Consider the following 50,249-nt stretch of genomic DNA (forward strand, 5'->3'; position numbering starts at 1 on the left):
CCCCCCCCGCGCCGGTACACCGGGATGTACATCACGAAGCCGGACTGCACATTGCGGCCGTTTTCCTGGATCAGGCGCACCTTGCCGGAGGCCGCCGCCTGGCCGCTGTCGCGCGCGCGCTCCAGGGCGCGCCGGCGGGTGGGATCGGTGAGCATGTCGAAGCCGGTGGCGCGCAGGTTCAGGCCGGTGAACGGCTCGATGTGGGTGATGCTGCTGTACAGGGTGCGCAGGCCAGCGGGGCGGATCGCGTAGTCGGGCAAGCCGTCGGCACGGATGCGTGCCAGGTGGGCCGGCAGCTGCGCCGGCTGGACCAGTTCGGACAAGGCGATGCCCTGGATGCCCGGGAAGCGCTGCGCCAGCTTGACGGAGTCGACGAACAGGTGGAAGTCGGCGCGCGAGACTTGCATCGACCCGAGCAGGAAAGCCTGGGTGGCGCGCTCGACCTGTTCGTAGGTGGCCATGCGCTCTTCCAGCCGGCGCACGCCCTGGCGCGCTTCGACATCGAACTGGGCCTGCCAGTAGCGCTCGAACTGCTGATGGGCGATGCGCCAGGCGCCCCACGTGGCGGCCAGTGCCAAAGCGCACACGAACAGCGCCAGCACCAGCGGCCGGCGCCGGCTCAGCGACAGCATGGCGCGCAACATGACCGGGCCGCGCCGCGCGGGCGCAGCGGCGTTGCCAGATTGGTCAGAAATGCGTACACGCGGTCCAAGGGTCATTGCTTCATCTCATTGCTGTATGACAATCATTATGGCGCAAGCCCGCCACCCTGGCGCGCCACGTTGGAATTATTTGCTGATTTTAAAGCAGTGCCAGCTTCACCGAAACACACCCGCGTCAGAACAGGGTTTGCTGGGGGCTGGTCAGCAAGGTGAAATCGTCGTCGACAAAGGGCAGGATGGCGTCGGCAATTGGCTGCAACTGGCGTTCGATATAGTGCGCATAGTCGATCGGCGCGCTGACTGCTTCGAGCGGCTGCGGGCCGGCGGTGGTCATCAGGTAGGCGATGGTGCCGCCGTTCTGGTATTGCAGCGGGCGGCTATGGGCCAGGTTGAACGCATCGGCACTGCGCGCGGCGCGCACGTGCGGCGGCACGTTGCGCTCGTAGTCGTCGAGCGTGCGGCGCAGGCGCTTGCGGTATACCAGCAAGTCGTCCTGCGCACCGGCGAGCGTGTCGCGCACATATTGCTGCAGGTAGTCGCGGTAGGGCTGGCCACGAAAAATGCGGCCGTACAGTTCCTGCTGAAACTGCCGGGCCAGAGGCGTCCAGTCCGAGCGCACCGTCTCCAGGCCTTTGTAGACCATGACATCGGCGCCACCGGGGCCGCGTGCGAGGCCGGCGTAGCGCTTCTTGCTGCCCTCGTCGGAACCGCGGATGGTGGGCATCAGGAAGCGCCGGTAATGGGTTTCGTACTGCAGTTCCATGGCGTTGCTCAGACCGTACTCGCTACCCAGGTGGGCCGTGAACCAGGCATTCACGTGCGCCACAATTGCGCGGCCGATGGCGTCGGCCTCCTCGTCGGTATGGGCGCGGCCCAGCCAGACGAAGGTCGAATCGGTGTCGCCGTAGATCACCTGGTAACCATCGTCTTCGACCAGGGCGCGGGTCTGGTGCATGATCGCGTGGCCGCGCATGGTGATCGACGAGGCCAGGCGCGGGTCGAAAAAACGGCAGCCGGGGGTGCCCAGTACGCCGTACATCGCGTTCATGATGATTTTTAAAGCCTGCGAGAGCGGCTTGTTGTGGGCGCGCTTGGCGGCGTCGCGCCCTTCCGAGATCTGTTTCACGATGGCCGGCAGGCAGTGTTTGGTACGCGAGAAGCGGGCCTGCATGAAGCCATCGACCGTCTCGCGGGGGTCAGTGCTGCGCATACCCTCGACCAGGCCGACCGGGTCGATCAGGAAGGTGCGGATGATCGACGGGTACAGGCTTTTGTAGTCCAGCACCAGCACCGAATCGTACAACCCCGAGCGCGATGCCATCACGAAGCCGCCCGGACTGTCGGCCGCCGCCACGTCGCCCAGGTTGGGTGCAACAAAGCCCTGGCGATGCATGACCGGCATGTACAGGTGCTCGAACGCGGCGACCGAACCGCCGCTGCGGTCGGCCGCCAGACCGGTGACGCTGGCGCGCTCGAGCAAAAAGGTCATCAGATCGGTGTGATCAAAAATGCGGGTGACCAGTTCGCAGTCCTTCAGGTTGTAGCGCGCCAGCGCCGGCTTGTCCTCGGCGAAGCGGCGGTTGATTTCGGCCATGCGGTCATACGGGTTGTCGATTGCCTTGCCTTCGCCCAGCAGCGTTTGCGCGACGTTCTCCAGGCTAAAGGATGGAAAACTCCAGGTGGCGCTTTTCAGGGCCTCGATGCCGTCGACCACCAGGCGGCCGGCGATACCGGCAAAAAAGTGGCCCTGGCGAGCGCCATGTTCGCGCCACGTCATCGGGCTGCCGTCGCGGCCAAGCGCCAGCGGCAGGTGGAACTGGTCGGCGTGGCGCTGCAGGATGCGCAGGTCGAACTGGATCACGTTCCAGCCGATGAGGACGTCCGGGTCGTGGCGCGCGACCCAGCCGATGAAGGCTTCCAGCAACTGCTGGCGGGTGTCGAGGTAGACCAGGTTGAAGTCGACCTCGCTGGCGTCGCCGTTCGGTGGGCCCAGCATGTAGACGTCGCGCTGGCCGCAGCCTTCGAGCGCGATCGAATACAGTTCGCCGCGCTGGGTGGTTTCGATATCGAAGGAGGCCAGCGTCAGGGTCGGGCGGTAGGCGCCGGCGGCCGGCTTGAGCACGCAGTCGAGCAGTGCGCCGCCGGGGCCGGGCTGCCCGCTAAAACTCACCGGTGCAGTAATGAAGCGCTCCATCAGGTAGCGTTCGGGCGGGCGGATATCGGCTTCGTAGACATCGACGCCGTGCTCGCGCAGGCGCTGGGCCAGTTTCAGCAAGGTGCGGTACTGCCTGCAATACAGGCCGAACACGGGCCGGTGCTGGAAGTCCAGCAGGGATAGTGGGCGCAGGTCGGCATCGCGTTCGCCGTGCAACACCTGTTCGGCCTGCTCTTTCTGGGCCAGCGGGATGAACGCGACCGCCGTCTGCAGCGGCAGGCGCAACACGCGCGCGCCGGCGTCCGTGGCGACCCAGAGGTCGACCTCGGTCCCGTGCGGCGTATCGCGCCAGTGCCGCGTCAATAAAAATCCCTGCTCGTCCAAGGTCTGCCTTCGGTGTGCCAAGGGCGCCATCATACCAATCCAGCCTGCACCGGATCGTCTGCAGGACGACGTTATAATTTGGCCACACCCTCATCAAGGAAACCCATGATCATCGAACTGCGCGTCTACCACTGCCTGCCCGGCCGGCTCCCTGCGCTCAATGCGCGTTTTGAAAACACCACGCTGGCATTCTGGGAAAAATACGGCATCCGCCAGGTCGGCTTTTTCACCACGCTGGTCGGCGCCAGCAACCACGCCCTGACCTACATGCTGGAATGGGACAGCCTGGCCGAGCGCGAAACCCGCTGGGGCGCCTTCTCGGCCGATCCGGCCTGGCTGGCCGCGCGCGCCGCGTCGGAAGCGCAGGCGCCCATCGTGGAGCGCATCGAAAATTCCTTCCTGGTACCCACCGGCTACTCGGCACTGAAATAAGCGCGCGCCGGACCAGCCCAGCGCGCACGATGACCATTCATACCGTGAAACATGCCGCCTGTCGCGCAACGACGATCGGCGCCATGGCCGCGCTCTACAGTGATGTATTCCCACTGTCCGGAGCCGTGCCATGTCATCCCTGCTGGAGCTGCAGAACGTCACCAAAACTTTCGGCAAGGGCGTCACTGCCGTGGCCGACCTGTCGCTGCGCCTGGCGCCGGGCGTGGTTGGCCTGATCGGCCACAACGGCGCCGGCAAAACCACGCTGATGCAGATGATCGCCACGCTCAGCGCACCGACCAGCGGGCGCATCCTGTTCGATGGTGTCGACATCGCAAAACGGCCGGAGACCATCCGCCGCCGCCTGGGCTTTCTGCCGCAGGACTTCGGCGTGTACCGCAACCTGACGGCGCTCGAATTCATGCAGTATTTTGCGGCGCTCAAGGGCGTGCGCGACCCGGCGCGCGTGCGCCGCCTGCTGGAACTGGTGAACCTGCACGAGCAGGCCGGGCGCATGGCCAGCACCTTCTCCGGCGGCATGCTGCGCCGCCTCGGCATCGCCCAGGCGCTGCTCAACGACCCGGACATCCTGGTGGTCGACGAACCCACCGCCGGCCTCGATCCGGAGGAGCGCCTGCGCTTTCGCAACCTGCTCGCGGACCTGGGTTGCGACAAGCTCGTGATCCTCTCGACGCACATCGTGTCCGACGTCGAAACCATCGCCGGCCAGCTGGCCATCATGCGCAGCGGCCGGCTGGTCGCTTGCGCCACGCCGGAGCAGATCCTGGCCCGTGCGCGCGGCCAGGTGTGGGCGGCCAGTGTCGACGCGGCCGAGGTTGACCACCTGCGCGCCAGCACGCATGTCCTGCAGGCGCTGCGTCAGGGCGAGAAGGTGGCGCTGCGCATCGCCCATCCGCACCCGCCCTGCCCTGGCGCGCAACTGTCCGAACCGAACCTGGAAGAAGCGTTGATGGCGCAGCGCTACGCGGTGCTGGAGCCGGCATGAAGCGCGCGGATATGGAGACGATCGCCACCCTGGCCTGGATCGAAACCCGCACCCGCGTGCGCCGCCCGGCCACGCTGGTGACGGTGCTGGCGGTGGTGGTGCTGACCTGGCTGATCGTGGTCGACCCGGCCAGCGGCATGACCATGATCGCCAGCCATGGCGCACGGGTGCGCTACACCAGTGCGGCGCTGGCGGTCGGCACCGCATCGATGGCGACGCTGCTGTTCATGATCGCAGGTTTCTTCCTGCTGCGCGGCCGCGCTGCCGAAGACCTGCGCTGCGGGATCGGCGCCGTGATCGGTGCCAGCACCCACGGCGGCATGCTGTTCCTGGTGGCCCGCTTTTGCGGCGCCGTGCTGTACCTGGCCACCTTGACCGGCGCGTTTATGCTCACCGTGCTGGCCTGCCACCTGGTGCGTGGCGAGGGACCGATCGAGCTGGTGGTCTACCTGCAAACCTACATGCTGGTGCTGGGACCGATGGCGCTGTTCACCGCCGCCTGCGCGACCCTGTTCGACAGCTGGGCGCCGCTGATGGGCAAGGCGGGCGATCTCTTATTTTTTTGCATCTGGACCGCGCAAATCGCGTTACTTGCCACTGCCGCGCACGGCGCACCAAGCGCGCTCGCGGCCGACATGATGGGCATGACCGCACTGATTACGTCCATGGCGCCCTACCTCGACGTGCACCACACCATGCTCGGCATCGCCGATTTCGAGCGCAGCCAGGCGGCGCTGACCCTGCCGCCAACACTGTGGACCCCCTCGCTGGCGGGAATGCGCTGCATCAGCGCGCTGCTGGCATTGCTGCCCTTGCTACTGGCGCTGCGGGTATTCCACCGCTTCTCGCCGGATCGCGTGCGGCCGGCGCGCGCACGCGCGCGCCGCTCGCCGCTGGCGCTGGTCGACAGCGCTCTGCGCCCACTCTCCCGCCTGACCCAGCCGCTGTTCTTGCTGGCTGCCCGCCTGCCCGGCGGCGCCGGACAAACCGTGGGCGAGATCGCGCTGACCCTGAGCGCCGCACCCTCCGCCATCGCCTTGTTGCTGGCAGCCCAGGTGCTGGCCGTGGCGCTGCCCACGCCGGCGCTGGGCGCCCTGGCGCTGGGCTGCGTGGCGTGCTGGGGCGTGCTGATTGCGGACCTGTCGACGCGCGACGGCGACGCGGCCTGCGCCAGTCTCACCGGCGCCGTGCCCGGCGGCGCCGCTCGCCGCTACTGGCGCCAGCTGGCGGCAACGTGCTGGTTGGGATGGCTGTTCACCGGCCTGGTGGCCTGGCGTCTGGCGGCAGCCGATCCCGTGCGCGGCGGCGCGCTGCTGGCGGGCGTGTTCGCGCTGGCCGCCTTTGCCAGCCTGCTCGGGAGCACCAGCGGCACGGCGCGCACTTTCCTCGCGCTGTTCCTGCTCGGGCTGTATTGCAGCATCAATATCGACACGCTCGCCTGGGTCGACATGGTGGGCTTCCACGGGTCGGCCACCGCGAAATCGGCAGGGGCATGGGCTGGCGCCGGTCTGCTGGCTGCATGCGGCGGGCACTGGTGTAACCGCCGCACTTAACATCGGACTACGCGTATCCTGCAACCCGACGAGGGCCGCGCCGAGCTTGCGACCATCTTATCAGCCGTCGCCATCGCAGGAAGTGGCGTGGGAATAGTGAATGCAGTTGCGACGCCTATAGCAGCTGATGTTTTATCTGTGCTGAAAGCTTCGCTACAACGGTAGCGCGCAACAGCTACTTGGGTGTGCTAGCGCCTGCTGCTCCTTGCGCTGCCGCCGCTGCAGGCGTGGTCGTTACTGCGCTGGCAACCACAGCCGAAATCACCGCTGCCTGTTGTACAATTTGCGCTGCGGAAATAGTCGCTTGTGCGTCCTTTATTTCTTTTCCTCCAAAATGTTTCCAAGCCTTCTTGGCCATTTTATTCGCTTGCTTATACATCCATCCTTCGTACGTCCTGCTGGCCGCTGCGATCCACGTTACGTTATCTCGATTTCCATGTACTTCGGCAACGGGGTGGTAAATATCGTCTGTTGAGTTATATTTCCAGGTAATCATCCCTTGTTTATCATTCTCTTGATAGTAGAACGAAATATGGAACGATTGGACTTTACCGTTTCCTTTATCTGTTACGCACGAAACATGCCACCTGTAGTCGTACTCTGTTTTATCGTTGCTTCCTAGCAGTCCATCCCAAATATTGGGAAGAAAAATGCAGCGAGGATTAACATGCGGCAATGAAACTGCCTTGCGCGTATCGACAAATTGACGAGACATTTGATTATCTTCCTAAAATTAGAGATCAGTAAGCGTACTGATGCAGGCGCTGTGATGGCCGGATGTTCGCAATTCTGGTAATCAGGTAAAAAACTGGATGGCGACTGATGCTTGATCGATTGAACAACGCTACCATAGATTGCGAGAGATCGGCAATCCAAATATGCCCTGGCGTGTTGCAAAAACTTCCGCTTCGGATACAGAGTAAGGGTAGGCCCGGAAAGTACAACATTAAAACCCGTTCTGGATTGTGACGGTATAAATCTCGGCACTGCGGGGATTTCGATAGATGAACACAAATTGCACCCGCATACTAGTTAATGCTTTGAAGCGCGTTGATTGTGATTGCCGGTTCGCGCACACGTCCGGCGGCGCCAAGTCGGCTCGGATCGACCTCATCGCCGCGCTGATTTTTGTCCGGCCAAGTGCGACGCCGGGGTCTGTACGCAGCGAGTGGATCGATCAACTGATTACAACGGCTTCTTGCAGATCACACGAACCGTGGCTGCGATGTTTAAAGCGCATGGCATTTTTGGTGGTGCATCGGTTATCGTTTGACTAATCTGCGTTTGGTTTGAGCCAAATCAAACATCTCCTCCCTATGTTTTGAGCATCCTTTTGCACTGTTAAGCTCGGTTCACAATGTGAATTGAAGTAGCGCAAAGCGCTGACTTCTGACCCGCCAGGCAGAGACCTGCGGCGCGGTCGAATGCGCTTTGTTCGGAGGACACACCGTCCGCCAATTCCGGTTGATTTTTATAATCTACCCAGGAGGCGTTATGGAAGCATTGGCAGGCAAAAAGCAGATGTCATTCGGTGGCAAAGGCGGAAGTTTTAGTTCCATTCAAGATACCGGTGGCAAGCAAGTGGTGATCAGAGGCGGCACGCAAATCGATTCGATTCAAATCGGAAATTCCAGATATGGCGGCGATGGTGGAAACCCGGTGGCGAATTTCAAATTGCCGGCCGACGGCAAATTTTCGATTTTGCGCATGTGCATCAATCACGATGTGGTGGGCTACATCCGGTTGACGTGCGATGGCACGATCTACGAAGCAGGCCAGGTCACTGGCGATGGCGATCTGGACTTCGGCAGTGGTCTGCCGGTCTCCTTCGCAGGCGTCGCCAGTGGGTCCAAAGTCGACATGCTCCTGTTTAACACGTTCTTCTAAAAGCGCCCGGCGTGCTCGCGACCGTCTTCCGTTCGCGGCACGTCCTTCGCCCCACCTCGTTCTACACAACTCGACAGCATCCCGATTTTGCGTCGCGCTTTGCGGGTCTGCGCCGAGGCGCGGACGTCGGGCATCTGGTGTCGACCAACCCGCCCTGACCGCCGGGCGCGGATCGCCTGAAAGAGCGGCCCCCACCGCAGCACCGCCGGCATCAATCCAGCAGCAGCCCGGCCGGGTTGGCGTAACAGACAAAATCCTCCCCGCGCGCGAACGCGATGACCGTCATGCCGCACCCCTCGGCCAGCCGGATCGCTGCCGCCGTCGGGGCCGACACCGCCACCAGCGCCGCCACGCCCGCCATCGCGGTCTTTTGCGCCATCTCGACACTGACCCGGCTGCTGATGAGCATGAAACCGGCCGGATCGCGCGCCGGCAGGCGCGCCATGGCGCCAATCACCTTGTCGAGCGCATTGTGGCGGCCCACGTCTTCGCGCACGATCAACAGCGAACCGTCGCCGCCGCACCACGCCGCCGCGTGCGTCGCACCAGTCAGGCGGTTCAAAGGCTGTTCACCTTTCAATCCCGCCAGCGCGCGCACGATGGCGGAGCGGGCCAGCGGCGCCGGCCGCGTCAGCACCGGCAAGCTACGATAGACCTGGTCGAGGCTGTCCACCCCACACAGGCCGCAGCCGGTGCGCCCGGTGAGCGAGCGGCGCCGCTCTTTCAAGGCGACGAACGCGCGGCTGGCGATCTCCAGGTGCACGGCCACGCCCGCCTCCCCCACTTCGATGTCGATGCCATAACACTCGGCAGCGTTGTCGATAATCGCCTCGGTCAGCGAAAACCCCAGCGCGAACGCCTCCAGGTCGCGCGGCGTGGCCATCATTACCGCATGCGAAATGCCGTTGTAGACCAGCGCCACCGGCACTTCTTCGGCAAGGTGATCCATCGCATCGGTGGCGACGCCGCCGCGCAGGCGCAGCACGGTTTGCTCAGCAGCAGGCGCAGGAAGATGCAAAGCAGACGCGTCGTTCGGTTCGGCAGGATTCATGTTTTGAATAAGAAATGGTGAAAAAGCGCACACTGCCCCTACGGAAAACTTTTGTTGCAGTCAAGAAAAATATGGGAGTACACTTTTGAAACGCCCTATTTTCGCGCATATCCTTGATGTAGGTCACCGTCATCAACGAAATTTTGCACCAGATGTTAAACTCTGCCCGTTTTACTTTTAGATTTCCCCCCTAGAGAGGCCCCTCTTATGAACCAGATGTCACGCCGCCAGTTCCTAAAGGTAACTGGCGCCACCATCGCGGCTTCCAGTATCGCGGCGCTCGGCTTCGCTCCGGCTACGGCATATGCCGAAGTCCGGCAGTACAAGCTCGCGCGCACGACTGAAACCCGCAACACCTGCCCGTATTGCTCGGTCGGGTGCGGCATTTTGATGTACGGTCTTGGCGATGGCGCAAAAAATGCCGCCGCCAGCATCATCCACATCGAAGGCGATGCCGACCACCCGGTCAACCGCGGCACCCTGTGCCCGAAAGGCGCCAGCCTGATCGACTTCATCCACAGCCCGAACCGCCTCACCGTGCCGGAATACCGCGCACCGGGCGCGACCGAGTGGAGCCCGATCTCCTGGGACGACGCGCTCACCCGCATCGCCAAGCTGATGAAGGAAGACCGCGACGCCAATTTCATCGAGAAGAATGCGGACGGCAAAACCGTCAACCGCTGGCTCACGACGGGTATGCTGGCTGCATCGGCATCGTCGAATGAAGTCGGCTACCTGACGCACAAAACCATTCGCTCGCTGGGAATGTTGACGTTCGATAACCAGGCGCGTGTATGACACGGACCGACGGTGGCAGGTCTTGCCCCGACGTTTGGCCGTGGAGCGATGACGAATCATTGGGTCGACATCAAGAATGCCGATGTGATTCTGGTCATGGGCGGCAATGCCGCTGAAGCACACCCGTGTGGTTTCAAATGGGTCACCGAAGCGAAGGCGCATAACAAAGCCAAGCTGATCGTTGTCGATCCACGTTTTACCCGTACTGCCTCCGTGGCCGACCATTACGTCGCCACCCGGACTGGTACCGATATCGTCTTCCTCGGCGCGATCGTCAATTATTTGATGACCACCGACAAGATTCAGCACGAGTACGTCCGCAATTACACGGACATGTCCTTCATCGTGCGCGAAGATTTTGCGTTCAATGACGGTTTGTTCTCGGGCTACGACGAAAAAGCCGGCAAGTATGCCGACCGCGCCAGCTGGAATTACGAGATGGGCGAAGACGGTTTTGCCAAGGTCGATCCGACCCTGCAAGACCCGCGCTGCGTCTACCAGTTGATGAAAAAACACTACTCCCGCTACACGCCGGAGATGGTGGAAAAGATTTGCGGCGTGAAACCTGCGCAATTCCAGTTGGTGGCAGACGCCCTCGCGTCGACCGCCGTGCCTGGTCGCGCCGGTACCATCCTGTACGCACTGGGCTGGACGCACCACTCGACCGGCGCGCAAACTATCCGCCTCGGCGCGATGGTGCAACTGCTGCTCGGTAACATCGGCATCGCCGGCGGCGGCATGAATGCGCTGCGCGGGCACTCGAACATCCAGGGTCTGACCGACCTCGGTTTGATGTCGAACCTGCTGCCGGGCTACATGACGCTGCCGTTCGAAGCGGAACAGGATTTCGGCAAGTACATCGAGGCGCGCGCCTCGAAGCCGCTGCGTCCGAACCAGCTGAGCTACTGGAGCAACTATAAAAAGTTCCACGTCTCGCTGATGAAAGCCTGGTGGGGCGATGCGGCCACGGCCGACAACAACTTCGCGTTCGACTACCTGCCAAAGCTGGACAAGCCTTACGATTTGCTGCAGGCCATCGAACTGATGCACCAAGGCAAAATGACCGGCTACATCTGCCAGGGCTTCAATGTGCTGGCGTCGGCGCCGAACAAGCAGAAGGTACAGGAAGCCCTGTCCAAGCTGAAGTTCCTGGTCGTCATGGATCCGCTGGCCATCGAAACGGCGGAATTCTGGAAGAACCACGGCGAATTCCACGACGTCGATCCGAAAGCGATCCAGACCGAAGTGTTCCGCCTGCCGACCACCGTGTTTTCCGAAGAACGCGGTTCGCTGGTGTCGTCCTCGCGCGTGCTGCAGTGGCACTGGCAAGGTTCGGAGCCACCGGGCCAGGCGAAAAGCGACCTGGAAATCATGTCCGGTCTCTTCATGCGCATGCGCAAGATGTACCAGAAGGATGGCGGCAAGTTCCCCGATCCGATCGTCAACCTGACCTGGCCGTATGCCCGTCCGATGAGTCCGCAGCCGGAAGAAATCGCGATGGAGTTCAACGGCAAGGCGCTTGTGGAAATTCCGGATCCAAAAGATCCGCTTAAGGTGATGCTGAAAAAAGGCGAGCAGCTCGCTGGCTTTGCCCAGCTCAAGGACGATGGTTCGACCTCGTCGGGTTGCTGGATTTTCGCCGGCAGCTGGACCGCCGCGGGCAACCAGATGGGTCGCCGTGACAACAGCGACCCGACCGGCATCGGCAATACGCTGAACTGGGCCTGGGCCTGGCCGGCCAACCGCCGCATCCTGTACAACCGTGCGTCCTGCGACACCAAGGGCAAACCGTTCGATCCAACCAGGAAACTGATTGGCTGGAATGGCACGGCCTGGACCGGCGCGGACGTGCCGGATTTCAAGGCGGACGAACCGCCGGAAAATGGCATGAACCCATTCATCATGAACGGCGAAGGTGTGGCACGTTTCTTCGCACGCGGCATGTTGAATGAGGGGCCGTTCCCCGAGCATTACGAACCGTTTGAAAATCCGGTCGGCAAGAACTTGATGCACCCGAATAATCCGCGCGCCACCAGCAATCCGGCGGCACGGGTGTTCCCGGGCGACCGTGCGCAGATGGGCACGGCCAAGGACTATCCGCACGTGGCCACCACCTACCGTTTGACCGAGCACTTCCACTACTGGAGCAAGCATGCACGCCTGAATGCCATCATCCAGCCGGAACAGTTCGTGGAAATCGGCGAGGGTCTGGCAAAAGATATCGGCGTTGCGAATGGCGACAAAGTCCGGGTTTCCTCCAAGCGCGGCACGATTACGGCCAAAGCGGTGGTGACCAAGCGGATCAAATCGCTGCTGATCGACGGCAAAATGACGCACACGGTCGGCCTCCCGATTCACTTCGGTTTCAAGGGACTCACGAAACCGGGCTATCTCACCAACACCCTCACACCAGTGGTGGGTGACGGTAATTCGCAGACACCGGAATTCAAGTCGTTCCTGGTGAAAGTCGAGAAGGCATAGGGAGAAATTTATGGCATTGCAATCATTAGATATCAAGCGCATGTCGGCGACGACTGTGCAGCCACCCGTTGCACGCTCGCCTGCCGTTGGTGCGGTCGCCAAACTGATCGATGTATCCAAATGCATCGGTTGCAAGGCATGCCAGACGGCCTGCATGGAGTGGAACGATCTGCGCGACGACGTCGGCAGCAACATCGGCGTGTACGACAACCCGATCGACCTGACCCCGCAATCGTGGACCGTGATGAAGTTCTCGGAAGTGGAGAAGGACGACGGCAACCTCGAGTGGCTGATCCGCAAGGACGGCTGCATGCACTGCGAAGACCCGGGCTGCCTGAAAGCCTGCCCGGCGCCGGGCGCGATCGTGCAGTACACCAACGGCATTGTGGATTTCCAACAGGAAAACTGCATTGGCTGCGGTTACTGCGTCAGCGGTTGCCCGTTCGACGTGCCGCGCATCTCGAAAGTCGATGACCGCGCCTACAAGTGCACGCTGTGCTCGGATCGCGTGGCCGTCGGCCAAGAACCGGCATGCGTGAAAACCTGCCCGACCGGCGCCATCGTGTTCGGCACCAAGGAAGACATGAAAGTCCACGCTGCCGAGCGCATCGAGGACTTGAAGTCGCGCGGTTACGCCAACGCCGGCCTGTACGATCCACTGGGTGTCGGCGGTACGCACGTGATGTACGTGCTGCACCATGCCGACAAGCCAACGCTGTACAGCGGCCTGCGCAAGAATCCGAAGATCAGCCCGATGGTTGGTCTCTGGAAAGGTGCTGCAAAACCGCTGGCGCTGGCCGGTATGGCAGCGGCCGCAGTAGCGGGCTGGTTCCACTATTCGCGCATCGGACCGAACGAGGTCACAAAGGTCGAGGAAGCCGAAGCGCTGGAAGCGGCCCGTGAGATCAAGGGTGAACGGGTAACGAAAAACGCGGAGGACAACCATGAGGCCTGATGCCCACCGCGTCCAACCGGACGCCCGCCATGACGTCGATGGCAATCCGTTGATCGAACGCTACCGTCCGAACGAGCGCAGCAACCACTGGGTGACGGCGATTCTGTTCATCCTGCTGGCAATCTCCGGCTTGGCCATGTTCCATCCGGCCATGGCCTGGATGGCCGTGTTCCTCGGCGGCGGACAATGGACCCGCATCCTGCACCCGTTCCTGGGTGTGCTGATGTTCGTCTCGTTCGGCTGGCTGGTGATCCGTTTCTGGCATCACAACTTGCTGGAAAAGCAGGACAAGCAGTGGCTCAAGCAAATCGGTGACGTGTTGCACAACCGTGAAGAAAAGCTCCCGAAGGTCGGCCGTTACAACGCCGGCCAGAAGATCCTGTTCTTTGTGCTGATTGCCTGCATGGTCGGCTTGTTGCTTTCTGGCATCGTGATCTGGCGCGCCTACTTTTCGGCATACTTCCCGATCGGTCTGCGCCAATTCTCCAGCCTGATCCACGCCTTCTTCGGGTTCGTCATCATCGTTTCGATCATCGTCCACATCTACGCAGGTTTGTGGATCAAGGGCGCGGTCGGCGCGATGGTGCGCGGCACCGTCACCTATGGCTGGGCGCGCAAGCACCATCCGCTGTGGTTCGAGCAGGTGATGCAGGACGAGAAACGTGCCGGTATCAAAACCGAAACGGCTGCCGAGATGCACGCGGCGCAGTCGAAACACGACGCGCACTGAGCGACTAACGCGCTTCTGCACTAAAATATGCCGGGCCGCAATCAACGCGGTCCGGCTTTTTCATTTGGGGAATACCTTGGTACAACGTCTGCTGCAACCCGGCGAGATCGAAACGCTCGATCACAACGCCATCATCCGTCTGCACCTGCCACAGCCAGCCGCTCTGTTTACGGCGCGCGCCACGCGCTTGCGCCAGCTCGCCGCCAACCAGATCGAGGCCATTCCGGTCGAGCCGGGCTACAGCGGCTACCTGCTGGCCATGGCCGCACTGGTCGACGCGCAGGCCAACGTCGTCGCCCAACGTGGCGCGCTGGGAATTACCTTGCCCGCCGACCAGCTGATGCAACAAGCGCACAACCACAATATGCCGCCGCTGCCTGCCAGCGGCGCGCGTCCTGCCGAATGGCGCGCCGTGTTCGCCGAGCTGCTCGCTGCGCTCGAGAGCGATGCGCACGTTGCCACCCAGATGGCCCCGGCCCTGGCGCACCTGCGCGCTCTCGGCAGCGCCGAGCTGGAAGGCATTGCCGACCTGGTGCTCGACGGCGCCACCGATGGCGTCGATACCCTGGCCGCACCGTTCGTCGCCGCCAGCCTGCAAGTGTGCTGGACCATCATGGCGGCGCAGCTCGACGTCAGCTGGGCCAGCCCGCTGATCACCGGTACCTTGTGCCCTGTGTGCGGCTCGCACCCGGTTGCCAGCGTGATCCGCATCGGCGGCCAGTCGCAGGGTTACCGCTACCTGCACTGCTCCCTGTGCGCCAGCGAATGGCACATGGTGCGGGTCAAGTGTTCGTGCTGCGAACACAACGAAAAGATCCAGTACCAGTCCATCACCGGTTTCGATACCCCGGAAGCGGGCGCCATCGATCCGGATACGCACGGCCAGACGCGACTCAATAAACTGTCCGACCCAACCAAGATGGCGCGCGCAGAAACCTGTGACAGCTGCCATACCTACAGGAAGATATTTAATCAAGAGCACGATTACAATATCGACCCGCTGGCCGATGACCTGGCCAGCCTGACGCTTGACGTGCTGGTGTCGGAATTGGGTTATGCCCGCGCCAGCGGCAATCCGCTGCTGTGGTTGAAGGAAGAAGTGTAATGACGGCGCCGCTGGAGGTGCCTTCGACTGCGTCCCAGCGGCGCTTGCCTGCCGTGCACGTGCTGCTGGCGCAGCCGCAGTGCCAGCCACTGGTCAAGCAATACGGCCGCGAGCAGACCACGAATGCCGTGCGCGCCGTGCTCGACACGCTGCGCGCGGCGCCGGCCGCCGACACCTCGCTTGACGCGGTGCTGGTGCAGGTCGCCGCCGCGCTGGCGCACGACAATGAATCGTCGATGCGCCCGCTTTACAACCTGACCGGCACCGTGCTGCACACCAACCTCGGGCGCGCACTGTTGCCCGACGAAGCCATTGCCGCCGTGGTCGACGCGATGCGCTGGCCGATGAACCTGGAATGGGACATCGAGACCGGCAAGCGCGGCGACCGCGACAGCCTGGTCGAAGAACAGTTGCTGGCCTTGACCGGCGCCGAAGCCGTCACGGTGGTCAACAACAATGCGGCCGCCGTGCTGCTGCTGCTGGCCACGCTGGCCACGCACAAGGAAGTGATCGTCTCGCGCGGCGAACTGGTGGAAATTGGCGGCGCGTTCCGCATCCCGGACATCATGAGCCGGGCCGGCGCCGTGCTGCGCGAAGTCGGCAGCACCAACCGCACTCACCTGCACGATTACGACGACGCAATCGGCCCCGATACCGCGCTGCTGATGAAGGTCCATTGCAGCAATTACGCCATCACAGGCTTTACCAAGGCGATCGAGCTCGATGAGCTGGTGCCGCTGGCGCGTGCGCGCGGCATCCCGGTGGCCGTGGACCTGGGCAGTGGCACCCTGGTCGACCTGGAACGCTACGGCCTGCCGCACGAAACCACGGTGCGCGAAACCATCGCCGCCGGCGCCGATCTGGTCACCTTCAGCGGCGACAAGCTATTGGGTGGCCCCCAGTGCGGCATCATCGCCGGGCGCGCCGACCTGATTGCCGCCATCAAAAAACACCCTTTAAAACGCGCGCTGCGGGTCGGCAAGCTGACCCTCGCCGCGCTGGAACCCGTGCTGAACCTGTACCGCGCGCCGGACCTGCTGGCCGAGCGCCTCACCACGCTGCGCCTGCTGACCCGGCCCGCCGGCCAGATGCAAGCCATCGCCGCGACCTTGCTGCCGCAGTTTCAGACGCTGCTGGGTGCGGACTGGATCGTCACGGCTGAGCCGATGGCCAGCCAGATCGGCAGCGGCGCCCTGCCCGTCAACGTGTTGCCCAGCTACGGCCTGGTGATGCGCCCGGCCAGTCGCCAGCGCGGTAATCCGCTGGGACGCCTCGAGCAGCGCCTGCGCGCCCTGCCGCGCCCGGTCATCGGCCGCGTCCAGGACGACGCGCTCTGGCTCGACCTGCGCTGCCTGGAAGAGGGTCACGTGGCCGATTTCTCGGCGCAATTGCACCAGCTCGCCGCATGATCGTCGGTACCGCCGGCCACATCGACCATGGCAAAACCACGCTCACGCGCGCACTGACGGGGGTCGACACCGACCGCCTGAAGGAAGAAAAAGCACGCGGCATCTCGATCGAGCTGGGCTACGCCTACTGCGCCCTGGCCAGTGGCGAACGGCTCGGCATCATCGATGTGCCGGGCCACGAAAAATTCATCCGCACCATGGCCTCGGGCGTTACCGGCATCGACCTGGCCTTGCTGGTGGTGGCCGCCGACGACGGCATCATGCCGCAAACACGCGAACACCTGGCCATCCTGCGCCACCTGAACGTTACGCGCGCGGTGGTCGCCATCACCAAGGCTGACCGCGCCGATGGTGCGCGACTGACCGAGGTCGAAAATGATATCGCCATGCTGCTGGCGCATACCCCGTTCGATGGCGCGCCACTGTTTCGCACCAACGCCACCGACCCGCAGGACCCCGGCGTGGCCGGCTTGCTGGCCTATTTCGACAGCGTGGCGGCCGATTTGCCGGGCCACGGGCAGGACAAACTGTTCCGCCTCGGCGTCGATCGCAGTTTCGTGCTGGCCGGGCGCGGCACCGTCATCACCGGCACGGCGCTGTCGGGCAGCGTGGCGGTGGGTGACAGCCTGGTGCTGGCGCCCGGCGGAGAAACCGTGCGGGTGCGCGCCATCCACGCCCAGAACCAGGCCGCCGACAGCGGCCACGCCGGCCAGCGCCTGGCCTTAAACCTGGCCGGCATCGCCAAGGGCGACATCGAACGCGGCAACTGGCTGGTGGCCCCAAGCCTGGCCGCGTGCTCGGAACGACTCGATGCGGATATCACGCTGGGCGCCGATGCACCCGCCTTGACGGCCTGGATGCCGGTGCACGTGCACCTGGGCGCGGCCCACCACCTGGCGCACCTGGTGCCGCTCGATGATGCCGCTTCGACCCAAACGCTGGTGCAGCTGGTGTTCGACACGCCGGTGCACGCCGTGCCGGGCGACCGCTTCGTGTTGCGCAACGCGCAGGCCACGCTGACCATCGGCGGTGGCGTCGTGCTCGACCCGTTCGGCGCCGCGCGCAAGCGGCGCAGTCCGGCGCGCCTCGCGTGGCTGGCGGCGCTGCGCCGTTTCGCGCTCGACCAGGACGCGGCCGCCTTGCTGGCAAGCGCCCCGGCCGGCCTGCGCCTGTCGCTGCTGGTGCGCCTGACACAACTGGCGCCGGAAGCGCTGACACTGTCCGCCGCCACGCTGCGCTTGCCGCTCGCTGGCGGCGACCAGTTGCTGATCGACCCGGCCACGCTGGCGCCGCTGCAGCAGAAGGTCATCGACGCCATCGCCGCGTTCCACGCGCGCGTGCCGGACGATGTGGGACCGGAGCGCTGGCATTTGAAACGCATGGTGTATCCGGATGCCGACGAGGCGCTTTGGACCGGGCTGCTGACCACGCTGCTCGAGCAAGGTTTATTGCGCGCCAGCGCCAACCGCCTGCACCTGCCATCGCACAGCGTCGAGCTGACCGAAGCGGAACAGGCCACCGGCGCGATCCTGATGGCGCTGCTGGAAAGCGGCCGTTTCGATCCACCGTGGGTGCGCGACCTGGCCGCGACGCAATCCCTGCCGGAAGACGAGGTGCGGCGCCTGCTGCGCAAGCTGGCACGCGCCGGCCTGCTCAACCAGGTAGTGACGGACCTGTTTTATCACCCGCGTTCGCTGGCCGCGCTGGCGCGCCTGATCGCCACCTCGAGCGATGGCGAAACGGCGAGTTTTCGCGATGCGACCGGCCTCGGACGCAAGCGGGCGGTACAGGTATTGGAGTATTTCGACCGAACCGGCTATACTCGGCGCATACAAAACCGGCACTTGCTGCGTCCAAACGCAACGTGGCCGGAAGAAACAAACCCCGATGCAGCTGCCTGACCGGGGTTGGTTTTAGTAGATGTACAACGGAGGGCAATCACATCCGGTGGTGTGGCCGGGCTTCAAACCCGGTTGGGGGCGTCAGCCGTCCCCATGTAAGTTCGACTCTTTCTGCCTTCCGCCAATTCACTTGCCGCTCTGTGCCGGCGAAACATCAAACGCCTTCTGCTCGACGGTGCTGCCCGATTTCTCGGACGGCTGCGTTTCCATGGCCGCTTCGGCACTGGTGCCGGCGCTGGTTTTGGCGCCCTTGGCGCTGGCGATTTTCTTCGGCTTGGTGGCTTTCGATTTGCCGGCCTGGCCGGCGTTTGAATCGCCTGCCTTGTTGGTGTTCTTCTGTGCCGTCGCACTTTGCGACGGGGTCGCATCGATGGCGGCCTTGCTTTGTGCGGTGTCGCCCGGCGGGTTCGAGTAATTCACGACCGAGTGGCTCTGGCCGAAGGCGGCGCCCGCGCACAACATGGCGAATACGCCGGCAGTCAGTTTGGTTTTCATGGTAGTTCCCTTGCAAGAATGCGACAGTCGCACGGTACTGTCTGTTTCCGCTATTGTGCCTGCCGCAATCAGTTATTGACGTAGGAGAAGTTCCCGCGCATAGGTCAGTGGCGATCTGCTGATGCTGTTACCGACCGCCTGGCGCACCTATAATGGCAGGATCGTCACCACTGCATCGGACCGAGCATGACCGTCGACTGGCGCCATTTCACCTCCTGGACGGCGCTGGCCGAGCGTCCCACAACGAGAATCCTACCGATATGAAACACTATCCGATCCAGCTGTTCGACGCTGCCTCGTCGACCTTCACCTACCTGCTGGTCGACCCGGCCAGCCGCGCCGCCGTGCTGATCGACCCGGTCGACCACCACGTCGAGCGCGACCTGGCGCACCTGCGCCGCCTCGATTTGCAATTGACGTACGTGCTCGAAACGCACGCGCATGCCGACCACGTCACCTCGGCCGGCGAACTGTGCCAGCGCACCGGCGCCATCTCGGCCGTACCGAGCGGCTGCGGCATTGCGCCAGCCCTGGTGCAACTCATTGACGGCGACGTGATCCGCTTCGGCCTCGGCGAAACGGTGCAGGTGCTGCACACGCCCGGCCACACCGCCGGCAGCATGTGCTACCTGTGGCGCGGCAACCTGTTTACCGGCGACACCTTGTTAATCGACGGCTGCGGGCGCACCGATTTCCAGGGCGGCAGCGCAGCCAGCCTGTACGACAGCGTGATCACTAAACTGTTCACGCTGCCGGATGCCACCATGGTCTGGCCGGCGCACGATTACAAGGGCCAGTCGGTCTCGACCATTGGCTGGGAACGCCAGCACAATGCCCGCCTGGCCCGGCGCAGCCAGGCCGATTTCGTCACCTTGATGGGGCAGCTCGATTTGCCACGACCGCGGCTGATGGATATTGCAGTGCCGGCCAACCGCAACCTGGGCTTGCCGCACGGCGTCTGAGCATGTCCCGTTCCGAACGCCTGCTGCACCTGCTGCAAGTGTTGCGCCGCCACCGCCAGCCGGTCAGCGGCCAGGCGCTCGCGCGTGAAACGGGTGTCAGCATCCGCACGCTGTACCGCGACATCGCCAGCCTGCAGGCGCAAGGGGCAGACATTGCCGGCGAAGCTGGCGTGGGCTACGTCATGCAGCCAGGTTTCATGCTGCCGCCGCTGATGTTCGGCGCCGACGAACTCGACGCGCTGGTGCTCGGCATGCGCCTCGTGGCAGACCTTGGCGACCCTGCCCTGGCGCAGGGCGCCGCGAATGCCCTGGCCAAGCTGGCCGCCGTGCTGCCGCCCGAACTGCGGCGCGAGGCGCAGACCTCGGCGCTGCTGCCCGGTTTCGGGCGCCCGGCCGTCGCGCAAGGCGTGGTGGCAGCGGCGCCGCTGCGGGCCGCGATCCGCGCCGAACGCAAGCTGTCGATCCGCTACCGTGACCCGTCCGGCACCGTGTCTGAACGCGTGGTGTGGCCCTACGCGCTGGTCTACTTCGACCTGACCCGGGTCTTGATGTGCTGGTGCGAGCTGCGCGGCGCGTTCCGCAATTTTCGCGTCGACCGCATCGCCGCGGCCGACACGCTGGCCGAACGCTATCCGCGCCACCGCCAAGCGCTGCTCAAGGAATGGCGCAAGCAGGAGTTTGTGCCGGAGCGCAGCATGCTGCCATAAATTGACAGCAGCGCTGGCTAAGATGGGTCTCCTTTCAACTTACCCGGAAACGCCATGACCCTGACTGCCACCCCCCACCTCAATTTCCGCGGCAACGCACGCGCCGCGCTCGCGTTTTACCAGGCCGCGTTCGACGGCGCACTCACCCTGGTCTCCTACCAGGATGCCGGTCAACCGCATCCTGCAGAAGAAGCCAACCACGTCATGTGGGGCCAGGTGGCGACGCCCGGCGGCCTGCGCGTGATGGCCTTCGATGCCCCTGCCAGCCTGCCGTGGCACGCCGGTGAAAATGCCTACTATGTCACCGTCGGCAGCAATACCACGGCAGACATCGCCGCATCCTGGGACAAGATGCAAGACGGCGCCACCATCCTGCAAGCACTGGCGCCGGCGCCCTGGTCGCCGCTGTACGGCATGCTGAAGGATCGGTTCGGCGTCACGTGGGTGTTCAGCGTCGCCGGCGCGGCGTAAGCGTGGCCGCATGACTGGCGCACTGTTGTTCCGGGCGGCGAGGACGAGCCAGTTACGCTTCCGGTAAATCCAGCCACAGTGCCGGTACTCCCCCGGCATCTGCCCTGAAGCGCCCTGTGCAGGCAAAAGTAGCGTAATCGCTCAGGCCGCCCGCGACCACCGCATCGCAGAACTCTTGTCCCACCGTATTTGGCAGGTTGCCAAATACGGTGTTCTCGACTTCGACTGCAACGATACCGCCAGCGCGCAGCAGCAAGCGACAAGGCATTGCAGGCATCGACGCCAGCAGCGCCGGCACAGCACGGCACAGGGCGACCTGCACGGAGAATGTGCCAGGCCCGTTGATGAGCGGGGTTTCTTGCGCAGTCACCGCCCCTGCGCTGCTCACTGTTGCGATACGCTCCTGCAAATCCGGACCGACGCGGCGAAAGCCCAGCAAGTTTGCCGCCGACCGGATCGCGTCGGCTTCCAGGCCGCCAGCGTTGTGTTGGCGCGCCAGCGCGAGCGCCGCCTTGATTTCGAGCGGAGCGATATGCTTGGCCTTGAGCGTGGCGCCCGACTCGGCCGAGCGGTCACGCACCGGCGCCGCGGTTGCTTGCCCGGTCGTGTAAAAGAAATCGTCTTCGCCCAACAGCTCGCGATGCACGGCCCTGGCTCCCGAGAGGGCCGCAGCCGTGACGGCGAGGATGCGCGAGCCCGCCTTCTCCTTGCCAAAGCAGGCAGCGAGCCGGCGCGCCACTTCGTCGAGATGAATCGGCCCTTCGAATGCAACGATACGCCAGACCAGCTCGGCCAGCGCAGCGGGCGGTGCGTCGTGTGGCTCGGCGTAGCCCTCGACCGGAAAGTGTGCGCGCTGGTAGGCCGGCATGCGCACCGCCGCAGCTTCAGGAACGAACATGGGCATCTGCTCCGGCGCAGGAACGTCGCCGGAACGATCTTCTGCTGCCGGCACGTGCACCAGGCGGTGCCAATTTGCGCCATTGATCCGGATTCCGCTGTCCGCCTTCAGGCGCGCTGCATCGAGCGCAGTGCGTAGCCGTTCGATTTCCAGCGCACGATTGTAGAACCAGTCGGTGCTCCAGATGCGATGGAAATTCCAGCCCAAACTTTCCAGCACGTCCTGGCGCAAACGGTCGCGCTCACGCGCCCAGAGCGCGCTGTGATAGGTGGCGCCGTCGCACTCGAGTGCAAGAATATAGGTATCCGGCCTGGCCGGATGGCGAATCCCCATGTCGATCCGGAATCCCGCCGAGCCGACCTGTGGATCGGCGATGTAGCCCATGCCTTGCACGACCCGTGCGACATCGGCTTCAAACGGGCTATCCGCTTCACCAACCGAACCCGCCGTTTCGGTCATGCGGCCGTCGCGTGCGAATTCGAGGAAGCGCTTGAAGATGCGCGTCCCATCGCGCGTGGCGCGCCCGGGGTCGATATCGCCAGGGTCGAACGAGGCAAAAATCTCGCAGCGCACGCGCGCGCGCGTGAACAGCACGTTCAGGCGCCGTTCGCCGCCTTCCGCGTTGACCGGGCCGAAGGTCATCGAGGACAGGCGCCCGCCAGGCTGGGCCGGGCCGTAACCGACACTGATCAGGATCACGTCACGCTCATCACCCTGCACGTTCTCGATATTCTTGACAAACAGGTCTTCGGCCTGCCCCTCGCGCAGGAACGCGTCGAGCTCAGGGTCGGCGCGCCGCGCCAACTCCAGCAACTCCGTGATCAGGTTGCGTTGGGCGGTCGAAAACGTGACGATTCCTAACGACAGCTGCGGGTCGACCCGCGCATGTTCAGCCACCCGCGCCACCAGCGCTTCGCCCTCGATGCGGTTGTCGCGCTTGCCGCCCTTGTCATACACCCCGGCAACGCGCGTGAAGCACAGACCGTATGCGGGATCCTTCTGCAACGGCGAGGGCGGCAGAATCAATGCGTCCTCGTAAAATTCGCTGTTCGACACGGCAATGAGCGACGGGTCGCGTGAGCGGTAATGCCACTGCAGCATGCGCGCCGACAAGCCACGGGCTTCACACAAACTCAGTATGCTTTCCATCGATCCCGCCGCGGCAGCATTGCCCAGCAAGCCGGGGCGTTCGCCGTCTTCGTCATCCTGCTCGTCAGTGGCATCGTCGGACAGCACGCGGTCGAAAAATGACGAAGGCGGCAGCTGCTTCTGGTCGCCCACCACGACGATCTGGTTGGCGCGGGCAATCGCGCCAAGGGCATCCTCGGGACGCACCTGCGACGCTTCATCGATCACCAGCAAGTCGAATTGCAATTTCCCGGGTGGCAAAAACTGCGCCACCGAGATCGGGCTCATCAAAAGTACCGGCTTGATGCGCTGTACCGCCTCGCCAGCGAGGGAGAACAAGCGGCGCAGCGCCAGATGGCCGCGCTTTTTCCCCATTTCCCCGCGCAGGATTTTCATCTCGCCTTGCGCGCCCAAGGGCAGTTGCTGCAAATGTCCGGCGCGAATCGTCGTCACATTTTCCTGCAAGCGCGCGCGCTCCAGCGCGCTGAAGCGCTCGACCAGCGCATGGCGCTTTTCCTGAGATACATCGCGCAATACTGGCGAGGCCAATCTCGCACGTTCCCACAGCGCTTCGGCGCGGGCATAGGCAAGTTGGTCGCATGCGTCGCTGGCCGTCAACGCTCCCGTCCGGATACGGTTTGCCAGGACCTCGAAGCCACTGTCGCACAGCCTGGCATACAAGCGCTGCGCCAGTGCCCAGTCAGCGTAGAGGTGGGTCGATGCCGCAATTGCCGCGCAGCGGCTGCCGACGGCGGCGAGTTGGCCCGCTTCCGTTCCACCCGGGACAAAGGCAGCGGCATCGATTTCCAGCATGCCCAGCAGTTCGCCCACATCGCGCCGGACCAGGCTTGCCGCCTGATCGACTGCTTGCCGCATGGCGCTGACGCGCGCCCCGTCTTGTGCGATCCGGATCAATGCTGCCGGCGGGCAGGTCAGTTCGGCGCCGGCGACCTTGTCGACCCAGGCCAGTAGCGCCAGCATCCCGGTAAAGTCGCTCAGCGCAGCGCGCCAGGCCAGGCCAAGCAAGGGGGCTGCGTACGCCTGATCCGCTTCCCAACGCTGGCGCAAGGAGGCGATATGCAGCAGTCGATCGACCAGCACAACGCGCTCGCTTGCCACATCAGGCAGCGGTTTACGCAACAGTCCGGCAAGCTGCTGCGATGCTTCGCGGTACGCGCCGCCCCAACGTGCAAGCATGGATCCCGCCCCGCCGACGAGCGGCGTACGCAGTCGCGCCGCGTCGTAGATAAAAGCCGATTCGACAAATACCAGGTCGGCACCATCCCGCTCAAGACGCCATGCAGCACCCGCCTCCAGCGTCTCGCGCAACCGGGCCAGGTCGCCGGCGTTCAGCAGGGACTGGGCCAGTTCTGCAGTGCCCGCTGGAAAGCCGCTCAAGCGCGCCAGCACATCCTGGATGCGCAGCGCGGCATGCAGCGAAGGCGACAGGTCCAGGGCCAGGGCATCGATTGGCGCCGCGAGCGCCTCAGCAAGAGTGTTGACGGCGCGGGAAGCAGTCAAACCCGCCCCCGCCAGGCGCACCAGTTCCACCGGCTGCAGATCCTGTTTGCGCGCGTCTGAAAAGGGATCGTCCTGGTTCGTGCGCGCCTGCGCCGCCAGCGCGCCATACTGCATCAGCGCAGCACGGGCCGCCGCTTCCTCCGTCTCGGTCATGTCGGGCAGCGCTGCACGGTCGAGGGTTGGCGGCGCGACGTTCCGCCCCATGAAGTGAATCTGGCGGCCAAGCACGGAAAATGCCGTGGCGCCGCTTGCACCGATGGGTGCGTGCAATGCGTCGCTGATGGCGTTCAGGCTGTCGCGCGCCGCCGTCAATGCCTGCGGCGCACCAGGCACCAGCGGAATCGCCGCAGCGGCGCCAAGCGTGCTTGCCAGTTCGGCCAGCACGTCCATCTTGCTTGAGTTGCGCGAGTGCAGTTCGAGACAGATATCACGCAGACCGACCTTCACCAGACGATCATGCACGACCGACAAAGCGGCCATTTTTTCGGCGACAAACAGCACCCGTTTGCCATCCTTGACGGCGGCGGCGATGATGTTGGTGATGGTCTGCGACTTGCCGGTGCCTGGTGGCCCTTGCACCACCAGGTTGCGCCCCGCCCGCACTTCCTCGATCACCCGCGCTTGCGAGGCATCGGCGTCAACGACGTGAAACATCTGCGCCGGTGGCAGGACGTCGTCAAGCCGGCCCGACGCCGGAAACAGCGCCGGCTCGGCGCCAAACCCTTCGTACAACAAACCGCGCGTGAGCGCGTGCGCGGCAATGGCGCCATGCGGCCACATATCGACCGACAGATCGCGGTACATCAGCAACTTGGCAAACGAAAAAAAGCCGAGCTGGATCGCGTCGGCGTCCACTTTCCAGTTCGTGTGGCTGGCGATGCTCGTGACGACCTGGGAAAAATATGCACCAGGCGACCATGCGTCATCGATCTCAATTTCGGGCAACTGCAAGCCGAAATCGTCCTTGAGCCGCTGTTGCAGCGGCAGGTTGGTCACCACGTCGTCTTCACGCAGGCGCAGCTCATACGTCGAGGTGCGCGGGTTGCGTACCAATTCTACCGGCAACAGCACGAGCGGCGCCTCGCGCGCGATGGAGGAAGCCTTGTCTTCGTACCAGGACAGAAAACCCAGCGCCAGGTACAGAATGTTGACCCCGGATTCTTCTTCTGCCGTTTGCGCTTCGCGCGCGATTTTGAGCAGCTTGCGTTGCAGCGCATCGGCGCCGAGCCGGGTCTCGAGTTGGGCATCGGTCAACCGGCCCGGGTCGAATCCCAACTGGCCGACGTCGGCCAGCTGGATGCCCGACGCGTCGTCCTCGCTGTCCTTGCCAATGGCCAAAAACCGCATGGCTTTTTTGCCCTGCAAGATCAGGTGCACATCGCCGGCGCGCTCATTGACAATATTGACGACATTCCCCCGCGCGTTGGCGCGGTTGACGTGCACCAGGCGATTCCGGGTTCCCGTCTCGACCAGCCGCTTGCGCGTTTCGTTGAACAATTTCACCAATGCCGCCCCTGGCAAGGCGGCATGCGCGTGCTGATCCGGCTCCGGCCCCTGTTCCTGCCCCACACCCGCTTCCATCGACATCGTTGCCCGCTTCACTTGATTGATTTCATTTACACCAGAGGTAAAAGTGTAGCAAAAACTCCAGGTTTATTTGACTGAATGGTCCATTCAAGTGTGCATCCCAAAAAAGGCGTCACACGCCGGCTGGCTAAGCTTCGGCTGATGGAAGGCCCGCGCCGATCGCCTTCAATGCCGCGCGCAGCCGCGGCGCCGCAAAATCGAGGAAGCGCCGCATTTTGAGCGGCATCTGGCCACGTGCAGCGTGCACGAGATGCACGGGCGCGCTGTCCGGCTCGAAGGGTGCCAGGACAAGCTGCAGCGCGCCCGCGCGAACCGGTGCGGCTACCTGGTAGTGCAGCAAGCGCACCACGCCCACCCCGCGCACGCCGGCGTCGGCAGCGGCCTCGGCAGTGCTCAGCGTCAGGCGCGGCACGATGGCGATGTCGAGCGCGGCGCCGCTGTCCGGCTGGCGGAAGCGCCAGGACGGCGTCGGCATCGGCGTGTCCACCGTCACACATGGGTAGCGCAGCAAGTCGGCGGGCGCCTGTGGCACGCCGTGGGCCGCCAGCAACGCCGGGGTGGCGCAGGTCACCGTGCGTATCGCGCCGACCTGGGTGGCCACCATCGTGCTGTCGGGCAGCTTGCCGATGCGCACCGCCATATCCACGTGGTCGTCAATCAGGTCGACGTTGCGGTCGAGCAGCAGCAAACGGACCGTGATGGCGGGATAGGTCGCCAGGAATTCGGCCACCAGCGGCAACACGTGCAGGCGCCCGAACAGCAAGGGCGCCGTGATGGCCAGTTCGCCTTTCGGCTCGGTGAATTCGCCGGCGGCGGCGCGCTCGGCTTCCTCGACCTGCTCGAGGATGCGGCGCGCCGCTGCCACGTAGGCGATCCCGGCATCGGTGAGACTGATTTTGCGGGTGGTACGCAGCAGCAGGCGCGCGCCCAGCAGCGTTTCCAGGTCGGATATTTTGCGGCTCAGCGTGGCCAGCGGCACGTGCAGCAAGCGTCCCGCTGCGGACAGGCTGCCCTGCTCGGTCACCGTCAGCAGCATGGCCATGGCTTCCAGACGATCCATTTCAGCCTTCCATTTTTTGGTAGTCTTATTCCAAATAATACCGGATTCTCACGTCCCATGGAAAGGTGGATACTGCAGTTTTAAAACACCGGAGCGCTGCCATGTCCTATGGATTTCTCGATATTGCCGTCACACCGAGCGTGCGCGCCGTGCAGGACGGTATGGGCGCCGCCGCCACCTGGGAAGACTTCCAGGGCCAGCGTGCATCCGATCGCTTTACCGGCAACGAGGCCGCTTTCATCGGCGCTCGCGACAGCTTTTATATGGCGACGGTGTCGGAAACGGGCTGGCCCTACGTCCAGCACCGGGGCGGCCCGGCGGGTTTTCTGAAGGTGGTGGACGAGACCACGCTGGCGTTCGCGGACTACCGCGGCAACCGCCAATACATCAGCACTGGCAACCTGGCGGCGAATGATCGCGCCTGCCTGTTTCTGATGGATTACCCGCAGCGCGCGCGGCTGAAAATTTACGTGCATGTGGAGACGCTGGGGGTGGACGACGATCCGGCGCTGACAACGCTGGTGACCGTGCCCGGCTACAAAGCAAAAATCGAACGCATCTTCCGGCTGCGCCTGGATGCGTTCGACTGGAATTGTCCACAGCACATTACGCCGCGGTTCACTGAACAGGAGGTGCGCGCGGCCACCGCCCCCTTGCTGGAGCGGCTGGCGCAGCTGGAGAAAGATAATCAGGGGTTGCCCGGTCGCGCCACCGGAGAACATGCATCGTGATTGTTCAAGGCATCAGGCCACGTGGCCATGTCGACCATCGCCTGGCCACGTTGCCGTGATCGCATCACTTGCTTTTCTCCATCAAAAACAAGGCCGGATCGCGGGGTTTTCCCACGACCAGCGATACCGGTTCGAGTATTCTCACGAATCCGAACACCGGCCTCATGTCCATGCGCGCGGCAGCGTGCACCAGCGTGCTTTCCTCCCTCACCAGCGCCAAGTGTTGACGGCGCTGGCAGTCGTTTGGCCAAGTGCGCCGGTTCCACCAACCGATACCCTGCGACGATTTTTTTCGTAAAACAGAAAGTAGATAATAGACGAGTTGGAAAGCGAACTCATATTAATTCCGCAAAGACCGATCTGCAACGCGAGTATTGGTGGCTTATTTTGTAAAAATAGTGTGGTTGTTAAACTTAACCCAGTGAATGGCTTGTATTTATAGCAGCACTGGCTTTCCCTACGAATAGCAGCGAGAAAAATTTGCATTAATTTAAAAGCAATTACTTCCGGTCATTTCCGTAAACTTTGTCTGGTTTTACCTTCGTGTAACGGGATGTAATCTACAAGAAAAGAGCAACTGCCGAACTTGGGCACCGCCTGCGCGGACACGATTTTCCTGAAAAATTGTCAGCGCAGCGAATAGATACAGATTGAAAAACTTGTTGTCCGATACGAAAAAAAGTGCAAGCATGCGCTAGCGAATAGACGCAACGGCATCGAATTGTTTTATTAACATATTATTCTAACAACCCATTTAAACAGCGAGATCTACTCATGCGTCGTCATTTTTTTATTTGTTTGTTGATTGCGAGCGCACCCGCGTTTGCAGCCACGCCGCGGGTTTTCCCTCCCTTCGAAATGAATGCTTCATTGGACAAAAAAAATATGCAATTTCATTTCACTGAGGGCGCGGTTGGCGGGATCGTCAATGATTATGAACTCAGCGGAATCATCGGCATGGCCACTGAATTTACGGCGCAGCCAGGCGGCGCGACGATCCTTTTCGATGAATCGGTGACAGAAGAGCGACTGAGAGACTTGATGAACTATCAGGGCCGTCTGGAGGGGGTGGTGCAATGCAAACGCGTGCGGGTAGGAACATCCCCGGAATTTCCACAACTGGGCGTCCAACTCATGGCAGAAGGCTGCATCATCAAGTCGATCAACCATTGATCGATCGTCTCGAGGGCGTCAATCCGGGCGTCATTGATGAATGCCTTCGAACCTGCTCTCCTGACCCTCCAGGCCTGCAAAGAGCCCGCCGCGCCGTCCGCCCAGCCGACGCCGCCAGTGGCCGTGCGCATCGCACCGCAACCTGTCGCACGAGCCGTGCCGGTTGCCTTGGCCGAACCGCAAAACGAGGCCGATGTCATTGCGGGTCTGGGACGGGAGGCGGCAGCCGCCACGCAGTTCGACTCCAGCGCGATACCGGAAACAACCGCCACCATCCCGCCGTTTCCGTATGTGGCGTTCCCGTTCAACACCACCACCATGCCCGGCTACCCGGTGTCGTTTAAAATGGCCAAGCTACACCAGCCCAATTTTGACATGTCCTACGATGTCTACGAGGGGGCGGTCGCCAACGCACAGGCGGTGACCGTGACCGGCGCCCCGCCTGCTGCGCCCCAGCCGCTCGACATCAATGCCTTGCCGGTGAAGAGTACGGCGCTGCCGCCGTTTCCCTACCTGGCTTATCCTGCCCCGCTCGCTACCGTGTTTCAACGAACTGCAAAAGCCAATTTCGACGCCGTCGGCTTTATCGTCGGCAAGCAGTTGCGCATGGTCGAAGGCAAGGTAGAGGTGCGTGCGTTCTACAATCGGCATGCCGATATTTCGCAGATGGCGACGCAGCGCAACGACGAAGCGGCGTTAAAAGGATTGGGCGCGGTGAAGGTCAACACCGTTCCTGCAAGCGATCCGGCGCTGATTGCCGCCATTGGCAACGTCGAGAATCTGAAAAAGAAGCTGCGCGTTCCGGGGAAAAATATCTGGATCGCCTTGATGTTCCAGGATGACAATACCTGTATTGTCGTCACCGAAGAAAAAACCATGGAGCAGACCGTAACCCTGGTCAGCGCCGCCACGATGCACACCGAACTGGCGGCCAAGGGGCATATCCCGCTGTATATCAATTTTGATACCGACAAGGCGACCATACGCGCCGACGGCAAGCCGGCGGTCGATGAAATCGCGGCCTTGCTCAAGAGTGATGCGAAGCTGAAGTAGGAGACTGGACGCGCGCAAAACCGTCGTGTCGAGCTGGTCAAGCTTTAAGTTTTTCACGTATCCGTAACCGATCATCAGCCGGCGTCCGGACGCCGCGTTACCTCAGCGGCTGGCCATCAGGACGCCAGGTGCACCGTCACCACGAAAAACAATGACGAGATGCGACAACGGCGACGCTGCCGTTGTTGCAGATGCAGTTGGAATTCATCAGGCGAGACGATTTGAAAAGGCGCTGTACGCACTCTTTACTGAAGACCTCGCTCGTGGTTCCGAACAAGGTTTCCTGGAGAATGACTGCACGTTCAGGCAACGATACAGCAGGCGGCGCAAGCTGGGGTGCGCCATAGAAATGTGGATAGCACTTTTCAAAATTCATCGAAGGCACCGCAGTCTTCACTGCGGTGCACGACCACGATGAAAGCTGTTGCTTAGAAGTTCGCCTTGAGCTGCAGGCCGAAGGTACGCGGCTCGTTGGTAATGCCGGTCAGGTTATCGAAGTCGATCGCCGCCACCACTTGCACGCGGTCGGTGATATTGCGCGCATACGCTGCCAGCTCGTACTTGCCGTCAGCCCACTTGTAAGCTGCGCGCACGCCGCCTTCGGTGAGCGCCTTGGCCTTATATTCCTTCGCTTCGTACAGGAACATATTGTAGGTGCTGCGGTAGGTCCAGTCGGTCGACGCGTAGAACTCGCCGTTGCCGACCGGGACGCTGTAGCGCAAGGTGAAGTTGGCTTGCCACTTCGGCGCGCGCGGCAGCGGGTTGCCGTCGATGCGCACGGTGCCCGGGAATGGTCCGACCGCATTCGTCACCGTGCAACCGGCCACGCCGCCGGTGTTGGCGAAGTTGCCGCACTGCTGGACGAACAGGGCGCTGTCCTTGATCTCGGTGTCGTTGTAGCTGCCGCCGACACTCACGCGCCAGTTTTCGCTCAATACCCCTTGCGCATCGAGTTCGATGCCCTGCCCGGTCACCTTGTCGGCGTTGAGCAACTGGTTCATGTTGATCACGCCGCTACCCGCCGTCAGCTGCTTGTCCTTGACGCGGTACTGGAACACGCTGGCCGAAATGCGCGCGCGCTGGTTGAAGAAGTCTTCCTTGATGCCAGCTTCATACGACAGCACTTTTTCCGAACCGGCAAACGACGGGCGGTCGGCCAGGCCGTTCAGGCGGCCCTGCATGCTCGGTGCGCGGTAGCCGGTGGCGACGCGCGCGAACAGATTGGTGTCCTTGTCGAGCGCGTAGGTGCCGGACAGATCCCAGCTGATGTTGTGCGAATCGCGGTCGATCACGAACGGACCGGCCGTGGTCGCTTCGACGCGCTTGGCCGAAAAATCTTTCGAGTCGTTGGTGTAGCGCAGGCCGCCGCGCAGTTTCAGCTGCTCGGAGACGGTGTAGTTCAGCGAGCCGAACGCCGCCCACGACGAGGTCTGCTGGGTTTGGGTGGCGTAGTTCGGGCTCAGCGGATTGCCAGGGGCCAGCGAATCGAACGCGATACTGTCGATGCGGATGTCTTCTTTAAAGTAAAACAGGCCACCGATCCATTGCAGCGGGCCGGCGTAGTTGGACTCGGCGCGGAATTCCTGCGTGAATTGCTTGTGGTTCGGCAGCACGTCGGCCGTCTCCACGACGAAGGGAATGAAGCCCGGGCCGCTCGGCTGGGCGTACACGGCGCCGTAGCCGCCATCGACGTCGGCGCGGCTGTAGAAATGGGCTGCTTCGTAGCCGGTGATCGAGTGCAGCGTGATGCCATCGCCATTGAAACGCAGGCGCGCGCTGCCGCCCTTGGTGCGCAGGGTCTGCTCGTTGATGCCGTCGGTCGGGTAGTTACCGTAGTCGAAATTGTCGACCAGGTCGTTGGTGCCTTTTTTGATGATATTGGCGCGGAACAGCGTGGCGTTGTTGTCCAGGTTACGCGCGTGGAAATTGAACAGCGCGCTGAACTGCTTGTTCGGCTGCACCAGCACCTGCAGGCGGCCGGCGTTGTCGTGGTAACCCTCGAAGTCCTTGGTGCCGGTCGGACGCGGGTTGTGCACGCGGTCGTCGCGGTTCTGCGATTGCAGCGACAGGCGCGCCGCCACCGTGTCGCTGATCGGCAGGTTGTAGACGCCTTCGAAATTTTTGACGCCGTCGTTGCCGAAACCGCCGGACAAATAGCCTTCGGTCTTAAAGGTCGGGCGCACCGAATCGAACTTGATCACGCCGGCTGGCGAGTTGCGGCCGAACAGCGTGCCTTGCGGGCCGCGCAGCACTTCCACCTGCTCGACGTCGAACACCGGGAAGCCTTTGAGCATCGGGCTTTCCTGGACGATGTCGTCGACCACCAGGCCGACCGGCTGCGATGCATTCAGATCGAAATCGGTATTGCCCTGGCCGCGGATATAAAAGCGCGGGAACGAGCGGCCGTAGTCGGATTCAACCGACAGGCTCGGCGTGCGGCTGGACAGGAAGCGGATGTCCTGGCCGCCGGCCGTCAGCGTGTCGAGCTTCTCGCCGCGCAAGGTGGTGATCGCCATCGGCACATCCTTGATGTTTTCCGAGCGGCGCTGGGCCGTCACGATCACGGTTTCGAGCTTGCCGCTGGCAGCTGCTGCGGCGGCATCCTGCGCGGCCGTGGTGGCCGTTTCCTGCGCCAGCACCGCCTGTGCGGGGAACGCACTGGCGACGGCTAAAAACATCAAGGTACGACAAGTCGACAGCGAAACACGGGAAACACGGGAGACGGAAGGTTTCATACCTTTTCCTTATAGAGGGGGGGGAGTGTGCAGGTGGGACGGTTCTAAGACAAAGGATAGCAAGTTGTCTTTACTTCCAACAATAATTTAATAGCAATATGATGTTTTTTGTGCACAACGTGGGCTTGGCGATCGCACAAAAATCAGATATGGCAGAGCGAAAAGCTTCGTTCGTTTTTGCGTGCCCAAGCGGTACGCTGCACGGATCAATTCATCAAATGCTGGTTCGAAACGAGGAAAGTCATGTTGGTCAAAAAAATGCTGTTCGCTATTGCCCTCTCCGCTGCCGCCCTGCTGCAGCCGGCGCTCGCCGCCGATATCTCGCTGCTCAATGTCTCGTACGACCCGACCCGCGAGCTGTACCAGGATGTGAATGCAGCCTTCGCCAGGGAATGGAAAGCGAAAACCGGCGACACCGTCAAAATCAAGCAGTCGCACGGCGGCTCCGGCAAACAGGCGCGCGCGGTGATCGACGGCCTCGAAGCGGACGTGGTCACGCTGGCGCTCGGCTACGACATCGATGCACTGGCCGAGCGCGGTCTGCTGGCCAAAGATTGGGAAAAACGCGAAGCGCTCAATGCGTCGCCCTACACCTCGACCATCGTGTTCCTGGTCCGCAAAGGCAATCCAAAAGGGATTAAAGACTGGAACGATCTGATCAAGCCAGGCGTGGCCGTGATCACCCCCAACCCGAAAACCTCGGGCGGGGCGCGCTGGAACCACCTCGCGGCCTGGGGTTATGCGCTCAAGCAGCCGGGCGGCACGCCGGCCACGGCCACCGCCTTCCTGCAAAAACTGTATAAAAACGTGCCGGTGCTCGACTCCGGCGCGCGCGGCGCCACCACCACCTTCGTCGAGCGCGGCATCGGCGACGTGCTGATCGCCTGGGAAAACGAAGCCTATCTGGCCGTCAAGGAACTCGGCCCGGGCAAATTCGACATCATCACGCCATCCGTCAGCATCCTGGCCGAGCCACCGGTCGCCGTGGTCGACAAGGTGGTCGACAAGCGTGGCACCCGCAAGGTGGCGGAGGCTTACCTGAAGTTCCTCTACACCGATGAAGCCCAGGACATCATCGCCAAAAATTACTACCGTCCGGCCACGCCAAAGGCCGCGGCGAAATACGCGAACCAGCTGGCCAAGGTAAAACTGTTCACGATCGGTGATGTCGCCGGCAACTGGACCCAGGCGCAAAAGGCGCACTTTGCCGACGGCGGTTTGTTCGACAAGATTTACGAGAAAAAAGACTAAGTTTGCGGATGACGGTTATGTGTGATACTCCCGCATTCGAGTGTGAAACGGGAGACCCATGAAGCCACGTCGTCGCGCAGTCTCCTTGCCAGCCTTGCACTATCGGCGCGCCCGCAGCGCCGATATTCCGGCGATGTCGCGCATCCGCCTCAGCGTCACTGAAAACACCCTCTCCGACCCCAGCAAAGTCACCCTGCAAATGTATCGCGACTATCTGGACGCACGTGGTCGCGGCTGGGTCTGCTGCAGCGGCAGACGCATCGTGGGCTTTGCCTATGCCAGCCGCGACGACGCCAGCATCTGGGCACTGTTCATCCAGCCCGGCCATGAAGGCCGCGGCATCGGCCGCAAGCTGATGGGGTTCGCCGAGGCCTGGCTGTTCGGGCTGGGCGCGCCGGCCATCACCCTCGACACCGGGCGCGGCACGCGCGCCGAACGCTTTTATGCCGCATCAAGCTGGCTGCGCGAACCCGACGACGGCGGCAGAAACGTCCGGTTCCGCAAACAGGCACCGCTTGCTGCACCAGCGCCTTGACGGTAACAGTGCCCACGGATGCTGCGCAGAACCGGTGCTGAACAGGGTTTGACCATCGGCGCGTATGCCTGGCGCGTTATCATCGCCGCATGACAACGCCCGCCTCCCCTTCCGGCCATACGCTCCGGCTGATCCTCGGTGACCAGCTCAATCTGGCACATCGCTGGTTCAGCCAGGTCGATGACGCAACCACCTATGTGTTGATGGAAGTGCGTCAGGAAACCGACTATGTCCTGCATCACGCCCAGAAAATTCTGGCGATCTTTGCCGCCATGCGCGATCTCGCCCGGCAGTTGCGCGTCGCCGGCCACCAGGTGCATTACCTGGCGATCGACGACCCCGCCAACCTGCATGCGATACCCGCCAACCTGGATGCGCTGGCAAAGCGATACGACGCCAGCTCGGTCGAATACCAGGCGCCCGACGAATGGCGCCTCGACCAGCAGCTGTACCTGCACGGCCGCCAGGCCGCTATTCCCTGGGTGCTGTTCGATACCGACCATTTTTATACTGGCCGCCATGAAGCCGCCGCCATCTTCGACGGCCGCAAGCAATGGCTGATGGAGTTCTTTTACCGCCAGATGCGGGTCCGGCACAGCGTGTTGATGGACGGTCCAAAACAGCCGGCCGGCGGGCAGTGGAATTTTGATCACGATAACCGCAAACCATGGCGCGGCACGCCCGCCGAACCGCGCGATGCGCGCACGCTCCACGACCACGCGGCGCTGTGGCAAACCATCGTCAACGCCGGCGTGCAATCGTTCGGCGACCCCAAGGCCAGCCAGTTCCCCTGGGCCCTGAACCGGCTCGAAGCGCTGGCGCAGCTCGACGCCTTCATCGCGCACGCCCTGCCCCACTTCGGCGACTTCCAGGATGCGATGTCGACGCAGGCGGCGCGCCTGTTTCATTCAATGCTGTCGTTCGCCCTGAACGTCAAGATGCTCGGCCCGCGCGAAGTGGTGGCGCGCGCCGAAGCGGCCTACGCCGACGGGCGCGCGCCGCTGGCCGCCGTGGAAGGTTTTATCCGGCAAATCCTGGGCTGGCGCGAATACGTCCGCGGCGTCTACTGGGACCGGATGCCGGGCTACACCGAGCAGAATTTTTTCCGCCACGAACGCGCGCTGCCCGCGTGGTTCTGGAGCGGCAAAACAAAGATGAACTGCCTGGCCCACGCCATTACCCAATCGCTGCAGGAGGCCCATGCCCACCACATCCAGCGCCTGATGGTGATCGGCAATTTCGCCTTGCTGGCGGGGCTGGCGCCCGACGCGGTGCACCGCTGGTACCTGGGCGTCTACATTGACGCCTTCGAATGGGTGGAAGCGCCGAACACCATCGGCATGAGCCAGTTTGCCGACGGCGGCGTGCTGGCCACCAAGCCGTATGTCTCGAGTGCCGCCTACATCGACCGCATGGGCGACTACTGCAAAGGCTGCCATTACGACAAAAAACAGCGGCTGGGCGAGCGCGCCTGCCCGTTCAATGCGCTCTACTGGGATTTTTTTCAGAGAAATGCGCCCACGCTGGCGCATAATCCGCGCATCGGGATGGCCTACCGGCAGCTGGAAAAAATGGATGCGCAGGCCATCGCCGATTTTCAGGCGCGGGCAGACTGGCTGAAGGAGAATCTGGACGATTTGTAAGGACGACTTGCGCGCTGACTTCCGGACTGCCCGACTCAAAGCAAACAGGATTGATGCGGTGGAACGCGTCTGCGCGAGCCGATACAGCAAGGGCAAGGGTAGAATACGGCGTTTTGCCTTCCCTTCCTCATGCAGACCCTGGAACAACTACAGAACGGCGCACTGGCCGGCGCCGTCCGGCTGCAACTCTCGTGCGCTTTGACCGAATTCCCTCGTGAAATTTTCGACCTGGCCGACACGCTCGAAATCCTCGACCTGTCCGGCAATGCGCTCTCCACCCTGCCCGACGACCTGCCGCGCCTGAGCAAACTGCGCGTCCTGTTCTGTTCACTGAACCAGTTCACGGTACTGCCGGCGGTCCTCGGCGCGTGCCCGAATCTGACCATGATCGGGTTCAAGAGCAACCGCATCCGGGAAGTACCGGCCAGCGCCCTGCCGATCGCGCTGCGCTGGCTGATCCTGACCGACAATGCCATCGCCGCCCTGCCGGCCACGATCGGTCGCTGCACGCAACTGCAAAAGCTGATGCTGGCCGGGAACCAGCTGAGCGCACTGCCCGAGTCACTGGCTGGCTGCACCAACCTGGAACTGCTGCGCATCGCCGCCAATCGTTTGACGGCGCTCCCCGCGTGGCTGCTGGCGATGCCGAAACTGGCCTGGCTGGCCTGCGCCGGCAACCCGTTCAGCGCGGCCGATGAAGCGGCCGCCTCCTGCGGCGCGCATCCTGCCATCGCATGGAACGATTTGCAGATGGCCCACCAGCTGGGCGAAGGCGCGTCCGGCGTGATTTCGCAAGCCGTGCTGGCCGGCGCGCGCGACGTCGCGGTCAAACTGTTCAAGGGCGCCATCACCAGCGACGGCCTGCCGGCGTGCGAGCTGGCGGCTTGCCTGAGCGCGGGCGCGCACCCGAACCTGATTGCGGTGCTGGGCGAAGTGACGGACCACCCGGAGGGCGTGCACGGCTGCGTGATGGCGCTGGTCGACCCCGCTTTCCACAACCTGGCCGGCCCACCGAGCCTGGAAAGCTGCACGCGCGACGTGTACGCGAACGATAAACGCTTCACCCTGGATGCCCTGCTGCGGCTGGCCGGTGGCATCGCGGCGGCGGCGCAGCATCTGCATGCGCGCGGCATCCTGCATGGCGACCTGTACGCCCACAACATCTTGCATACGGTTGCAGGCGACGCCTTGCTGGGCGACTTCGGCGCGGCGTCGCTGTTTGCGCAAGACGGCCCGCACGCCGCTGCATTGGCGCGGCTGGAAGTGCGCGCCTTCGGCCTGCTGCTGGAGGAATTGCTCGCGCGCTGCGACGGGCAAGCGGCATCCAGCCACACGCTGGCCAGTCTGGCGCAGTTGCAGGCTGACTGCACGCAAGCGGCCCCTGCGCAGCGCCCCTCGTTCGACGAGATTGTGCAGCGCATGCAGCCCGAGGTCTGACACCAGCGCCGGCCTGATGTGTGCCACTCCGTTCGTTGTCTAACCGAGGCTGGCGTCCTTGCAGCGTAAGGTCGTCCATTCAAGGTTGAGCGAACGGCGCGCAACGCACATCGGAGGTTTCATGAAGCAATACAAAGCGGCATTATTCGGCGGCCTGGCTGCCGGCGTCCTGACCACCCTGGTCATGCTGGCCGGACGCAAGAGCGGGGTTCTGACCAAAACGCTCGACCGCGACGCAGTCGACTGGATCGACGCCCACACCGGCTCCCGTGCACTGATCGGCGACAGCGGCACCAGTATCGTCGAGTTCGCCAATCACCTTGGCGCCTCGGCTGCGTTTGCCGTGGCGCTGCCCACCCTGCGCAAGCTGGCCCCGACCTTGTCGCCTGTCGCCCTTGGCACGCTGTACGGCACCGCGCTGTATGCGGTCAATATCGGCTGCATCGCACCGATGCTTGGCATCACGCAGGGTGAACGTGCAGCGGGGCCAAGAAAGGCCAGCGAGCGCTGGGCCATTCACGTCATCCAGGCCGTCGTGTCTGCCGTGCTTGCTGAGCGGCTTGCTACACCGACTGAACAATCGTTGAACAAAATGGCAGGGCCGCGGGTTCTTGCATATCAGCCATAAGCGTCATCTGAGAAGCAACGGCGAGGACTTGCAGCGCAAAGGCCGGTTCGTCCGGCTGTTCGTCGCGCTGCCTTGCCGACAATATTCCAATATTTCATTCCGGCGTAAACCAGACGAACAAACCGGGCGATTGACTTCGCCGAGCAGGTCGGCGCCAGTTGACGACACCCGGCCTGTACACATTGACCCGCCTAATATTGCCCAAGTGCACTTTTTTTATCGACACAATTTTGCCTTGAAGCTATAGTTTACGCATGCCCACAAAGAAAGTTTGTCAAAGTGTCAATCAATCAACTCGTCTACATAAGCCAGGCAGTACGCAAGATGTCTCCAGCCGATTTATCCGACATTCAGGACAAGGCCAAAACGAACAATGCTCCATTGGATGTAACTGGCAGTTTGTTTTACAACGGCGGCTGGTTTCTGCAAGTGCTGGAAGGTCCGGAATCGACCCTCGATCAGCTTTACCGCAAAATTGAACACGATCCGCGACACAAAAATTCGCGCATACTTTATAACGAACCAGCGAAGTTTCGTACGTTTCCGCGCTGGAGCATGAGCATGACCAACTTGAATGACCGGCAAGCCGACAAGTATGATGAGCTGGTCGAGGTTCTGGAAGCGGCACAATCGAACCGCAGGATCGGCGCCGTTTCTCCCGCGGTTGCCTTGCTCAAGCTGTTCGCAAGTTAGGCGTTTCCCGGCGCCGTGAAGGCAATCACCACCAGGGCGCCGACCTGGCGCACAGGCTTGAGCGGTGAAGCACACAGACGGCCGCGCCGCGAACCTCGATAGTCATTGGCTTGCCCCTGGGCCTGACCGAGAAACTGTCAACGATGCGCGCTACCCGAAACAACCGCCGACGCCGACCAGCCATGCTGTGCGTCGGCGCCCTGACCCTGCTGCTTGGCGCTTGTAGCGCACTGGTGCCGCCGGCGCCACCGTCAGCGCAGGTGCTGGTTCCCGCGCAATGGAGCGTCACGACCACCAGTGCGCCTGCCACCCCGCTGGCGCGCTGGTGGCAGCGCTTCGACGATCCCCTGCTGGTCACACTGGTCGATGAGGCATTGGCGCACAATCGCGCCATCGCCGGCGCCCGCGCCGCGCTGGCGCAGGCGCGCGCACAATCCGACGTGCAGGCCGCAGGACTGTGGCCGGTGCTGGGCGCGAACGTATCGGCGCAACGCGCGCGCGCACACCAGAACAGTGCGAACAGTTTTGTCGCCGGTTTCGACGCCAGCTGGGAGCTCGACGTGTTCGGCGGCCAGCGCGCCGCCGTGCGCGCGGCCGACGCGAGTGTCGTCGCTGCCGGCGCCAGCCTGGCCGACGTCCAGGTGTCGGTGGCGGCCGAGGTGGCGCTCGATTATCTGAGCCTGCGCTGCCTGCAGACGCGGCTGGCAATCGCGCGGGCCGGCTTGCTGAGCCAGCAAGACACGCTGCAACTGACCAGTTGGCGCGTCCAGGCGGGCCAGATCACGGTGCTCGAACTGGACCAGGCGCGCACCGCCGTCGAGCAAACGCGCGCGCAAATTCCGGCGTTTCAGAGCACGCTGGCCCAGACCGAATCGAGCCTGTCGGTGCTGACCGGACAGGCGCCGGGCGTGCTACGCGCGCGTCTGGCCGGCACCGGCGACACCTGCAACGCACCGACCATGACCGCGCTGGTCCCGGCCGTGCCGGCCATCACCTTGCGCCAGCGCCCCGATGTACGCGCCGCCGAAGCGCGCGTCGCCGCCGCTGCCGCGCTGGTGACCCAGGCCGACGCGGCGCGCCTGCCCGATTTCTCACTCGGTGGCGCGCTCGGCCTGAACGCACTGAGTGTGTCTGCACTACCGAACGCCGCCTCGGTGGCGGCCAGCCTGCTGGCCAACGTGAGCGCGCCCCTGTTCGACGGCGGCGCCCGGCGTGCCAACGTACGCGTGCAACAGGCCCTGCTCGACCAGGCCGGCGCCACCTACGCCGCCACCGTGCTGGCCGCACTCAAGGAGGTCGAAGATGCCCTCGTCGCGCTCGGCAGCGAAAGCGCGCGGCAGGCCAGCCTGCGCGTTGCCGCCAGCGCTGCGGCGAATGCGGCGCAACTGGCCAGCCAGCGCTATCGCAGCGGCCTGATCGACTTCCAGGTGGTGCTCGACACCCAGCGCGTCAGCCTGAGCGCCCAGGACGCTCTCGCGGTCAGCACCAGCGAACGCCATGCCGACCAGGTACGGCTCTACAAGGCACTGGGCGGCGGCTGGCCGGGCACCACGCCGCCACGCACCATCACAGGAACACCACGATGAACAAGCCCACCATTCCTCCCGCATCGACGGCAGCGCCAGCGCTGCCGGCCAGCACCGACGGCGTCGCCGCGCTGCTTGGCGACACGGCCGCGCCGCCATGGTGGCGGCGCTGGAGCACGTGGCTGGTCGTGGCGGGCGTCATCGCCATCGTGCTGGGCGCCCTCGCCTGGCAACGCCAGCGCGCCAGCGCCGCCGCCCCCACTTACACCACCGTCGCGGTCACGCGCGGCGACCTGACGCTGCTGGTGACGGCGAATGGCACCATCCAGCCGACCCGCTCGATCAACATCGGCAGCGAATTGTCCGGCACAGTCCTGAAGGTCAACGTCGACGTCAACGACCAGGTCCGCAAGGGGCAAGTGCTGGTGGTGCTCGACACCGCCAAGCTGCGCGACCAGATCCGCCGCTCCGAGGCCGGCCTGGCCTCGGCCACGGGCAAGGTGGCGCAAACGGTGGCCACGCTGGCCGAAGCGCGCGCCGCGCTGGCCCGGTTCGACCAGCTTGCCACCCTCTCCGCTGGCCAGATGCCGGCCAAAACCGAGCACGATGCTGCGCGCGCCACGCTGGCCCGCGCCATCGCCGACGCCGCCAGTGCGCGCGCCGGCGTGGCCGATGCCCGCGCCGCGCTCTCGACCGACCAGACCAGCTTGTCGAAGGCGTCGATCGTCGCGCCCACCGACGGCGTGGTGCTGACCCGCAGCGTCGACCCCGGCAACACGGTGGCGGCCTCGCTGCAGGCGGTCACGCTGCTGACCATTGCCGAGGACATCCGGCGCCTGCGCCTGTGGGTGTATGTCGATGAAGCCGATGTCGGCGCCGTCCAGAACGGGCAAAACGCCACGTTTACAGTGGCCGCCTACCTCGCGCGCAACTACCCGGCGCGCATCACCCGGGTCGGCCTGGGCTCCACCATCACCGACAACGTGGTCACCTATTTGACCTACCTCGACGTCGACAACGCCGACCTGAGCCTGCGTCCGGGCATGACCGCCACCGCCACCATCACGGCAACCGAGCGCCATGGCGTGTTGCTGGTGCCGAACGCGGCGCTGCGCTTCAGCCCCAGCGCCAGCGCGGCAGCGCCGGCCAAAAAAAGCATGGCGGCAGGCCTGATCCCGTCCATGCCAGGCAACCGCACCCGCCGCGCCGCCGCCAGCGGGGCCAGCACCGCAAATGCCAAGCAGGTCTGGGTGCTGGCGGCCGATGGCAAGGGCGCGCCGCGCGCCGTGGCGGTCACGCCGGGCATCAGCGACGGCCACCTGACGGAGATCACCGGCGGTGCCCTGCAGGCGGGCATGCTGGTCATCACCGACCAGAAATCGGCGGTGGCCAAATGAGCCGCGCCGTGGTTGCTGGCGCGGCACCCTTGATCAGCCTGCGCCAGGTGTGCAAGCGCTACGGCAGCGGCGCCACCGAACTGATGGCGCTGCGCGAGATCGACCTCGACATTCACGCAGGCGAGTTTGTCGCCATCATGGGCCCGAGCGGCTCGGGCAAGTCGACCGCAATGAACATCCTCGGTTGTCTCGACACGCCCAGCAGCGGCGCCTATCTGTTCAAGGGCGTACACGTCGAGCCGCTCTCGCGCGACCAGCGCGCGCGCCTGCGCCGGCGCTATCTCGGCTTCGTGTTTCAGGGCTTTAATCTGCTGGCACGCACTTCGGCCCAGGAGAACGTTGAGCTACCGCTGCTGTACCGCGGCGACAGCGCCGGCGCGCGCCGCGCTGCCGCCACGCGCGCGCTGGCTGCGGTCGGACTGGCCGGCTGGGAACAGCACACGCCGGCCGAACTGTCCGGCGGCCAGCAGCAGCGCGTGGCCATTGCGCGCGCCATCGTGACGTCACCGGCCGTGCTGCTGGCCGACGAGCCCACCGGCAACCTTGACACGCAGCGCAGCCACGAAATCATGGGCTTGTTGCTGGGCCTGAACCGCGACCAGGGCATCACGGTGCTGATGGTCACCCATGAACCGGACATGGCCGCCTACGCCCACCGGATGGTGCAATTCATCGACGGGCGCATCGCCCGCGACTTTGCCAACCCGCATCCGGTGACAGCGGCGCCGGTGGGCGCCACGGCCGGCGAGGACGTCTGATGCTGCTCAGTGTAATCATGCTGGCTTTGCGCTCGGTACGGCGCAACCTGCTGCGATCTTTTCTCACCATGCTGGGTATCGTGATCGGGGTGAGTGCCGTGATCACCATGGTCACGCTGGGCAATGGCGCCACGCGCGCGATCGCCACCCAGATCACCAGCCTGGGCACCAACCTGCTGATCATCAATCCGGGCCAGCGCCAGCCCGGTGGCGGTGGCGGCGGCGGGCGTGGGGTGCCGCAATTTACCGAAGCCGACGGCGAGGCCATTGCCGCCCAGATCGGCGGCGTGGCAGCGGTGGCGCCGCAGGGCCGCGCCAGCGTCACGGTGGTGGCTAACGGGCGCAACTGGGTCACCACCGTCACCGGCAGCAGCAATGCCTGGTTCGACACGGGCAACTGGAAACTGGCCGCCGGGCGCCGCTTCGACGACGACGAACTGCGCGCCGGCGCCGCCGTCTGTCTGCTCGGCGAGACGGTGCGCGCCGAGCTGTTTGGCGGCACCGTTGGCCTGACCGGCATGGGCCGGCAGGTGCGCGTCAAACAGTTCTCGTGCGAGGTGATCGGCATCCTGGCGGCCAAGGGACAAGGCGGCATGGGCGACCAGGACGACCTGGTGCTGGTGCCGCTGCACACGCTGCAGCGGCGCGTGACGGGCGGAACCAAGGTGAGCATGCTGGCGGTCTCGATGGAGGACGGCAGCGACAGCACGCGTCTGAAAGCCAGTTTGCGCCAGTTGCTGCGCGAGCGCCGCAAACTCGGCGCGGACGATGGCGCCGACGACAACTTCAACATTTTCGATACCCAGCAGCTGGCCGAAACCCTGTCGAGCACGATGGGCGTGCTGACCGCCCTGCTGGGCGCGGTTGCCGCGGTGAGCCTGCTGGTCGGCGGCATCGGCATCATGAACATCATGCTGGTGAGCGTCACCGAGCGAACCCGCGAAATCGGCTTGCGCCTGGCCGTGGGGGCGCTCGAGAACGAGGTGCTGCTGCAGTTCCTGATCGAGGCGATGGTGTTGTGCGCGCTCGGCGGCGTGGTCGGCGTGATGCTCGCGACGGGGGCCTCGTTCGGGCTGGCGCAGCTGATGGGCGTGCCTTACAGTTTTGATGTTGGCATCAACGTGCTGGCCTTATTGTTTTCGCTGTCGATTGGAGTGCTGTTCGGGTATTTTCCGGCGCGGCGGGCGGCGCGCATGGATCCGATTGAGGCGTTAAGGCACGAGTAACCGTTCACGTGATGGCAATGAGGTCCATTTTGAGCCCGGGAATGCCGTCCAGTGCAAGCACGACCAGTGCGCCGGCCTTGAGCGCTTTGTCGTACAGCGCACTTTTTGTCGACACCGAAAAATAATAGGTATTCGGGCGCACCGGGACTGCACTCGGCACTTGCGGCATGTGAACAACCGGAATGCCCGGCAGCGCCGACCCGACGATATGCTCGATATCGTCGGGCGCGCCCAGCTTGAGCCGGTTCGGCACCGACGCCACCAGTTGCAGTCCCGGCATATCGGCGTTCACCGCCAGACACAGCTGCGTTTCCGGTGTGATTCTGGCCGGATCGAGGACGGCACGGCGAAGGGAAGTGCGGTTCCTGTCCGCCACCAGCGGTATCGAGAAATAGCGCGCTGAAATCACTGTGTCGACCAGGTCGCGCAGCACTGTGTCCATGTTGGCGAACACCTCCCCTAACGCTTCGTGCTGGTAGACCGGCAGATCGGCCGTTTTGTAGCGGTCGGAGAAGGTCATCAAGCCGCCGGCCACGTTGAGCAGTCTCTGATACAGCGTTTCGGGATGATGGCCGGGCGATCTGGCACAGTGCATCAGCTGGGCGTTCGCCGTACTGACGATATTGAGCATCCACCAGGACGACATATCGCCGGCCGACACCTCGTAGGTGTCGGCACTGACTTTCCGATGCATGCGCTGCAGTGCTTCAATCTTGGCCGACATCGCACTGATCAGGCCATCGAGCATCCGGCCCAGTGCAGGCGTGGCGCCAATCCCGACGCACGGCGCAATAAACGTCGCGTCCATTTCAAAGCCGCCCTGCTCTGTACGGCTGATCCGAATCAACGGCACACTCGCATGGGCGTCGCGCGTGACCAGATGCGAGATCAGGCGGGGCTGCTTTTTGAGATACGGCACGTCGATTGCCAGCGCTTCAGTGAACAGGTCCAGCGCTTCGGCTGCGCAGCGGACATAGCGGCTATCGCCTTCGGCATTGCCGCCCTGCGGTTTTAGCACCGGCAACGCAAGGTAAAACGTGAAGGTCTGAATATCGGCCGGCAGGCGCGACAGGTCGACCGGTTCGGGCAACAGGTCGGCGCCGGGGGCGTCGTAGACATCGCCGTCAGGGAACAGCACCGACAAGGTGTCGGCGTGCAGCCGATTGTGCCCCAGTGCATCCAGATTCCATTGCATCGACAGCACGCCCCAGAGGTGGGGATTGATCGTCGCAACGATCCGCCGCAGCCGGTTTTCGTGATAAATGTCCTGCAGCTGAAAGTGCTGCGGGCCGAGCGTCAAGCCCTCCGACCACAATATCTTCGATCCGATGCTCATGTTTCCTCCGCGAATGTGCCGATCAACTGATTCCTGGAAGCATGTCTTTTACCGGGCCGATGCCAGTTGACATAAAGCAAAACGCGGCGCGTTCGCACACCACATCACTACATTGCCCAATCACAATGTTTCGATTGCTCAAGGTCGGATAATCCACCCACCGCCGTCGACGGCACCATCGAGGACATCGTATGCAAGGCTTTTCGCCCGGCCTGTTTGATCGACTTGCCGACGATGACGCGCAAACCCATGTGTTACGCCGGCCGACCCACGCAGCAGAAGCCGAGGCATGCCGGCAAAGCATCACGCGTGACCTGATGGCGCTGCTCAACACGCGTTCGAGTGTGGCGGCACTCACGCTGCCACCAGGTGAGGCGCTCGCCGCTTCCGTCCTCAACTATGGCTTGATCGATTTTGCGGGCATGTGCATGACGAGCGACACCGACCAGCAAAAAATCTGCCACGCCGTATGCCAGGCCATTCAACACCACGAACCGCGCCTGCACAAGGTCCAGGTCACCCTCAGCCCGAAAAAGGGCGCGATCAACCGGGTGGAATTCATGATCACCGCCGAGCTCAAGAACGGCGTGGCCGCGCAGGCGATGTCCTTCAACGCGGTGTTCCGCCCATCGCTGCAGCAATATTCGATTGACGACGCGACGTGAGATCCCACCATGGATGAACTGTTTGCCAAATACGAACACGAACTCGTCATCCTCAGGTCGCTCTGCCGCGAGTATGCGCAGCGCTATCCCAAGGTGGCAGCCAAACTGCAAATAGGGGGCGACACCTGCGACGACCCGCACGTCGAACGCCTGATCCAGGCCGTCGCCCTGCTCTGCGCGCGCGTGACGAAACGGCTCGACGACTCCTATCCAGAATTTACCGAAGCGCTGCTGAATCTGCTTTTCCCGCACTACCTGCGGCCTTTTCCGTCGTGCGCCATCGTGCGCTTCTGCGATGGGTCCGGCAGTTTCACGGCGGTCGCACGCGGTACCCAACTGCAGAGCGCACCCATGGGGGGCGTGCCATGTACCTTCACCACGGCCTACGCGCTCACGCCCGCGACGGTGGTACTGGACAGTGCCAGCTACGCCCCGCTCATCGATGCGCCTGCCGCGACGCGCCTGCCGCCGGATGCGACCTCGTGCCTGACGCTGGTCTTCGCCGCGTCGACGCCTGGCGCGCCGCTCTGCACTGCGTCAGCATCAAGCATGCGCTTCTACATCGACGCCGATCCTTCGTTTTGCGCATTGCTGCGCGACACCCTGTTCATGCGGTCTGCCGGCGCCTATGTAGAACTCGGCGAAGATGGCGCATGGCAGCGCTTACCCACGCTGCCAGTCCGACCAGTTGGCTGTGCCGACGACGAGGCCTTGCTGCCCATGGATGCGCGCTCGCACCCGGCCAGCCGGCTGCTTGCTGAATACTTTGCCTTCCCCGAAAAATTCAATTTCTTCGAGGTTGACCTGGCGGCGCTGCTGGCACAGGCGCCGGCCGGGACGTCGCGCCTGACGCTGCACCTGGCCATTACCGGCATCCGCGCCGATGCCGACCAGGCCCGCATGCTGTCAAACCTGTCCAGCACCCATCTGCTGCAAGGCTGCACGCCAGTAGTAAATCTGTTCCGTCAGGCCGGGGTACCGATCACCTTCGACCAGTTGGCGGCCGACTACACCGTGCTGGCACACAGCAATTACCCCGCCGCGTTCGAGGTGTACAGCGTCGATCAGGTGCACATGGTGCAGCAGTTCGGCAAGCACACCACCGTCACCGCCTTCCGGCCGTTCTATTCGCTGCGCCATGGCGAGGAAGACGGTGCCGGCCAGGGCCGTTACTGGCTGATGCGCCATGACGAAACGCTGGCCATCTGCAGTCCCGGCCATGAAAAATCGATCTCGCTGGTCGATGCCAGTGCCAACCCTCTGGCAATCGATCGTGGCACCCTGTCGATCGAACTGCACTGCACGAATCGCGACCTGCCCTGCGCCATCAGGGTCGGTGCGGCGAAGGGCGACCTGTTCCTGCCGGGCAGCGCCGCGGGTGGCACGATCCGCATGTTGCGCCGCCCGACCCGTCCGGCTCGCCTGCTCAACGGTCCCGATACTCACTGGCGTCTGATTTCCCATCTGGCCCTGAATCACCAGTCACTGATGCATGACGGCGCCCACGGTCTGCGCGAAATGCTGACGCTGTACGATTTGGCCCAGTCACCGACCTCGCGCAGGCAGATCGGCGGCATCATCGCCGTCGAACAACAAGAGACGACGGCATGGATGCGCCACAAGCGCGGCACCTCGCTCGTCCACGGCATGGAAATTCGCCTGACACTCGACGAAGCGGCTTACACCGGTGCGGGCCTGCACCTGTTCACGCAAGTGCTCGACGAATTTCTTGGGCGCTATGTGCACTTCAACAGCTTTGTCGAACTGGTCGTTCTGGCGCATGACAGCGGAAAGGAACTGTTTCGATGCAAACCACGCAGCGGCAGCACCCACCTGGTGTAATCGCGCGCCTGCAGGACGCGCCCTGGCAGTTCGAATTCGTGCAACTCATCACGCTGCTGTTGCGCCAATTGCGCAGCCAAGGCGTCACCTCTGAGCGGGCATTTCGCGATGTGCTGCGCTTTCATAACAGCCTGTCGCTGAGCTTTCCGGCCAGCGAGGTGTGCGCAGTCTCGATCGAAACCGAGGACAACGGCGCGATCAAAAAGATGCACGTGACGCCGGCCTTCATCGGCCTGCTGGGCGCCAGCGGTACCCTTCCCGCGCACGACACGGAACGGATCGCCTTGCGCTACGCCGTCGACCGGGACACCAGCGAGCACGCCCTGGTCGACGTGTTTTCAAACCGGGTGATTGGCCTGTTCTTCGACGCGTGGCGCAAATACCGGGTCGAGCAGACCATTACCGTGCAGGGACAGGATCGTCTTTTGCCACTGCTCACTGCACTGGCCGGCAAAGCTGGCTCGCATTCAAACAGCAGCGATACGATACGCGCCTACTACGCTGCCTTGCTCAGGACCCGTCCCGTGGCCGCCGGCACGATGGCACAAATCCTGTCGCACCACTTTGGCGTGCCGATCGCCGTGGAGCAGCTGGTCGGCGCGTGGGATCCGATCCCGCCCAACCGGCGCAGCACGCTGGGCAGTGGCGCGCCGGTACTTGGCTACGGCGCGACACTTGGCGTACGGCTATGGCGCCACGACCTGCGCGCGCGCCTGCGCATCGGGCCGCTCGACGAAGACCAGCTGACAGCGTTCCTGCCCGGCGGCCATGCACTCGCGGCACTGGCGGAGATGATGCGTCTGTTCGCCGTGCCGATGGTGCGCTTCGAAGTGCTGCGGCTGCTGAAGCCGGCCTGCGTCAAGCGCTTGCGCCTGCGTACAGCGGACCGCAAACAGTTGGGATGGAATACCTTCCTGATAAGCACAGACGGCGTCACAAAGCGCCCGGAAATCGGCTCCATGCTCGACCTGAAGGCGAAGGCCGGCGCCTGAGTAGCGTGCGCCTTACGCTGCCACGCGCCGATCCGCGCGCGCCCGATACGAGCGCGGCGCCGGCGTCTCGCCCGCAAGCCGGTCCGCGTGGATCAGCACTGGCGCAACAAAGATCAGCTTGCGGTCGAGATTGCGCGGCCCGCAAGGCTGCATGCGGAAATGGCCGCGCCGCCAGTGTGGTGCCACACCGCCCCCCGTGCCATGGCTGCCGGCGCCCGTCGGCAAACGCTCCGGACCGACGACGATGCCGTTGTACAGCGCCCCCGTGCGCTGGGCGAGCTTGGCACGCTTGCGCTCGCCGAGTCCGGCCAAGCGACGCACGGCGATGTCGTGGTCCCGGTGTTCGACGACGCGCGCCTGTTTCAATCCCATGTAAAGGAACAGCTTGACGACGTAACTGACCGCCGCGTAAATCGGGTGCGGGTACCCTTCGGCGGAATGATTCGCCTCGGGCCCAAGGGCCCGGTCCAGCCATGCAGCGACCGTCGTGTCATCGCGATCAGTGATGCCAAGCACCAGTACATGGCCGTTGACGCAATCATGCCGTTTGCAGATGAAAAGAAGCTCCAGCATGTACCCGTCGCCGGCGGCGGATGGCGTCGCGAAGCAAAACACCCCGTCGAAAACAACATCACGATCGCTTGAACCCGGCACCTTCAAGCTTCCGCTTGCAGCGGGGCCGAAGCGCAGGTACTGGCTCGCGTAAGGTAGCCCGACCATGCTCATCGGCACACTCAGGTCGACGTCGGAATGCGACAGCAAGGTTTCCAGCGCAGGGGTGGCGTCGATCACAACCCCCTTGTTCAGGTGATATTTGAGATTGGCACTGACCGCAGCGGCAAGGATGTTGCGGTTTGCCGTCACGGGCGCTGTGACTGATGTCGGCCAGCCAGCCAGAGGCCACTCCTGTTCCAGTTGCCAGAGCAATTCGCGCATGATATCCCCGCACGTGGCATGCGGCTGCACCCAGCGTGTCCAGATAGCCGAGCCACCCACAGCGCCCTGCCAGGCATCAATAGCGCCCTGGCGACGGAACTGGACCGGAAACGGTTTGCCATGCAACAACCCGACAATGCTGCATTGCATTGCACGGCCAACGTCGATCATCTCGTTATCGCTTCGCATGGCTTCTGTCCTGTACTTGTCGACCGAATGGCCTTCTGTCGAAAACTGTAGACACTGCGCAAGGGCTGAAGTTGATTCTCGTCAAGCCCGTACCGGCTGTTGTTATTTCCACCAACGAATTCCAACTTGATAGGGATCAAACAAGCGGCCGGCACAGCGCGCTAA

Annotated in this window: 39 protein-coding genes and 1 tRNA gene; 30 read left to right on the forward strand and 10 right to left on the reverse strand. The window is 63.4% G+C overall.

All coding sequences use genetic code 11. The annotated features are described in order from the left end of the window. Positions 1-719: CHASE domain-containing protein (locus V6M87_RS25205; RefSeq protein ID WP_332879433.1), on the reverse strand; the 719-nt coding region annotated here is incomplete at its 3' end. A 118-nt stretch (positions 720-837) separates the two neighbouring features. Further along, positions 838-3,201 carry a DNA polymerase II gene (locus V6M87_RS25210; RefSeq protein ID WP_332879434.1) on the reverse strand — a complete coding sequence of 788 codons (2,364 nt, stop codon included), beginning with the start codon at positions 3,199-3,201 and terminating at the stop codon, positions 838-840. Between the two features lie 105 nt (positions 3,202-3,306). Here V6M87_RS25210 and V6M87_RS25215 point away from each other — a divergent pair, with 105 nt between their 5' ends. From V6M87_RS25215 to V6M87_RS25225, 3 genes are all read left to right on the forward strand, one after another. Then, on the forward strand, positions 3,307-3,633 hold the full coding sequence (locus V6M87_RS25215) for an NIPSNAP family protein (protein WP_332879435.1): 327 nt from the start codon (positions 3,307-3,309) through the stop codon (positions 3,631-3,633). A gap of 130 nt (positions 3,634-3,763) precedes the next feature. Next, complete coding sequence (locus V6M87_RS25220; RefSeq protein WP_332879436.1) at positions 3,764-4,639, forward strand: ABC transporter ATP-binding protein; 876 nt, start codon at positions 3,764-3,766, stop codon at positions 4,637-4,639. Beyond that, positions 4,636-6,192 carry a hypothetical protein gene (locus tag V6M87_RS25225; protein ID WP_332879437.1) on the forward strand — a complete coding sequence of 519 codons (1,557 nt, stop codon included), beginning with the start codon at positions 4,636-4,638 and terminating at the stop codon, positions 6,190-6,192. Before V6M87_RS25220 ends, V6M87_RS25225 begins: the two co-directional genes overlap by 4 nt. Before the next feature lie 175 nt (positions 6,193-6,367). On the opposite strand, the gene V6M87_RS25230 is transcribed toward V6M87_RS25225, so the two are convergent. Continuing rightward, positions 6,368-6,907, reverse strand: a complete 540-nt coding sequence (locus V6M87_RS25230; RefSeq protein WP_332879438.1) for a hypothetical protein — start codon at positions 6,905-6,907, stop codon at positions 6,368-6,370. A gap of 779 nt (positions 6,908-7,686) precedes the next feature. Between V6M87_RS25230 and V6M87_RS25235 the strand changes: the two genes are divergently transcribed. Then, the gene (locus V6M87_RS25235; protein ID WP_332879439.1) at positions 7,687-8,079 is read left to right on the forward strand and encodes a hypothetical protein; all 393 of its coding nucleotides are present in this window, start codon (positions 7,687-7,689) and stop codon (positions 8,077-8,079) included. Positions 8,080-8,290: 211 nt separating this feature from the next. Here V6M87_RS25235 and fdhD read toward each other — a convergent pair whose 3' ends face one another. Further along, entirely contained in the window at positions 8,291-9,130 is an 840-nt protein-coding gene (fdhD, locus tag V6M87_RS25240; protein ID WP_332879440.1) for a formate dehydrogenase accessory sulfurtransferase FdhD, read from the reverse strand. 207 nt (positions 9,131-9,337) lie between these two features. Between fdhD and fdnG the strand changes: the two genes are divergently transcribed. The 7 genes from fdnG to V6M87_RS25275 all read left to right on the forward strand — a co-directional run bounded on the left by fdnG (position 9,338) and on the right by V6M87_RS25275 (position 18,633). Further along, the gene (gene fdnG / locus V6M87_RS25245; protein WP_332879441.1) at positions 9,338-12,409 is read left to right on the forward strand and encodes a formate dehydrogenase-N subunit alpha; all 3,072 of its coding nucleotides are present in this window, start codon (positions 9,338-9,340) and stop codon (positions 12,407-12,409) included. A 10-nt stretch (positions 12,410-12,419) separates the two neighbouring features. After that, complete coding sequence (gene fdxH, locus V6M87_RS25250; RefSeq protein ID WP_332879442.1) at positions 12,420-13,364, forward strand: formate dehydrogenase subunit beta; 945 nt, start codon at positions 12,420-12,422, stop codon at positions 13,362-13,364. After that, complete coding sequence (locus V6M87_RS25255) at positions 13,354-14,094, forward strand: formate dehydrogenase subunit gamma (RefSeq protein WP_332879443.1); 741 nt, start codon at positions 13,354-13,356, stop codon at positions 14,092-14,094. The genes fdxH and V6M87_RS25255 overlap by 11 nt, the downstream gene beginning before the upstream one ends. A 76-nt stretch (positions 14,095-14,170) precedes the next feature. Beyond that, positions 14,171-15,199, forward strand: coding sequence for a formate dehydrogenase accessory protein FdhE (gene fdhE / locus V6M87_RS25260; RefSeq protein WP_332879444.1), 1,029 nt, complete (start codon positions 14,171-14,173; stop codon positions 15,197-15,199). Then, positions 15,199-16,608 (forward strand): L-seryl-tRNA(Sec) selenium transferase, encoded by a 1,410-nt coding sequence (selA, locus tag V6M87_RS25265; protein WP_332879445.1) that lies wholly within the window; start codon positions 15,199-15,201, stop codon positions 16,606-16,608. Before fdhE ends, selA begins: the two co-directional genes overlap by 1 nt. After that, a complete protein-coding gene (gene selB, locus V6M87_RS25270) occupies positions 16,605-18,509 on the forward strand; it encodes a selenocysteine-specific translation elongation factor (protein WP_332879446.1) in 1,905 nt (634 codons plus the stop codon). The genes selA and selB overlap by 4 nt, the downstream gene beginning before the upstream one ends. Before the next feature lie 28 nt (positions 18,510-18,537). Continuing rightward, positions 18,538-18,633: transfer RNA gene (locus V6M87_RS25275), tRNA-Sec, on the forward strand. 2 nt (positions 18,634-18,635) lie between these two features. Here V6M87_RS25275 and V6M87_RS25280 read toward each other — a convergent pair. Continuing rightward, positions 18,636-19,004, reverse strand: a complete 369-nt coding sequence (locus V6M87_RS25280; protein ID WP_332879447.1) for a hypothetical protein — start codon at positions 19,002-19,004, stop codon at positions 18,636-18,638. A gap of 260 nt (positions 19,005-19,264) precedes the next feature. On the opposite strand from V6M87_RS25280, the gene V6M87_RS25285 reads away from it, so the two are divergent. From V6M87_RS25285 to V6M87_RS25295, 3 genes are read left to right on the forward strand one after another with little or no spacing between them, the layout of a single operon-like run. Beyond that, positions 19,265-19,966: an MBL fold metallo-hydrolase gene (locus tag V6M87_RS25285; RefSeq protein ID WP_332879448.1), complete on the forward strand. Its 702-nt coding sequence runs from the start codon at positions 19,265-19,267 to the stop codon at positions 19,964-19,966. Positions 19,967-19,968: 2 nt separating this feature from the next. Beyond that, entirely contained in the window at positions 19,969-20,673 is a 705-nt protein-coding gene (locus V6M87_RS25290; RefSeq protein WP_332879449.1) for a helix-turn-helix transcriptional regulator, read from the forward strand. Between the two features lie 54 nt (positions 20,674-20,727). Then, on the forward strand, positions 20,728-21,144 hold the full coding sequence (locus tag V6M87_RS25295; RefSeq protein ID WP_332879450.1) for a VOC family protein: 417 nt from the start codon (positions 20,728-20,730) through the stop codon (positions 21,142-21,144). Between the two features lie 52 nt (positions 21,145-21,196). Here V6M87_RS25295 and V6M87_RS25300 read toward each other — a convergent pair whose 3' ends face one another. Together V6M87_RS25300 and V6M87_RS25305 are read right to left on the reverse strand one after the other, a co-directional pair. Next, positions 21,197-26,293: a DUF3320 domain-containing protein gene (locus tag V6M87_RS25300; protein WP_332879451.1), complete on the reverse strand. Its 5,097-nt coding sequence runs from the start codon at positions 26,291-26,293 to the stop codon at positions 21,197-21,199. A gap of 112 nt (positions 26,294-26,405) precedes the next feature. Then, complete coding sequence (locus tag V6M87_RS25305; protein WP_332879452.1) at positions 26,406-27,338, reverse strand: LysR family transcriptional regulator; 933 nt, start codon at positions 27,336-27,338, stop codon at positions 26,406-26,408. A 101-nt stretch (positions 27,339-27,439) separates the two neighbouring features. Here V6M87_RS25305 and V6M87_RS25310 point away from each other — a divergent pair, with 101 nt between their 5' ends. The 3 genes from V6M87_RS25310 to V6M87_RS25320 all read left to right on the forward strand — a co-directional run bounded on the left by V6M87_RS25310 (position 27,440) and on the right by V6M87_RS25320 (position 30,295). Then, complete coding sequence (locus V6M87_RS25310) at positions 27,440-28,069, forward strand: pyridoxamine 5'-phosphate oxidase family protein (protein ID WP_332879453.1); 630 nt, start codon at positions 27,440-27,442, stop codon at positions 28,067-28,069. Between the two features lie 774 nt (positions 28,070-28,843). Continuing rightward, positions 28,844-29,242 carry a hypothetical protein gene (locus V6M87_RS25315; protein ID WP_332879454.1) on the forward strand — a complete coding sequence of 133 codons (399 nt, stop codon included), beginning with the start codon at positions 28,844-28,846 and terminating at the stop codon, positions 29,240-29,242. Between the two features lie 36 nt (positions 29,243-29,278). After that, entirely contained in the window at positions 29,279-30,295 is a 1,017-nt protein-coding gene (locus tag V6M87_RS25320; RefSeq protein WP_332879455.1) for a hypothetical protein, read from the forward strand. 428 nt (positions 30,296-30,723) lie between these two features. Here the strand turns inward: V6M87_RS25320 and V6M87_RS25325 are convergent, their stop codons facing one another. Beyond that, the gene (locus V6M87_RS25325; protein WP_332879456.1) at positions 30,724-33,030 is read right to left on the reverse strand and encodes a TonB-dependent receptor; all 2,307 of its coding nucleotides are present in this window, start codon (positions 33,028-33,030) and stop codon (positions 30,724-30,726) included. 243 nt (positions 33,031-33,273) lie between these two features. On the opposite strand from V6M87_RS25325, the gene V6M87_RS25330 reads away from it, so the two are divergent. The 10 genes from V6M87_RS25330 (at position 33,274) to V6M87_RS25375 (ending at position 44,124) form a co-directional block, all read left to right on the forward strand. Then, on the forward strand, positions 33,274-34,281 hold the full coding sequence (locus V6M87_RS25330; protein ID WP_332879457.1) for a sulfate ABC transporter substrate-binding protein: 1,008 nt from the start codon (positions 33,274-33,276) through the stop codon (positions 34,279-34,281). Between the two features lie 58 nt (positions 34,282-34,339). Next, positions 34,340-34,816, forward strand: a complete 477-nt coding sequence (locus tag V6M87_RS25335; RefSeq protein ID WP_332879458.1) for a GNAT family N-acetyltransferase — start codon at positions 34,340-34,342, stop codon at positions 34,814-34,816. Between the two features lie 89 nt (positions 34,817-34,905). Continuing rightward, positions 34,906-36,459 (forward strand): cryptochrome/photolyase family protein, encoded by a 1,554-nt coding sequence (locus V6M87_RS25340; RefSeq protein ID WP_332879459.1) that lies wholly within the window; start codon positions 34,906-34,908, stop codon positions 36,457-36,459. Between the two features lie 129 nt (positions 36,460-36,588). Then, complete coding sequence (locus tag V6M87_RS25345) at positions 36,589-37,896, forward strand: leucine-rich repeat-containing protein kinase family protein (protein ID WP_332879460.1); 1,308 nt, start codon at positions 36,589-36,591, stop codon at positions 37,894-37,896. A 121-nt stretch (positions 37,897-38,017) separates the two neighbouring features. Next, positions 38,018-38,524, forward strand: a complete 507-nt coding sequence (locus V6M87_RS25350) for a hypothetical protein (RefSeq protein ID WP_332879461.1) — start codon at positions 38,018-38,020, stop codon at positions 38,522-38,524. Positions 38,525-38,803: 279 nt separating this feature from the next. Further along, positions 38,804-39,217 carry a BLUF domain-containing protein gene (locus V6M87_RS25355; protein WP_332879462.1) on the forward strand — a complete coding sequence of 138 codons (414 nt, stop codon included), beginning with the start codon at positions 38,804-38,806 and terminating at the stop codon, positions 39,215-39,217. Between the two features lie 143 nt (positions 39,218-39,360). Further along, on the forward strand, positions 39,361-40,803 hold the full coding sequence (locus tag V6M87_RS25360; protein WP_332879463.1) for an efflux transporter outer membrane subunit: 1,443 nt from the start codon (positions 39,361-39,363) through the stop codon (positions 40,801-40,803). Further along, a complete protein-coding gene (locus V6M87_RS25365) occupies positions 40,800-42,140 on the forward strand; it encodes an efflux RND transporter periplasmic adaptor subunit (RefSeq protein ID WP_332879464.1) in 1,341 nt (446 codons plus the stop codon). The genes V6M87_RS25360 and V6M87_RS25365 overlap by 4 nt, the downstream gene beginning before the upstream one ends. Then, entirely contained in the window at positions 42,137-42,898 is a 762-nt protein-coding gene (locus V6M87_RS25370) for an ABC transporter ATP-binding protein (protein ID WP_332879465.1), read from the forward strand. Before V6M87_RS25365 ends, V6M87_RS25370 begins: the two co-directional genes overlap by 4 nt. Continuing rightward, the gene (locus V6M87_RS25375; protein WP_332879466.1) at positions 42,898-44,124 is read left to right on the forward strand and encodes an ABC transporter permease; all 1,227 of its coding nucleotides are present in this window, start codon (positions 42,898-42,900) and stop codon (positions 44,122-44,124) included. Before V6M87_RS25370 ends, V6M87_RS25375 begins: the two co-directional genes overlap by 1 nt. 4 nt (positions 44,125-44,128) lie before the next feature. Here V6M87_RS25375 and tssK read toward each other — a convergent pair whose 3' ends face one another. After that, a complete protein-coding gene (gene tssK, locus V6M87_RS25380; protein WP_332879467.1) occupies positions 44,129-45,460 on the reverse strand; it encodes a type VI secretion system baseplate subunit TssK in 1,332 nt (443 codons plus the stop codon). 191 nt (positions 45,461-45,651) lie between these two features. Between tssK and tssE the strand changes: the two genes are divergently transcribed. From tssE to tssG, 3 genes are read left to right on the forward strand one after another with little or no spacing between them, the layout of a single operon-like run. Then, positions 45,652-46,125 carry a type VI secretion system baseplate subunit TssE gene (gene tssE / locus V6M87_RS25385; RefSeq protein WP_332879468.1) on the forward strand — a complete coding sequence of 158 codons (474 nt, stop codon included), beginning with the start codon at positions 45,652-45,654 and terminating at the stop codon, positions 46,123-46,125. Positions 46,126-46,134: 9 nt separating this feature from the next. After that, positions 46,135-47,967 carry a type VI secretion system baseplate subunit TssF gene (tssF, locus tag V6M87_RS25390; protein WP_332879469.1) on the forward strand — a complete coding sequence of 611 codons (1,833 nt, stop codon included), beginning with the start codon at positions 46,135-46,137 and terminating at the stop codon, positions 47,965-47,967. Next, positions 47,931-48,959: a type VI secretion system baseplate subunit TssG gene (gene tssG, locus V6M87_RS25395; RefSeq protein WP_332879470.1), complete on the forward strand. Its 1,029-nt coding sequence runs from the start codon at positions 47,931-47,933 to the stop codon at positions 48,957-48,959. The genes tssF and tssG overlap by 37 nt, the downstream gene beginning before the upstream one ends. A 12-nt stretch (positions 48,960-48,971) precedes the next feature. Here tssG and V6M87_RS25400 read toward each other — a convergent pair whose 3' ends face one another. Continuing rightward, positions 48,972-50,084: a hypothetical protein gene (locus V6M87_RS25400; RefSeq protein ID WP_332879471.1), complete on the reverse strand. Its 1,113-nt coding sequence runs from the start codon at positions 50,082-50,084 to the stop codon at positions 48,972-48,974. Positions 50,085-50,249 lie beyond the last annotated feature (165 nt).

This window comes from Massilia sp. S19_KUP03_FR1 (genome assembly GCF_036688685.1).
In the GTDB taxonomy this organism is placed as follows: Bacteria; Pseudomonadota; Gammaproteobacteria; order Burkholderiales; family Burkholderiaceae_D; genus JALYUM01.

Bases quoted from the DNA above. Each gene is read 5' to 3' on its own strand.
- V6M87_RS25215 (WP_332879435.1), top strand. From the start codon at position 3,307: ATGATCATCGAACTGCGCGTCTACCACTGCCTGCCCGGCCGGCTCCCT.
- V6M87_RS25220 (WP_332879436.1), top strand. From the start codon at position 3,764: ATGTCATCCCTGCTGGAGCTGCAGAACGTCACCAAAACTTTCGGCAAG.
- V6M87_RS25225 (WP_332879437.1), top strand. From the start codon at position 4,636: ATGAAGCGCGCGGATATGGAGACGATCGCCACCCTGGCCTGGATCGAA.
- V6M87_RS25230 (WP_332879438.1), bottom strand. From the start codon at position 6,907: ATGTCTCGTCAATTTGTCGATACGCGCAAGGCAGTTTCATTGCCGCAT.
- V6M87_RS25235 (WP_332879439.1), top strand. From the start codon at position 7,687: ATGGAAGCATTGGCAGGCAAAAAGCAGATGTCATTCGGTGGCAAAGGC.
- fdhD (WP_332879440.1), bottom strand. From the start codon at position 9,130: ATGAATCCTGCCGAACCGAACGACGCGTCTGCTTTGCATCTTCCTGCG.
- fdxH (WP_332879442.1), top strand. From the start codon at position 12,420: ATGGCATTGCAATCATTAGATATCAAGCGCATGTCGGCGACGACTGTG.
- V6M87_RS25255 (WP_332879443.1), top strand. From the start codon at position 13,354: ATGAGGCCTGATGCCCACCGCGTCCAACCGGACGCCCGCCATGACGTC.
- selA (WP_332879445.1), top strand. From the start codon at position 15,199: ATGACGGCGCCGCTGGAGGTGCCTTCGACTGCGTCCCAGCGGCGCTTG.
- selB (WP_332879446.1), top strand. From the start codon at position 16,605: ATGATCGTCGGTACCGCCGGCCACATCGACCATGGCAAAACCACGCTC.
- V6M87_RS25280 (WP_332879447.1), bottom strand. From the start codon at position 19,004: ATGAAAACCAAACTGACTGCCGGCGTATTCGCCATGTTGTGCGCGGGC.
- V6M87_RS25285 (WP_332879448.1), top strand. From the start codon at position 19,265: ATGAAACACTATCCGATCCAGCTGTTCGACGCTGCCTCGTCGACCTTC.
- V6M87_RS25290 (WP_332879449.1), top strand. From the start codon at position 19,969: ATGTCCCGTTCCGAACGCCTGCTGCACCTGCTGCAAGTGTTGCGCCGC.
- V6M87_RS25295 (WP_332879450.1), top strand. From the start codon at position 20,728: ATGACCCTGACTGCCACCCCCCACCTCAATTTCCGCGGCAACGCACGC.
- V6M87_RS25305 (WP_332879452.1), bottom strand. From the start codon at position 27,338: ATGGATCGTCTGGAAGCCATGGCCATGCTGCTGACGGTGACCGAGCAG.
- V6M87_RS25310 (WP_332879453.1), top strand. From the start codon at position 27,440: ATGTCCTATGGATTTCTCGATATTGCCGTCACACCGAGCGTGCGCGCC.
- V6M87_RS25315 (WP_332879454.1), top strand. From the start codon at position 28,844: ATGCGTCGTCATTTTTTTATTTGTTTGTTGATTGCGAGCGCACCCGCG.
- V6M87_RS25320 (WP_332879455.1), top strand. From the start codon at position 29,279: ATGAATGCCTTCGAACCTGCTCTCCTGACCCTCCAGGCCTGCAAAGAG.
- V6M87_RS25325 (WP_332879456.1), bottom strand. From the start codon at position 33,030: ATGAAACCTTCCGTCTCCCGTGTTTCCCGTGTTTCGCTGTCGACTTGT.
- V6M87_RS25330 (WP_332879457.1), top strand. From the start codon at position 33,274: ATGTTGGTCAAAAAAATGCTGTTCGCTATTGCCCTCTCCGCTGCCGCC.
- V6M87_RS25335 (WP_332879458.1), top strand. From the start codon at position 34,340: ATGAAGCCACGTCGTCGCGCAGTCTCCTTGCCAGCCTTGCACTATCGG.
- V6M87_RS25340 (WP_332879459.1), top strand. From the start codon at position 34,906: ATGACAACGCCCGCCTCCCCTTCCGGCCATACGCTCCGGCTGATCCTC.
- V6M87_RS25345 (WP_332879460.1), top strand. From the start codon at position 36,589: ATGCAGACCCTGGAACAACTACAGAACGGCGCACTGGCCGGCGCCGTC.
- V6M87_RS25350 (WP_332879461.1), top strand. From the start codon at position 38,018: ATGAAGCAATACAAAGCGGCATTATTCGGCGGCCTGGCTGCCGGCGTC.
- V6M87_RS25360 (WP_332879463.1), top strand. From the start codon at position 39,361: ATGCGCGCTACCCGAAACAACCGCCGACGCCGACCAGCCATGCTGTGC.
- V6M87_RS25365 (WP_332879464.1), top strand. From the start codon at position 40,800: ATGAACAAGCCCACCATTCCTCCCGCATCGACGGCAGCGCCAGCGCTG.
- V6M87_RS25370 (WP_332879465.1), top strand. From the start codon at position 42,137: ATGAGCCGCGCCGTGGTTGCTGGCGCGGCACCCTTGATCAGCCTGCGC.
- V6M87_RS25375 (WP_332879466.1), top strand. From the start codon at position 42,898: ATGCTGCTCAGTGTAATCATGCTGGCTTTGCGCTCGGTACGGCGCAAC.
- tssK (WP_332879467.1), bottom strand. From the start codon at position 45,460: ATGAGCATCGGATCGAAGATATTGTGGTCGGAGGGCTTGACGCTCGGC.
- tssE (WP_332879468.1), top strand. From the start codon at position 45,652: ATGCAAGGCTTTTCGCCCGGCCTGTTTGATCGACTTGCCGACGATGAC.
- tssF (WP_332879469.1), top strand. From the start codon at position 46,135: ATGGATGAACTGTTTGCCAAATACGAACACGAACTCGTCATCCTCAGG.
- tssG (WP_332879470.1), top strand. From the start codon at position 47,931: ATGCAAACCACGCAGCGGCAGCACCCACCTGGTGTAATCGCGCGCCTG.
- V6M87_RS25400 (WP_332879471.1), bottom strand. From the start codon at position 50,084: ATGCGAAGCGATAACGAGATGATCGACGTTGGCCGTGCAATGCAATGC.